General features: G+C 72.1%; 56 protein-coding genes (2 of these 56 running past the window's edge). 39 read left to right on the top strand and 17 right to left on the bottom strand.

The annotated features are described in order from the left end of the window. The 14 genes from ACLJQM_RS16515 to ACLJQM_RS16450 form a co-directional block, all read left to right on the top strand. Window positions 1–1374, top strand: the 3' portion of a protein-coding gene (locus ACLJQM_RS16515; protein ID WP_410631927.1) for a DUF6801 domain-containing protein. It extends 207 nt beyond the left edge of the window; the window shows 1374 of its 1581 coding nt (coding positions 208–1581); its start codon lies beyond the left edge, outside the window; the stop codon is at window positions 1372–1374. 111 nt (window positions 1375–1485) lie between these two features. Further along, a complete protein-coding gene (locus ACLJQM_RS16510) occupies window positions 1486–2223 on the top strand; it encodes a hypothetical protein (protein WP_360765805.1) in 738 nt (245 codons plus the stop codon). Further along, window positions 2220–3014, top strand: coding sequence for an MlaE family ABC transporter permease (locus ACLJQM_RS16505; RefSeq protein WP_247019412.1), 795 nt, complete (start codon window positions 2220–2222; stop codon window positions 3012–3014). Before ACLJQM_RS16510 ends, ACLJQM_RS16505 begins: the two co-directional genes overlap by 4 nt. A 54-nt stretch (window positions 3015–3068) precedes the next feature. Further along, on the top strand, window positions 3069–3830 hold the full coding sequence (locus tag ACLJQM_RS16500) for an MlaE family ABC transporter permease (RefSeq protein ID WP_225958070.1): 762 nt from the start codon (window positions 3069–3071) through the stop codon (window positions 3828–3830). After that, a complete protein-coding gene (locus tag ACLJQM_RS16495; protein ID WP_410631926.1) occupies window positions 3827–5032 on the top strand; it encodes an MCE family protein in 1206 nt (401 codons plus the stop codon). Before ACLJQM_RS16500 ends, ACLJQM_RS16495 begins: the two co-directional genes overlap by 4 nt. Beyond that, the gene (locus ACLJQM_RS16490; protein WP_360765810.1) at window positions 5029–6045 is read left to right on the top strand and encodes an MlaD family protein; all 1017 of its coding nucleotides are present in this window, start codon (window positions 5029–5031) and stop codon (window positions 6043–6045) included. The genes ACLJQM_RS16495 and ACLJQM_RS16490 overlap by 4 nt, the downstream gene beginning before the upstream one ends. Next, window positions 6042–7052, top strand: a complete 1011-nt coding sequence (locus ACLJQM_RS16485) for an MCE family protein (protein ID WP_360765812.1) — start codon at window positions 6042–6044, stop codon at window positions 7050–7052. The genes ACLJQM_RS16490 and ACLJQM_RS16485 overlap by 4 nt, the downstream gene beginning before the upstream one ends. Then, a complete protein-coding gene (locus ACLJQM_RS16480) occupies window positions 7052–8050 on the top strand; it encodes an MCE family protein (RefSeq protein WP_410631925.1) in 999 nt (332 codons plus the stop codon). Before ACLJQM_RS16485 ends, ACLJQM_RS16480 begins: the two co-directional genes overlap by 1 nt. Further along, window positions 8047–9018, top strand: coding sequence for an MCE family protein (locus ACLJQM_RS16475; RefSeq protein ID WP_410631924.1), 972 nt, complete (start codon window positions 8047–8049; stop codon window positions 9016–9018). The genes ACLJQM_RS16480 and ACLJQM_RS16475 overlap by 4 nt, the downstream gene beginning before the upstream one ends. Next, window positions 9018–10124 carry an MlaD family protein gene (locus ACLJQM_RS16470; protein WP_410631923.1) on the top strand — a complete coding sequence of 369 codons (1107 nt, stop codon included), beginning with the start codon at window positions 9018–9020 and terminating at the stop codon, window positions 10122–10124. Before ACLJQM_RS16475 ends, ACLJQM_RS16470 begins: the two co-directional genes overlap by 1 nt. Continuing rightward, complete coding sequence (locus tag ACLJQM_RS16465) at window positions 10121–10627, top strand: hypothetical protein (protein WP_410631922.1); 507 nt, start codon at window positions 10121–10123, stop codon at window positions 10625–10627. Before ACLJQM_RS16470 ends, ACLJQM_RS16465 begins: the two co-directional genes overlap by 4 nt. After that, window positions 10624–11217, top strand: coding sequence for a hypothetical protein (locus ACLJQM_RS16460; RefSeq protein WP_360765823.1), 594 nt, complete (start codon window positions 10624–10626; stop codon window positions 11215–11217). The genes ACLJQM_RS16465 and ACLJQM_RS16460 overlap by 4 nt, the downstream gene beginning before the upstream one ends. Window positions 11218–11234: 17 nt before the next feature. Next, the gene (locus ACLJQM_RS16455; protein ID WP_410631921.1) at window positions 11235–12578 is read left to right on the top strand and encodes an AMP-binding protein; all 1344 of its coding nucleotides are present in this window, start codon (window positions 11235–11237) and stop codon (window positions 12576–12578) included. Then, on the top strand, window positions 12575–13786 hold the full coding sequence (locus ACLJQM_RS16450; protein WP_360765829.1) for a KR domain-containing protein: 1212 nt from the start codon (window positions 12575–12577) through the stop codon (window positions 13784–13786). Before ACLJQM_RS16455 ends, ACLJQM_RS16450 begins: the two co-directional genes overlap by 4 nt. Here the strand turns inward: ACLJQM_RS16450 and ACLJQM_RS16445 are convergent. Continuing rightward, window positions 13775–14188: a MerR family transcriptional regulator gene (locus tag ACLJQM_RS16445; RefSeq protein WP_410631920.1), complete on the bottom strand. Its 414-nt coding sequence runs from the start codon at window positions 14186–14188 to the stop codon at window positions 13775–13777. The two genes, ACLJQM_RS16450 and ACLJQM_RS16445, sit on opposite strands and share 12 nt — an antisense overlap. On the opposite strand from ACLJQM_RS16445, the gene ACLJQM_RS16440 reads away from it, so the two are divergent. Continuing rightward, window positions 14187–14870: a methyltransferase domain-containing protein gene (locus ACLJQM_RS16440; RefSeq protein WP_410631919.1), complete on the top strand. Its 684-nt coding sequence runs from the start codon at window positions 14187–14189 to the stop codon at window positions 14868–14870. The genes ACLJQM_RS16445 and ACLJQM_RS16440 overlap by 2 nt on opposite strands. Window positions 14871–14898: 28 nt before the next feature. On the opposite strand, the gene ACLJQM_RS16435 is transcribed toward ACLJQM_RS16440, so the two are convergent. Next, a complete protein-coding gene (locus tag ACLJQM_RS16435) occupies window positions 14899–15474 on the bottom strand; it encodes a TetR/AcrR family transcriptional regulator (RefSeq protein WP_360765836.1) in 576 nt (191 codons plus the stop codon). Between the two features lie 118 nt (window positions 15475–15592). Here ACLJQM_RS16435 and ACLJQM_RS16430 point away from each other — a divergent pair, with 118 nt between their 5' ends. Continuing rightward, window positions 15593–16615, top strand: coding sequence for an aldo/keto reductase (locus tag ACLJQM_RS16430; RefSeq protein ID WP_410631918.1), 1023 nt, complete (start codon window positions 15593–15595; stop codon window positions 16613–16615). 94 nt (window positions 16616–16709) lie between these two features. On the opposite strand, the gene ACLJQM_RS16425 is transcribed toward ACLJQM_RS16430, so the two are convergent. The 4 genes from ACLJQM_RS16425 to ACLJQM_RS16410 form a co-directional block, all read right to left on the bottom strand. After that, window positions 16710–17906, bottom strand: a complete 1197-nt coding sequence (locus tag ACLJQM_RS16425; RefSeq protein WP_410631917.1) for a helix-turn-helix domain-containing protein — start codon at window positions 17904–17906, stop codon at window positions 16710–16712. A gap of 17 nt (window positions 17907–17923) precedes the next feature. After that, window positions 17924–19279, bottom strand: a complete 1356-nt coding sequence (locus ACLJQM_RS16420) for a helix-turn-helix domain-containing protein (RefSeq protein WP_360765844.1) — start codon at window positions 19277–19279, stop codon at window positions 17924–17926. 237 nt (window positions 19280–19516) lie between these two features. Beyond that, a complete protein-coding gene (locus ACLJQM_RS16415; protein WP_410631916.1) occupies window positions 19517–20428 on the bottom strand; it encodes an alpha/beta fold hydrolase in 912 nt (303 codons plus the stop codon). A gap of 407 nt (window positions 20429–20835) precedes the next feature. Further along, window positions 20836–22038 (bottom strand): PucR family transcriptional regulator, encoded by a 1203-nt coding sequence (locus ACLJQM_RS16410; RefSeq protein ID WP_410631915.1) that lies wholly within the window; start codon window positions 22036–22038, stop codon window positions 20836–20838. 188 nt (window positions 22039–22226) lie between these two features. On the opposite strand from ACLJQM_RS16410, the gene ACLJQM_RS16405 reads away from it, so the two are divergent. Both ACLJQM_RS16405 and ACLJQM_RS16400 read left to right on the top strand, forming a co-directional pair. Continuing rightward, a complete protein-coding gene (locus tag ACLJQM_RS16405; RefSeq protein ID WP_410631914.1) occupies window positions 22227–23423 on the top strand; it encodes a helix-turn-helix domain-containing protein in 1197 nt (398 codons plus the stop codon). A gap of 556 nt (window positions 23424–23979) precedes the next feature. Continuing rightward, on the top strand, window positions 23980–24684 hold the full coding sequence (locus tag ACLJQM_RS16400; protein ID WP_410631913.1) for a GNAT family N-acetyltransferase: 705 nt from the start codon (window positions 23980–23982) through the stop codon (window positions 24682–24684). On the opposite strand, the gene ACLJQM_RS16395 is transcribed toward ACLJQM_RS16400, so the two are convergent. Beyond that, on the bottom strand, window positions 24574–25107 hold the full coding sequence (locus ACLJQM_RS16395) for a GtrA family protein (RefSeq protein WP_247019437.1): 534 nt from the start codon (window positions 25105–25107) through the stop codon (window positions 24574–24576). The two genes, ACLJQM_RS16400 and ACLJQM_RS16395, sit on opposite strands and share 111 nt — an antisense overlap. A gap of 39 nt (window positions 25108–25146) precedes the next feature. On the opposite strand from ACLJQM_RS16395, the gene ACLJQM_RS16390 reads away from it, so the two are divergent. Continuing rightward, a complete protein-coding gene (locus ACLJQM_RS16390; protein ID WP_410631912.1) occupies window positions 25147–25746 on the top strand; it encodes a hypothetical protein in 600 nt (199 codons plus the stop codon). Here the strand turns inward: ACLJQM_RS16390 and ACLJQM_RS16385 are convergent, their stop codons facing one another. Together ACLJQM_RS16385 and ACLJQM_RS16380 are read right to left on the bottom strand one after the other, a co-directional pair. Further along, entirely contained in the window at window positions 25747–26943 is a 1197-nt protein-coding gene (locus ACLJQM_RS16385) for a lipase family protein (RefSeq protein ID WP_410631911.1), read from the bottom strand. Continuing rightward, window positions 26940–27506, bottom strand: coding sequence for a hypothetical protein (locus ACLJQM_RS16380; RefSeq protein ID WP_247019441.1), 567 nt, complete (start codon window positions 27504–27506; stop codon window positions 26940–26942). The genes ACLJQM_RS16385 and ACLJQM_RS16380 overlap by 4 nt, the downstream gene beginning before the upstream one ends. Window positions 27507–27825: 319 nt before the next feature. Between ACLJQM_RS16380 and ACLJQM_RS16375 the strand changes: the two genes are divergently transcribed. The 4 genes from ACLJQM_RS16375 to ACLJQM_RS16360 all read left to right on the top strand — a co-directional run bounded on the left by ACLJQM_RS16375 (window position 27826) and on the right by ACLJQM_RS16360 (window position 31860). After that, window positions 27826–29052, top strand: a complete 1227-nt coding sequence (locus tag ACLJQM_RS16375) for a DUF6801 domain-containing protein (RefSeq protein WP_410631910.1) — start codon at window positions 27826–27828, stop codon at window positions 29050–29052. A 65-nt stretch (window positions 29053–29117) separates the two neighbouring features. Further along, window positions 29118–30182: a DUF6801 domain-containing protein gene (locus ACLJQM_RS16370; RefSeq protein ID WP_410631909.1), complete on the top strand. Its 1065-nt coding sequence runs from the start codon at window positions 29118–29120 to the stop codon at window positions 30180–30182. Between the two features lie 116 nt (window positions 30183–30298). Further along, window positions 30299–30637, top strand: coding sequence for a YciI family protein (locus ACLJQM_RS16365; RefSeq protein ID WP_360765868.1), 339 nt, complete (start codon window positions 30299–30301; stop codon window positions 30635–30637). Window positions 30638–30687: 50 nt separating this feature from the next. Continuing rightward, a complete protein-coding gene (locus tag ACLJQM_RS16360; protein WP_410631908.1) occupies window positions 30688–31860 on the top strand; it encodes an RNA polymerase sigma factor in 1173 nt (390 codons plus the stop codon). A gap of 4 nt (window positions 31861–31864) precedes the next feature. On the opposite strand, the gene ACLJQM_RS16355 is transcribed toward ACLJQM_RS16360, so the two are convergent. Continuing rightward, entirely contained in the window at window positions 31865–32215 is a 351-nt protein-coding gene (locus ACLJQM_RS16355) for a hypothetical protein (protein ID WP_360765873.1), read from the bottom strand. Between the two features lie 197 nt (window positions 32216–32412). Between ACLJQM_RS16355 and ACLJQM_RS16350 the strand changes: the two genes are divergently transcribed. The 5 genes from ACLJQM_RS16350 to ACLJQM_RS16330 are packed head-to-tail and all read left to right on the top strand — an operon-like array spanning window position 32413 to window position 36415. After that, the gene (locus ACLJQM_RS16350; RefSeq protein WP_360765876.1) at window positions 32413–33609 is read left to right on the top strand and encodes a PP2C family protein-serine/threonine phosphatase; all 1197 of its coding nucleotides are present in this window, start codon (window positions 32413–32415) and stop codon (window positions 33607–33609) included. After that, complete coding sequence (locus ACLJQM_RS16345) at window positions 33606–35126, top strand: sensor histidine kinase (RefSeq protein WP_360765878.1); 1521 nt, start codon at window positions 33606–33608, stop codon at window positions 35124–35126. Before ACLJQM_RS16350 ends, ACLJQM_RS16345 begins: the two co-directional genes overlap by 4 nt. Then, a complete protein-coding gene (locus ACLJQM_RS16340) occupies window positions 35123–35563 on the top strand; it encodes a response regulator (protein WP_360765881.1) in 441 nt (146 codons plus the stop codon). Before ACLJQM_RS16345 ends, ACLJQM_RS16340 begins: the two co-directional genes overlap by 4 nt. 34 nt (window positions 35564–35597) lie before the next feature. Then, window positions 35598–35954, top strand: coding sequence for an STAS domain-containing protein (locus ACLJQM_RS16335; RefSeq protein WP_410631907.1), 357 nt, complete (start codon window positions 35598–35600; stop codon window positions 35952–35954). Between the two features lie 32 nt (window positions 35955–35986). Next, window positions 35987–36415: an ATP-binding protein gene (locus tag ACLJQM_RS16330; RefSeq protein ID WP_410631906.1), complete on the top strand. Its 429-nt coding sequence runs from the start codon at window positions 35987–35989 to the stop codon at window positions 36413–36415. Between the two features lie 29 nt (window positions 36416–36444). Here ACLJQM_RS16330 and ACLJQM_RS16325 read toward each other — a convergent pair whose 3' ends face one another. From ACLJQM_RS16325 to ACLJQM_RS16305, 5 genes are all read right to left on the bottom strand, one after another. After that, window positions 36445–38067 (bottom strand): phospholipase C, encoded by a 1623-nt coding sequence (locus ACLJQM_RS16325; protein ID WP_410631905.1) that lies wholly within the window; start codon window positions 38065–38067, stop codon window positions 36445–36447. 30 nt (window positions 38068–38097) lie between these two features. Then, window positions 38098–39297: a Dyp-type peroxidase gene (locus ACLJQM_RS16320; protein ID WP_410631904.1), complete on the bottom strand. Its 1200-nt coding sequence runs from the start codon at window positions 39295–39297 to the stop codon at window positions 38098–38100. After that, the gene (locus ACLJQM_RS16315) at window positions 39294–40493 is read right to left on the bottom strand and encodes an EfeM/EfeO family lipoprotein (protein ID WP_410631903.1); all 1200 of its coding nucleotides are present in this window, start codon (window positions 40491–40493) and stop codon (window positions 39294–39296) included. The genes ACLJQM_RS16320 and ACLJQM_RS16315 overlap by 4 nt, the downstream gene beginning before the upstream one ends. A 168-nt stretch (window positions 40494–40661) precedes the next feature. Next, on the bottom strand, window positions 40662–41438 hold the full coding sequence (locus ACLJQM_RS16310) for an ArsR/SmtB family transcription factor (protein WP_410631902.1): 777 nt from the start codon (window positions 41436–41438) through the stop codon (window positions 40662–40664). A 92-nt stretch (window positions 41439–41530) separates the two neighbouring features. Further along, window positions 41531–42220: a hypothetical protein gene (locus ACLJQM_RS16305; protein ID WP_360765901.1), complete on the bottom strand. Its 690-nt coding sequence runs from the start codon at window positions 42218–42220 to the stop codon at window positions 41531–41533. 274 nt (window positions 42221–42494) lie between these two features. Between ACLJQM_RS16305 and ACLJQM_RS16300 the strand changes: the two genes are divergently transcribed. Both ACLJQM_RS16300 and ACLJQM_RS16295 read left to right on the top strand, forming a co-directional pair. Continuing rightward, the gene (locus ACLJQM_RS16300) at window positions 42495–43289 is read left to right on the top strand and encodes a hypothetical protein (RefSeq protein WP_360765904.1); all 795 of its coding nucleotides are present in this window, start codon (window positions 42495–42497) and stop codon (window positions 43287–43289) included. After that, complete coding sequence (locus ACLJQM_RS16295; RefSeq protein WP_410631901.1) at window positions 43286–45118, top strand: serine/threonine-protein kinase; 1833 nt, start codon at window positions 43286–43288, stop codon at window positions 45116–45118. Before ACLJQM_RS16300 ends, ACLJQM_RS16295 begins: the two co-directional genes overlap by 4 nt. On the opposite strand, the gene ACLJQM_RS16290 is transcribed toward ACLJQM_RS16295, so the two are convergent. Beyond that, window positions 45096–45518, bottom strand: coding sequence for a hypothetical protein (locus ACLJQM_RS16290; RefSeq protein ID WP_247019464.1), 423 nt, complete (start codon window positions 45516–45518; stop codon window positions 45096–45098). The genes ACLJQM_RS16295 and ACLJQM_RS16290 overlap by 23 nt on opposite strands. A gap of 153 nt (window positions 45519–45671) precedes the next feature. Here ACLJQM_RS16290 and ACLJQM_RS16285 point away from each other — a divergent pair, with 153 nt between their 5' ends. From ACLJQM_RS16285 to ACLJQM_RS16255, 7 genes are all read left to right on the top strand, one after another. Further along, the gene (locus tag ACLJQM_RS16285; protein WP_410631900.1) at window positions 45672–46232 is read left to right on the top strand and encodes an AAA family ATPase; all 561 of its coding nucleotides are present in this window, start codon (window positions 45672–45674) and stop codon (window positions 46230–46232) included. A 124-nt stretch (window positions 46233–46356) separates the two neighbouring features. Next, entirely contained in the window at window positions 46357–48123 is a 1767-nt protein-coding gene (locus ACLJQM_RS16280; RefSeq protein ID WP_410631899.1) for a chitinase, read from the top strand. Between the two features lie 45 nt (window positions 48124–48168). Further along, the gene (locus tag ACLJQM_RS16275; protein WP_410631898.1) at window positions 48169–48906 is read left to right on the top strand and encodes an IclR family transcriptional regulator; all 738 of its coding nucleotides are present in this window, start codon (window positions 48169–48171) and stop codon (window positions 48904–48906) included. A gap of 71 nt (window positions 48907–48977) precedes the next feature. Then, window positions 48978–50132, top strand: coding sequence for a 4-hydroxybenzoate 3-monooxygenase (locus ACLJQM_RS16270; RefSeq protein ID WP_360765915.1), 1155 nt, complete (start codon window positions 48978–48980; stop codon window positions 50130–50132). 73 nt (window positions 50133–50205) lie between these two features. Next, the gene (locus ACLJQM_RS16265; protein WP_410631897.1) at window positions 50206–51603 is read left to right on the top strand and encodes a DHA2 family efflux MFS transporter permease subunit; all 1398 of its coding nucleotides are present in this window, start codon (window positions 50206–50208) and stop codon (window positions 51601–51603) included. 3 nt (window positions 51604–51606) lie between these two features. Further along, the gene (locus tag ACLJQM_RS16260; RefSeq protein ID WP_410631896.1) at window positions 51607–52374 is read left to right on the top strand and encodes an isocitrate lyase/phosphoenolpyruvate mutase family protein; all 768 of its coding nucleotides are present in this window, start codon (window positions 51607–51609) and stop codon (window positions 52372–52374) included. Further along, a complete protein-coding gene (locus ACLJQM_RS16255) occupies window positions 52364–53362 on the top strand; it encodes an RNA polymerase subunit sigma-70 (RefSeq protein ID WP_410631894.1) in 999 nt (332 codons plus the stop codon). Before ACLJQM_RS16260 ends, ACLJQM_RS16255 begins: the two co-directional genes overlap by 11 nt. On the opposite strand, the gene ACLJQM_RS16250 is transcribed toward ACLJQM_RS16255, so the two are convergent. Further along, window positions 53283–54419 carry an MFS transporter gene (locus ACLJQM_RS16250; protein WP_410631893.1) on the bottom strand — a complete coding sequence of 379 codons (1137 nt, stop codon included), beginning with the start codon at window positions 54417–54419 and terminating at the stop codon, window positions 53283–53285. The two genes, ACLJQM_RS16255 and ACLJQM_RS16250, sit on opposite strands and share 80 nt — an antisense overlap. Window positions 54420–54508: 89 nt before the next feature. Here ACLJQM_RS16250 and ACLJQM_RS16245 point away from each other — a divergent pair, with 89 nt between their 5' ends. Together ACLJQM_RS16245 and ACLJQM_RS16240 are read left to right on the top strand one after the other, a co-directional pair. Further along, complete coding sequence (locus ACLJQM_RS16245) at window positions 54509–55075, top strand: TetR/AcrR family transcriptional regulator (protein ID WP_410631892.1); 567 nt, start codon at window positions 54509–54511, stop codon at window positions 55073–55075. A 212-nt stretch (window positions 55076–55287) separates the two neighbouring features. Next, window positions 55288–55463, top strand: the start of a protein-coding gene (locus ACLJQM_RS16240; RefSeq protein WP_360765932.1) for an FAD-dependent oxidoreductase. 1444 nt of this gene lie beyond the right edge of the window; the window shows 176 of its 1620 coding nt (coding positions 1–176); its start codon is at window positions 55288–55290; its stop codon lies off the right edge, out of view.

Here is a 55463-nt window from a genome sequence, read left to right as displayed (position 1 = left end):
GTCGCGGGTGCCTCGTCGACGCCGATCACCTTCGACGTCGACGTCACCGTGCCGGAGACCGCCACCGAGGGCCTCGCCCTGGTCGGCGCCACCTCGCTCGACGGCTCGGCGAAGGCCGCGGCGCAGCTCAAGTACCCGGTCGACAAAACGCTGAACCTGAACCTGCCGCTGACCATCGCGTCGACGCCGGTGCCGCCCTCGGGCGCGTTCCACGTCAAGAGCAGCGGCAAGGCGCCGGCGGTGACGTTCCCCAGCCCCGGCACCGCGTCGGTGACGGTCGGGAACTTCAGCACCACGATGACCCCGCGCACGGCGGACGGCCAGCCGACCGACCTGGGCACGTTCACCTCGGACTGCGTCGCCGTCCCGGGCCAGAACCAGCAGCTGGGCACGTTCGAGATCAAGCCGGCGGGCGGCACCACGACGCCGACGACCCCGACCACGCCCACGACTCCCACCACGCCGACGACTCCCACGACGGAGCCGACGACCCCGACGACGGAGCCGACCAGTCCGACCACTCCGACCACTCCGACCACGGAGCCGACGACTCCCACGACGGAGCCCACAACTCCGACGACCGAGCCGACCACGCCGACCACGGAGCCGACCACTCCCACGACGGAGCCGACGACCCCGACGACGGAGCCGACGACTCCCACCACGGAGCCGACGACCCCGACGACGGAGCCCACGACTCCCACCACGGAGCCGACCACGCCGACGACCGAGCCGACGACCCCGACGACGGAGCCGACGACTCCCACCACGGAGCCCACCACGCCGACGACGGAACCGACCACGCCGACCACGGAACCGTCGACGCCCACCAGCGAGCCGACGACCCAGCCGACCACGCCGCCGGGCGGCGTCGAGGTCAAGTACTCGGTCAAGGGCAAGTCGGTCCTCAAGCAGCTGCACGCCACGCTGCCGCTCGGCCCGGGCAGCCTGGACGCGAAGCTCGACGCCGCGTCCGGCAAGTTCGGCGCCCAGCTCGCGCTGCCGAAGTCGGACGTGGACTTCCGCGTCCTCGGCTTCATCCCGGCGTCCGCGACGGTGAAGCTCGACCAGGTCGGTGCGATCAACGGCACGCTCACCGGCGGTGCGGTCAAGGCGAACGCGCGGATCGACGTCCAGCTGACCAAGGTGCGGGTCTTCGGGTTCCCGATCCTGCAGTCGAAGTCGTGCCACACGGTGAAGCCGGCCGACGTGCCGCTCGTCTCGGCGCCCGGGTTCGACCCGCTCAAGGGCGGCAAGCTGACCGCGACGTACGGCATCCCGCAGTTCACCGGGTGCGGGTTCCTGACCGGACTGATCAGCGGGCTCACCTCCGGCCCCGGCAACAAGCTGGAAGTGACCCTCACCAAGAAGTGAAGTAGTGGCGCGAAAACGCAGACCCGCGTGACAAGAACGTGAACAACCCTTGTCCCGCAACGAGAATCGTCAGTAGCTTCGGAAAGGATCGCCTTCGATGAGGAAGTCCGAATGTCTTCGCTGACCCGGTTCTCGCTGCCGCTCGTGCTGGCGCTGGCCGCGTTCTCGTTGGGTGCCGCGGAAGCCGCACCCAACGAGGACGCGACTCCGGCGCCGGCGCAAGCGGCCGCCGCGCCGATCCCCTTCGGGTTCACCCTCGGGGACGCGCAGCAGCCGACCACGAGCCACGTCGCCAAGCTCGGGTCGGACATCGCGTTCCCGCCCGGCACCTTCGACGGCGCGCTGGGCGGCCTCACCAGCACCGTGCCGATCACCGGCAAGTTGAACATCCCGCCCACCGACGGCTACTTCGTCGCGTTCCGGTTCATGGGCACCACCGGCCGGGTCGAGATCGTCCCGGACGGCGACGCCACCGGCACGGCCACCGTGCACACGGGCAAGGACAAGGACTGCAAGGCCACGCAGACGAACATCTGCGCCGACACCGACGTGACCGCGAAGGTGTTCATCAAGCTCTCGAACGTGAAGGTGGACGGCAAGGCGCTCGACGTCGGCCCGGACTGCCGGACGGCGCAGCCCGCGTCCGTGACCATCAAGGCCCTGGTGCCGATTTCGCTGCCGGCCCCGCCGGTGAAGGTGACTTCGACGTTCAGCACGCCCGCGTTCGCCGGGTGCACCGGGCACGAGGACCTGAGCCGGCTGCTCACCGGCTTGGTTTCGGGGCCGGGCAACACCTTCGTTTCGAACCTCACGTTGCGCTGCTTCAGCGCCGGGTGCAAGCAAGCATGACCACCCTGCTCAGCGAAGCTCCCCGGAAAGCGGCCAACGGCCTGCGCGAATTCGGGCGCATGTGCGCCATGGGCCTCGACATCGTCCTCGCGATGTTCCGCCGCCCGTACCAGGTCCGCGAATTCGTCGAGCAGTTCTGGTTCATCGCCAGCGTGTCCATCATGCCGGCGATCCTGGTGTCCATCCCGTTCGGCGCGGTCATCTCGCTGCAGCTCGGGTCGCTCACCAGCCAGATCGGCGCCCAGCAGTTCAACGGTGCCGCCAGCGTCCTGGCCGTCGTGCAGCAGGCGAGCCCGATCGTGACGACGCTGATCATCGCCGGCGCGGGCGGCAGCGCCATCTGCGCCGACCTCGGCGCACGCAGCATCCGCGAAGAGATCGCCGCGATGGAGGTGCTCGGCGTCTCGCCGATCCACCGGCTGGTCGTGCCGCGGGTGCAGGCCGCCGTCGGCGTTTCCGTGCTGCTCAACGGCTTGGTCAGCGTCGTCGGCGTGCTGGGCGGCTACTTCTTCAACGTGATCATCCAAGGCGGCACGCCCGGCGCGTACCTGGCCAGCTTCAACGCCCTCGCGCAGCTGCCGGACCTCGTCGTCAGCTCCGTCAAGGCGGTGATCTTCGGCTACCTCGCCGGGGTGGTCGCGTCCTACCGCGGCCTGAACCCGAAGGGCGGCCCCAAGGGCGTCGGCGACGTCGTCAACCAGTCCGTCGTCATCACCTTCCTGCTGCTGTTCTTCGTCAACACCGTGCTGACCGCGCTGTACCTGCAGCTCGTCCCGGCGAAGGGAACCTGAGTGGCCATCCTCGGCAAACCCGGCGACCGGCTGTTCGAACTCGGCGACCAGCTGATGTTCTACGTCCGGGCGATCGCGGCCGTCCCGCTCGCGGTGACCCGCTACTTCCGCGAGGTGGTGCGGCTGCTGGCGGAAGTGACGTTCGGCAGCGGCGCGCTCGCGGTGATCGGCGGCACGATCGGCGTGATGGTCGGGCTGTGCGTGTTCACCGGCGTCACCGTGGGCCTGCAGGGGTTCAGCGCGCTGAACCAGATCAACATCTCGGCGATGACCGGGTTCCTGACGGCGTACTTCAACACGCGCGAGATCGCGCCGCTCGTCGCCGGGCTCGCGCTTTCGTCCACAGTGGGCAGTGGCTTCACCGCGCAGCTGGGCGCCATGCGGATCTCGGAGGAGATCGACGCGCTCGAGGTGATGGCCGTGCGGAGCATGCCGTACCTGGTCACCACCCGGATCGTCGCGGGGTTCATCGCGATCATCCCGCTGTACGTCATCGGGCTGCTGATCTCCTACCTCGGCTCGCGGCTGACGACCGTCGTCTTCTTCGGCCAGTCCGGTGGCACCTACGACCACTACTTCACGCTGTTCCTGCCGCCCGGTGACGTGCTGTGGTCGTTCGGCAAGGTGCTCGTCTTCAGCGTCGGCGTGATCCTGACCCACTGCTTCTACGGCTACCGCGCTTCCGGCGGGCCGGCCGGGGTGGGCGTCGCGGTCGGCCGGGCCGTGCGGACGTCGATCGTGCTGATCAGCGTGCTCGACCTGTTCCTGTCCCTGGCCATCTGGGGCGCGACGACGACGGTGAAGGTGTCCGGATGAGCCGTTTCGCCACGCAGCTCGCCGGGGTCGCGTTCCTCGGCGTGCTCGTGCTGCTCGGCTACCTCGCGGTCGCCATCTACGACAAGGACTTCGACGACGCCGAGCTGGTGACGCTGAAAGCGGATCGGGTCGGCAACCAGCTCGCGCCGACCGCCGAGGTCAAGGTCAAGGGCGTACCGTTCGGCGAGGTCCGGGCGGTGCGCAGCACGCGCACCGGCGCCGAGATCGACCTGGCGCTCGACCCGGCGAAGATCGGCCAGCTGCCCGGCAACGTCTCCGCGCGGCTGCTGCCGAAGACCGTTTTCGGCGAGCGGTACGTCAACCTCGTGCTGCCCGATCGTCCACAGGGGAAGCTCGCCGCGGGGGACGTCATCGCGCAGGACCGCTCGTCGAGCGCGATCGAGCTCGAACGCGTTCTCGGCGACCTGCTGCCGCTGCTGCGCGCAGTCCAGCCGCAGAAGCTGAACAGCTCCCTCGGCGCGATCTCACAGGCCCTCGACAACCGGGGTCAGCCGATCGGCGACAGCATCGTGAAGCTGCAGGACCTGCTGGCCCAGCTGAACCCGCTGATGCCGCAGTTCAAGGCGGACATCACCGGCCTGGCGAACGCGGCGGACGTCTACACCACCGCCGCGCCGGACATCCTGCAGGCGCTCACCGACCTGTCGACCACCGCGAAGACCATTGTGGACACCCGAGCCGACCTCGACAACCTCTACACGAGCGTCACCAGCGCCACCGGGCACCTGAACGACTTCCTGCGGAAGAACAAGGACAACATCATCGGTGTCTCCGCCGCGAGCCGCCCGTCGCTGGAGCTGCTTTCCCAGTACTCGCCCGAGTTCCCGTGCCTGTTCGACGCGGTGAACCGGCTCAAGCCGCTGATGGAGAAGGCATTGGGCAAGGGCACGAACGAGCCGGGGCTGCACGTCACGCTCACCGTGCAGGACCCGCGCGACAAGTACGTACCCGGCCGGGACACCCCGCGCTTCGACGCCACCGGCGGCCCGAAGTGCTACGGCGGCGGGGCGGCGGCCTCGGGTGCCGCCTTCGCGACCGACGGCGATCTCGGGCCGGCCAACTCCCCGGGGGAGCGGCAGCTCGTCGCCGAGCTCCTGAAGCCGGCGCTGGGCGCCGTGCCGGACTGGAGCAGCGTCCTGATCGGACCGGCGCTGCGCGGAACGGAGGTGACCGTCCGATGAGGAGCATCGCGGGGCCCGCGATCAAGGGCCTGATCTTCTTCTTCGTCACCGCGGTCGCGACCGGCGTGCTGGCCATCACGATCGCCAACGCCGGCGTCGGCTCGACGATCGGGTACACCGCCCGGTTCACCGACGCGACGTCGGTCAACCCCGGCGACGAGGTCCGCATGGCCGGCGTCCGGATCGGCCAGGTCGACGCGGTGCGGGTCGTCGAGCACCGCCTCGCCGACGTCGACTTCTCCGTCGACCTCACGCACCGCCTGACCGCGTCGGCCGCGGTCACCATCCGCTACCGCAACCTGGTCGGGCAGCGGTACCTCTCGGTCGACCCCGGTGCCACCGACACCTCGCCGACGCTGGCCGAGGGCGCCGAGATCCCGCTGGACCGGACCACGCCGGCGCTCGACCTCACCGCGTTGTTCAACGGCTTCAAGCCGCTCTTCCAGGCGCTCTCGCCCAACGACGTCAACCAGCTGTCGTTCGAGATCATCCAGGTGCTGCAGGGCGAGGGGAGCACGATCGAAAGCCTGTTGCGGCACACGGCGTCGCTGACGTCCACATTGGCCGGGAAAGACGCCGTCATCGGGCAGGTGATCGGCAACCTCAACACCGTCCTCGACACCGTGAACGCCCAGGGCGACCAGTTCGACGCGCTGGTCGACACCACCGCGCAGCTGGTCACCGGCCTCGCCGCGGACGCGAAGCCGATCGGGCAGGCGATCGGCGGGCTCGGCGAGCTGACCACCGCCACCGCCGGGCTGCTGGAGCAGGGGCGGCAGCCGCTCAAGGACAGCATCACCGCGCTCGGGGACCTGTCGAAGAACCTGGCCGACAACACCCCGGTGTTCCAGCAGTTCGTCGACAACCTGCCGAAGAAGCTCGACCGGATCGGCACGCTGTTCTCCTACGGCTCGTGGGCGAACTTCTACCTCTGCTCGGTGGAGACCGACGCGAAACCGGCGCCCGGCGGCCCGCCGCCCGGCATCCCCGTCACGGCCGGGAGGTGCCGGTGAAACCGCCCCGCGTCAAGCCGTTCCGCTCGCGGAACCCGATCGCCGTCGGTGCGGTGACCGCGCTGGTGATGGCCCTGTTCGGCAGCGCCACCTTCTTCTCCGACGACCTGCCGCTCGTCGGCGGCGGCACCACGTACCGGGCGGATTTCCACGAGGCCGCCGGGCTGAAGCCGAACGACGAGGTCCGGGTGGCCGGGGTGAAGGTCGGCGAGGTCACCGACGTGCGGCTGGCCGGCGACCACGTCGAGGTGCTGTTCCGGGTCAAGGACACCTGGGTCGGGAACCGGACGACGGCGGCGATCAAGATCAAGACGCTGCTGGGCCAGAAGAACCTCGTGCTCGACCCGGTCGGCAACGGCGAGCTGGACCCGGCACAGCCCATCCCGCCCGAGCGCACGAGCTCGCCCTACGACGTCACCACGGTCTTCAACGACCTGGCCGGCACGGTCGGCGCGATCGACACCGACCAGCTCGCGCAGGCGTTCCGCACGCTGTCCGACACGCTCGGCGCGTCGGCCCCGCAGGACGTGCGGACCGCGTTCGACGGCATCGCCGCCTTGTCGCAAACGCTTGCCTCGCGCGACGATGAGCTGGTCAAGCTGTTCCAGAACACCAACCAGGTGTCTAAGACGCTCGGCGAGCGCACCGGCCAGATCCAGGCGCTGATCCGCGACGGCAACACGCTGCTGACCGAGCTGAACGCGCGCAAGGACGCGATCGCGCAGCTGTTCAGCGGCATCAAGAACCTCTCGATCCAGCTGCGCGGGCTGGTCGCGGACAACCAGAAGACGCTCGGCCCGGCGCTCGACCAGCTCGACCGCGTCGCAGGAGTGCTGCAGCAGAACCAAGGGAAGCTCGAGGACAGCCTGCGCCTGGCCGGGCCGTTCTACCGGCTGCTCGGCAACGCCGTCGGCAACGGCCGGTGGATCGACACCTACATCTGCGGCCTGATCCCCACCGGCAGCACGCCGGGAAGCTGCCTGCCGCCGAAGAACGGGGGACGCTGATGGCGCACCAGCTGATCGACCTGGGAGCGCAGGCACGACGGCGGACGCGACTGCGCGCGCTCACCGTCGGTGTCCTCCTCGCCCTCGTCGTCTCGGCGGCGTGGCCGATCGCGACCGCACCCCGGGAGCGGACGCTGACCGCGTACTTCACCGCCGCCGTGGGCATCTACCCCAACTCCGACGTGCGCGTCCTCGGTGTCGCCATCGGGTCGGTGTCCAAAGTGGAGCCGAACGGCACCGACGTCAAGGTGACCATGACGCTCAAGCCGGATGCCCAGCTGCCCGCGGACTCGGGAGCTGTCGTGATCACGCCGAGCCTGGTCGCCGACCGGTACGTGCAGATCACGCCCGTCTACCGCGGCGGGCCGCAGCTGCCCGACGGCGCTTCGATCCCGCGGGAGCGCACCGCGACCCCGGTCGAGGTCGACGACCTGCTGCACAGCCTCAACCAGCTGATGTCCGCGCTGGGCCCGCAGGGGGCCAACAAGGACGGCGCCGTCAGCGAGGTGCTGACCAAGTCGGCCGAGTACCTCAGCGGCAACGGGCAGACCATCGGCACGGCGATCAAGAACCTCGGCGAATTCGCCCGCGCCGCGAGCGATTCGAAGGACGACCTGTTCGGCTCGGTGGACAACATCAGCAAGTTCACCGCGATGCTCGCCGCCAACGACGGTCAGGTGAAGCAGGCGATCTCGCAGATCGCTTCGCTGAGCAAGGTGCTGGCCGACCAGCGCGACCAGTTCTCCGGCGCGCTGACCGAGCTGACCCAGGCGCTGAGCGTCGTGCAGGGGTTCATCAAGGACAACCGCGGCAAGGTCCAGACCGATGTGGACAAACTCGCCGACGTCACGAAGATCCTCGTCAACCAGAAGGATTCCCTCGCCGAAGCGCTGCAGGCGGCGCCGAACGCGCTGACGAACCTCCTGGGCGCCTACGACAAGGCGAACGGGACCCTCGACGGCCGCGGCAACCTCCTCGAGTTCCCGGAGGGGAAATGAAGTCCCTGGTCAAGCTCGCCGCCGTGGTGACGCTCGCGCTGGTCACCACCGGCTGCGGGCGCGGCGTCAGCGTCTACGACATCCCGCTGCCCGGCGGCGCCGCGCTCGGCGACCACCCGATCCACGTCACCGCGAGCTTCACCAACGTGCTCGACCTGGTGCCGCAGTCCGGCGTCAAGGTCAACGACGTCCCGGTCGGGCAGGTCGTGAAGGTGGAGCTGGCGCCGGACGGGCGCAGCGCGATCGTGGACCTGCTCCTCAACGGCGACGTCGACCTGCCGGGCAACGCCGTCGCGCGGCTGCGGCAGGCCAGCATCCTCGGCGAGAAGTTCGTCGAGCTGGCCGCGCCGCCCGACGCGACGCCGTCGGGCCGGCTCCTCGACGGGGCGACCATCCCGCTGGAGGGGTCCACGCTGACGCCGGAGATCGAGGAGGTCTTCGGGGCGTTGTCGCTGCTGCTCAACGGCGGTGGTGTGGCTCAGGTCCAGAACATCAGCCACCAGCTCAACGAAGCCCTCGGCGGCCGCGAGACCGCGGCCCGCAGCCTGCTGTCCTCTTTGGACGAATTCGTGCGCGGCCTCGACGAGCACCGCACCGAGATCACGCGGGCGATCGAGAGCGTCAACAAGCTCGCGCAGACGTTGAACGCGCACACCGACCAGATCACCACCACGCTGAACGGCCTCACCCCCGGCATCGGCGTGCTCAACCAGCAGCGCGAGGCGCTGGTCGGGATGCTCAAGTCCCTCGACGGCCTGACCTCGGTCGCCGTCGACACGGTCAACCGCAGCAAGGACGACCTGGTCGCCGACCTCAAGGCCCTCGAACCGCTGCTGCGGCGGCTGGCCGACTCCGGCGACAAGCTGCCGAAGGCGATGGAGATGATCTTCACCTTCCCGTTCCCGGACGCGGCGCTCGACACCATCCGCGGCGACTACCTCAACGGCTTCCTCAAGGTGGGTCACTGATGCTGACCCGGTTCGTGCGCCTGCAGGTGACGATCTTCGTGGTCATCGCCGTGCTCGGCGTGGCCTACGTCGGAGCCACCTACGCCGGTCTGGACAAGGTGTTCTTCGACCGCGGCTACACCGTGAAAGCGCAGTTCCCGACCGGCGGCGGCATCTTCGCAGGCGCCGAGGTCACCTACCGCGGGGTCCCGATCGGCCGGGTCGGCGAGCTGCGCCTGACCCCGGCCGGGATGGAAGCCGACCTGGAGATCGACTCGGGCACCGCGCCGGTCCCGGCCGACACCGAGGCCGTCGTCGCGGACCGCTCGGCGGTCGGCGAGCAGTACGTCGACCTGCGGCCACGCAGTGCCGGCGGGCCGAAGCTGGGGGACGGGTCGGTGATCACACAGGCCGACACGAAGATCCCGCTGCCGGTCGACGTCGTCTTGTCGACGGTGGACACGTTCGCCAATTCGGTGCCCAAGCCCGCGCTGCGCACGGTCGTCGACGAGCTGTACAACGCGACCACCGACGCCGGTCCGGCGCTGGACCAGCTGGTCGGGCGCGGCATCGAGTTCGTGCAGGCGGCGAGCGCGCACGTGGCGCCGCTGACCCGGTTCGTCACCGACGCGCACGTCGTGCTCGACACCCAGGTGCAGCAGGCCGGCGCGATCCGCGAGTTCGGTGCCAACGCGAAGCTGCTGGCCTCGACGTTGAAGCGGGCCGACGGCGACCTGCGCACGCTCATCCCGGCGGTGCCGGCCGCGGCGAACGAGGTCGGCGCCCTGATCCGCGACTCCGGGCCGCAGCTGGGCGTGCTGCTGGCGAACCTGCTGACCACCGCGGACGTCCTGGAGAACCGGCGGGACGGGCTGCGGCAGCTGCTGATCACCGCACCGCAGGCGGTCGCGGCGGGCAGCGCGGTGATCCGGCCGGACGGCGCCCACTTCGGGCTGTCGCTGACCTTCTTCGACCCGCCGCCGTGCACGACCGGGTACACGACGCCGTACCGCGACGGCCTGGACACCTCGACCCGCCCGTTGAACACGGCCGCGCGCTGCGCGCTGCCGAGGGGCAATCCGACGAACGTGCGGGGTTCGCAGAACGCACCGGGAGGACGGCCGTGAAGATCCTGACGTGGCTGGCCCCGGCGGCCGCGGTCGTGGCGACCGCGGCGGCCGGGTGGTCCGGGTTCACCTGGTGGCAGGCGGCGCACGACGACGGCGTCGCGCGCGCGGTCGTCCGGGAAGACGCCTTGCAGGCGGGCCGGACGGCCGTCGCCGGACTGACCACTTTGGACTACCACCGGGCGGCGCCGGGTTACCAGCGCTGGCTGGACCTCTCCGGCGGCGCCCTGCACGACGAGCTGGCGGCCGACCGGCAGGGCAGCCTCGACCGGATCGCCCAGGCGAAGACGGTCACCACCGGCAAGGTCACCGACGCCGCGGTGACCGAAGTGGACACCGGTGCGGGGACGGCGAAGCTGATCGCGTCGGTCGAACTGGTCGTCGCACCGGACGGCGGTGACGCCGTGACCAAGCGCAACCGGTTCCAGGCCGACCTGACGCGCGGGCCGGACGGCTGGCACGTCACCGGGCTCGGCCAGGTCCCGGCCGGGGAGGCACCGTGACCGTTCCGACGAAGAAGCGAGCCGTCAAGGTGGCCGGGCGCCACCACGACCCGGAACCGGAACCGGGCACCGAACCGGACCCGCCCGCCGCCCCGCACCGCCGTTCGTGGCTGGTGTTCGCGGTGGTCGCCGTGCTGATGGCCGGGGTCGCCGGCTGGTGCGCGATCGAGGCGCGGCAGACGAACGCTGTCGTCGCGCACAACAGCGCGCTCGCCGACGTTTCGGGCACCGCGGACGCGGCGAAGCAGATCAGCGCCGCGCTCGGCACGGTCTTCTCCTACCGCTTCGACGACCCGGCCAAGAGCGAGCAGGCGGCGAAGGACGTCCTCACCGGTCCCGCGCTGGCCCAGTACGACCAGCTCTTCGGCCAGGTGCGCAAGCTCGCCGCGGACCAGAAGCTGGTGGTCACCTCGACCGCCGTCGCGGCCGGCGTGAAGCTGCTGGACGGCGACCGCGCGGCGCTGCTGGTGTTCCTCGACCAGACCGGGACGCGGGGCGACGGGCAGCGCAGCACCGGGGCCGCGCAGCTGAGCGTCACGGCCGAGCGCGCCGGCGGGAAGTGGCGCGTCACCGGGATGTCCGCCGCCTGAGAATGCACGAGGGACCGATGCTCACGAGTTCTGAACGGGCCGCCGGGGCCACGACGCTTTCGACGCTCCTGACCGCCCGCGCGGCGGCCTCGGGCACTGAGAGAGCGCTTACCTTCCTCGGGCCCGAGGGGACGACGGTGACCTGGGCCGAGCTGGACGGCCGGGTCACCGCCGTCGCCGCGGCCCTGCGCCAGGTCACCGAACCCGGGCAGCGCGTGGCGATCCTCGTCGCGCACCCGGTCGAGCAGGTCGTCGCGTTCCTCGGCGTGCTCCGCGCCGGGCTGGTCGCGATCCCCGCCGGCCCGGACCGCGCCCGCGTCTTCGCGGACGCGGAACCGGCGATCGTGCTGGCGACTTCGGCGACGGTCGCGGCGACCCGGCGCTTTCTATCCACTTTGGACACGTGTGGCCACCGCGTGCTCGCTGTGGACGCCGTGCCCGCGGCACCGGGCTTCACCGAGGACCCGGTGCCCGCCGAAGACGTGGCCTACCTGCAGTACCCGGGCGGGGTGATGGTCACGCACGCGAACGTCGTCGCCAACGCCCGGCAGGCGGCGCCGGTGCTGGGGCCGGGGACGCTGGTGAGCCGGTCGCCGCTCAGCGATCCCCTGGGCCTGCTGCTCGGCGTGGCCGTGCCGCTCACCACCGGCCGGCCCGCGGTGCTCGTCGAGCGGCTGGAACCGCTCGAGGCGCTCGGGCCCGTGACGACGTTGGCGAGCACCACCGACCCCGAGCTGGACCGGCTGCGCGAGGCGGTCGGGCAGCTGCGGGTCTGCTACCGCGTGCCCGAAGCGACCGCGCTGGTCGCGTGCGGGCACCCGGCGGGCCAGCGCGTCGCGATCGTCGATCCCGGCGGACGGCGGCTGCCCGCGGGCGAGGCCGGCGAGATCTGGGTGAGCGGGCCGAACGTCGCCCGCGGCTACTGGAACCGGCCCGAAGAATCGTCCCGCGTCTTCTGCGCCATCCTCGCCGGGGACGACGAACCCCGGTGGTGGCTGCGGACCGGTGACCTCGGCGTGCTCGACGAGGCGGGCGAGCTGTCCATCCTGGACGAAGACTTTGCCGCCGGGCACCACCCGCGCGACCTCGAAGCGACCGCCGGGGAAGCCCATCCGGCGATCCGGGACGCGGCCGCGTTCGCCGTCCCCGGTGCGCAAGTCGTGCTGGTCGTCGAGCTGGCCTCGGGAATCGTCCCGCCGCGCGGCGTGGTCGAGCGGGCCGTGCGCGGTGCGTTGGCGGAGCGGCACGGGCTCACGCCGCGCCGGGTCGTCGTGCTGAGCGCGGGCGCGCTGCCGGGGAACCGGGCCGAGTGCCGGGAAAGCTACCTGGCCGGTCTGTCCACACCGGACGGCCTCCGGTGACCGGGCCGGTGGAGGACGAACGCGCGTTGTCGCCGGGCGTCCCGTTCGCCACCCGGGCGTTCGAGGTGACCTGGCCCGAAGCCCCGTTGCCGCCGGCGCCGCCGCTGCCGCCGGGGTCGTGGCTGCTGCTCACCGACGAGCACCCGGCCGCGCTGGCCCGGGCCGTCGCGCTCGCGCTGTCGCTGGCCGAGACCGGGGACGAGGCCCTTTCCCTGCCCCAGGACGACTTCGGCGAGCTGCCCGGGTTCCTGGCCGGCCGCCGGGTGCGCGGCGTCGTGTTCCTCACCGGGGCCCCGCACGCCTACCACGACCCCGAGGACGCGCGCGAACTCCTGCAGGCGGTCTCGTCGGTGGTCGCGCGGCTCGACCGCGGCGTCCGCTTCCACCTGGTGACGCAGGCGCGGGGCGAGCCGGGGCTGGTGTTCCTGCGTGGGCTGATCCGGGTGCTCGCCTGCGAACGCCCGGACCTGCGGGCCAGCATCGCCGACTTCGACGTCCGGTCCACTGTGGACGCGATCGCACGGGAACTGCGCGCGGACGCGCCGGAAGACGAAGTGCGCTGGCGCCACGACGTCCGGTACGCGGCACGGCTGACGCGGGTCCCGGTCGCGCCCGAAGTGCCGGCCGGGCCGGGGGCGTACGTGGTGACCGGCGGGTTCGGCGCGCTCGGACTGGCCACCGCGCGGTGGCTGGCGGACCACGGAGCCACCCGGATCGTCCTTTCCGGACGGCGCGGCGGGGTGGCCGACCTCCCTGGCGTCGACGTCGTGGTCGTCGCCGGTGACCTCGCCGACTCCGGCGTCGCGGACCGCTTGATCGCCGAAGCGACGGCGGGTGGCGTGGCGTTGCGGGGGATCGTGCACGCGGCCGGGGTGTTCGCCGAGGACGCCGAGACCGTGTGGCGGGCCAGGGTGCTCGGTGCGCGCCGGCTGCACGAGGCGATCGCGGAAATCCCGCCGGTCTGGTGGCTGCTGTGCTCGCCGGCGACGGCGCTGTTCGGTTCGCCGGGCCGGGTCGGGGACGCGACGGCGGACGCGTGGCTGGACGCGTTCGCGGCCTGGCGGCGCTCCCGCGGGCTGCCCGCGGCGATCACCCGGGTCGGCACCGGGCAGCTCTCGCCGGCGGTCTGGCGGCCGTACTTTTCTTCCGTGCTCGAGGAATTCGTGCACCGGACCGACCTGTTCGGGGAGGACGCGTCAGGCGTCTGACGGCAGCCGTCCGGCCAGCAGGCCGCGGAAGTGCGGGCAGGTCATGATGTCGTCGTGCGGGCAGGGGCCACCGCCGAGCAGGTCGAGCGCGGCCTGCGTCCGGGCGAGCCGGGCTTCCAGCCGCCGCCGGTGCCCGGCCAGCAGTTCCTCGCGCGCCGACGCGGTCGGGGCGGCCAGCACCGCCCGGATGTCGGCGAGCCCGAGGCCCGCCTCCTTCGAGACCAGGATCGCCGCGACCCGGTGCTGGTCGGCATCGCTGTAGCGACGGCGGTTCCCGGCGCGTGCGGGGGCCAGCAGCCCTTCGGCCTCCCAGTGACGCAGCACGTGGGACGGCACCCCGAACCGGGCCGCCACCTCGCCTATTGACTTCATGCCGACATTAAGTCCCAAGATGGCGGCCATGTCCACGTTGCTCGCTCTCCTGGATTCCTTCGACGACCGGCCCGCCGCCCGCGACCTGCGCGAACTCACCTACCGCGGCCTGACGGGCACGGTGGTCGACGTCGGCTGCGGCGGCGGGCGCGCGGTCGGCGAGCTGGCCGCCCGCGGCGTCCGCGCCATCGGCGTCGACCTGAACGCCGCCATGGTCGAGGCCGCCGCCGAGCGCTGGCCGGCGGGCGAATTCCACGTCGCCGACGCGACCGCGTTGCCCCTCGGCGACGGCGCGGTCACCGGCTACCGCGCCGACAAGGTGCTGCACGCGCTCCCCGATCCCGGGGCGGCGGTCACCGAGGCCTGCCGGGTGCTCGCGCCGGGCGGGCGCGCGGTGCTCACCGGGCAGGACTGGGACGCCATCCTGATCGACTCCGACGACCCCGGCCGCACCCGCGCGCTCGTCCACGCCCGGGCGGACCGGCTGCCGCACCCGAGGGTGGCGCGGCGCTACCGAAACTTGTTGCTGGACAACGGGTTCACCGGCGTGACGGTGGAGGTGCGCACGGCGGTCTGGACCGACGCCGCGTGCCTGCCGATGCTCGCCGACCTCGCGGGCGAAGGCGACTGGCTCGAAGAGCAGACGGCGAGAGCCCGCGACGACCGCCTGTTCGTGGCGCTCCCGTTCGTGGTGGCGGCCGGCGTCCGCTGAGCCGGCCGGGCGATGCGCGGTGGAGGGCTCACGCTTCGGCGGCGCCGTAGCGGAGGCCGTCGACGAGGACGGCGACCATGCGCCTGCCGTGCCCCGGCTCGCGCCCGGGTGCGGGCTGGCACAACAACGCGATCGCGTGCAGGAGGTCCTCGGCGCCGAGGTCGCCGCGGATCGCACCGTCGGCGGCCGCCGCGTCGAGCAGAGCCGTGAGCGTGGGCCCCAGCCGCTCCATGAAGTAGCCGGGCAGCCCCTCGAACGCCGGATCGCCCGAGTGCAGAGCCGAGGCGAGCCCGCGCTTGGTCCCGAGGAGCTCGACGAACCGGTCGATCCAGAGCGAAAGCGCCCGCTCCGGCGGGTGGGCGGCGCTCAGCTGGGGGCCGGCGTCGGCGACGGCGTCGATCCCGGTCCGCACGACGGCCTTGACCAGGTCCGAGCGCTGCGGGAAGTGCCGGTACAGCGTGCCGACGCCGACTCCGGCGAGGTCGGTGATCTCCTTGGCCGGCGCGTCCACGCCGGAGGTGGCGAAGACCGTCCGCGCCGCCTCGATCAAGGCCTCGACGTTGCGCTGGGCGTCGGCACGCCGGCGTCGGGTCTCCTGGGTCACTTCGCCCCTCTCGGTTGCATAACCGGAAAGCTTTTCCGTATAGTTCCGGAATAGCTTTCCACTTACGGCCAGCGTACGGCATCCGCGCCGGCCGGCACCCCGACGGGAAGAGACCCCCATGCACTACCGCACCCTCGGCCGGACCGGGATCAAGGTCAGCCCGTACGCGCTCGGCGCGATGATGTTCGCGACGTCCTTCGGCAACCCCGACCCGGACGACTCCGCCCGCATGATCCACAAGGCACTGGACGCGGGCCTCAACTTCATCGACACCGCCGACGCCTACGGCGACTCCGAAGAGGTCGTCGGCAAAGCGTTGCGGGGCCGCCGCGACGACGTCGTGCTCGCCACCAAGTTCGGCCGCCAGGTCGGCGACGACCCGCACCACCAAGGCGCCTCCCGGCGCTGGATCGTCACCGCCGTCGAGAACTCGTTGCGGCGCCTGCAGGTCGACCACATCGACCTCTACCAGCTGCACCGCACCGATCCCGCGACGGACGTCGAGGAAACGCTTTCCGCGCTGACCGACCTGCTCCGCGCCGGCAAGGTCCGCGCGATCGGCACGTCCCAGAGCCTCGCGTGCGACATCGTCGAGGCCCAGTGGGTCGCCGAACGGCGCGGCCTGGCGCGGTTCCGCGCCGAGCAGGCGGCCTACTCCCTCCTCAACCGCGGCGTCGAACGCGAAGTGCTGCCGCTGGCCCAGCGCTTCGGCATGGGCACGCTGATCTGGGGCCCGCTCGGCCAGGGACTGCTCACCGGGCGCGTCCGCAAGGGCGAGCGGAACGACCTGCGCCGGGCCCACCTGCTCAAGCACCTCAGCGACGAGCGCCGGCTCGACGTCGTCGAGCAGCTCGTTCCGCTGGCCGCCGAAGCGGGCCTGCCGATGACCCACCTCGCGATGGCCTTCGTCATCGCCCACCCCGGCGTCACCAGCGCGCTGCTCGGCCCGCGGACCATGCCCCAGCTCGACGACCTGCTGGCCGGCGTCGACGTCCGGCTCACCGACGACGTCCTCGACCGCATCGACGAGATCGTGCCGCCCGGCACGAACGTGGGCGCGCTCGACCAGAACTACCAGCCGCCGGCCGTGCACGACCCGGGCCTGCGCCGCCGTCCGCTCGCCGAACGCGCCGCGGCCTGAGCCGGGGACGGGCCAGGATGCGTGAGGCGGTACGGATGCGACGCCCTCGACGGCGTGTCCGCGCAGGCGGCGGTCGGCCGGGCCGGTTACCCGGCTACGTCAAGGTCGCGCGCAGGGCGAGGATCATCTCGAAGCGGTCGTCCGGGTTGCGGAGGTGGTCCGCGAACAGGGTTTCCAGCTCCTGCGCCCGGGCCCGGACCGTCTGCGGGTGGATCGCCAGCCGGTCGGCCACCTCCCGGACGTTGCCGCACGTCTCCAGCCACGCGAGCAGCGTGCCCGCCAAGCGGTTGTACTGCTTCGGCGTCAACGCCGTCAGCGGGGCGAGCCGGCGGCGGCAGACCTCCGTGGCGAGGAACGGTTCCTTGCGCAGCCACAGCGTCGCGAGGTGGTCTTCGCACCAGGTCAGCGGCTCGTCCGGGAGAGCGTCCGCGGCCACCAGGCGCAAGGCCTCCTGCGCCGTCGCCAGTGACCGGCCCGCCTGGCGGGGCGGCACCGGCGGCCCGACCGCCGCGCGGTGCCCGGCCAGCGCGGCCGTCAGCGCGTCGCGGTCTTCGGGGGCGGCCAGCAGCAGCCGCGGTGTCCCGTCTTCGAAGTCCTCCAGCGCGTCCAGGCCGCTGACGTCGGCGGCCTCGTCGAGCGCCACCGCGACCAGCCGGTGCGGCAGCGGCCACTCCGCCGCCGTCGAGGCTTCCTGGACCGTCCGGGACGGCGACGGCGGGTCCGCCAGCAGCAAATCCAGCAGCCGGCGACGGCGCCGTTCCAGTGCTCCCGCGGCACGGGCCTGCGCCGCCGCGTGGCCTTCGATCGACAACGCCGACAGCTCGTCGATGTAGGCGAAGATCGCCTCGGCCAGCAGGCACAGCGTCGCCGACGGCACGCCGGCGCGCGTGCCGACCTCCGCCATCCGGCGCCAGGTCACCCGCGCGCCGACCCGGTAGGCCGCCTGCAGGACGTCGAGGTTGCGGCCCTGCGCGAGCTCGTGCACGCCGAGCCCGACGAACAGCTTCCGCCGGTCGTCGGGCGCCGGGCCGGACGCGGCGATCCGGTCGATGAACTGCAGGATCGCCGCCTGCACGCCGGCCCGCAGCGCCTTGCCGAACGCGCCGTCGAGCGGCCGCGCGTAATCCGGGATGGTCCGCTGGATCTCGCGCAGCACCTCGTCGGCGACGTCCAGCAGCCGCGGCCGGAACACCGCGGCCAGCTCCCGGGGGAGCAGGGCCCACAGCTGGCCCGGCCGCCCGTCGCCGCCGAGCATCGGCCCGTACGTCGTTTCGACGGGGGGTCCCGTCATCGCCCACCTCATCGTGGTCAGGAACCGAGGAGAGCCTCCGCGCGCAGGGCGATCTCCATGTCGAGCCGGTCGTCGGCGTTGTTCAGCCGGTCGCCGAACAGGTCGATCAGCTGGTGCATGCGGTACCGCACGGTCTGCGGGTGCACCTTGAGCCGTTTCGCGATCTCGGGCGCGCTGCCGCGGGACTGCAGCCAGATCAGCAGCGTTTCGCCGAGGCGCGCCCGCTGCTTCGGGGTGAGGTCCTTGAACGGCTCCAGGCTGCGCGAACACAGCTCGCGGACCAGGAACTCGTCGGCGAGCAGCCACAGCGTGGACAGGTGGTCGGTGCAGCGCGTCACCGGTGCGTCCGGCAGCACGCCGCGCTGGACGAGCTTCAACGTCCGGCGCGCCCAGAGCAGCGACCGCGGTGCGTCGGTGAGCCGCACGGTCGGGCCGACCACCGCGCGCCAGCCGCGCAGCCGCTCGGACAGGTTGGTCAGGTGCTTGGCCGGGTCGCCGGTGACCAGGCACGGTTCGCTGCCCTCGAGGTCGACGAGGACGTCGGAGTGCAGGTCCGGCGCGGTGAGGCTGTGCTGGTCGGCGCGGGGTTCCAGGGCGACGACCGTGACCTCGGCCGGCAGCGGCCACTGCGCGGTGGCGGCCTGCGCGGAGATGGTCTGCGGTGCGGACGGCGGATCGGCGAGCAGCAGGTCGAGCAGCCGTCTCCGGCGGCGCGCCCGGGTGCCGGCGGCCCGCGTCTGGGCCGCCGTGTAGCCCTCGATCGACAGCGCGGAGATCTCGTCGACGTAGGCGAAGATGGCCTCGGCGCTGGTGCACAGCGTGTCCGCGGCGAGGCCGGCGGCCTGCCCGAACTCCGAGATGTGCCGCCACGCGACCCGCCCGCCGACCCGGTACGCGGTCTGCAGGCAGTCGAGGCTGCGGCCTTCGTTGAACTCGATCTTGCCGAGGTTGCGGAACACGGTCGTCCACGTCTCGAGCGGGACGGCACCGGGGGTGCCGACACTGTCGAGGCACTGGATGATCGACTGCCGCACACCCTGGGTGATGATGTGCCCGAACGCGCCTTCGAGGGGCTGGCGGTACTCGGGCACCGCCCGCTGGACCTCCTGCAGGATGGCGCGGGCGAGCGGGTCGACCCGCGGCTTGAACCGCACGGCCAGTTCGCGGGGCAGCGAAGCCCACAGCCCGATGGCGCCGGAAACGCGCCCGTGCTGGGGGTCCGCCGGGGTTCGAGGGGCGGGTGGGTAGGCGTGCCGGGGCCGGTCGGCCGACACGGACTGCTGCCGGTGAGCCGGTCCGGAAGAGCGCTCGCCGGGATGAGGCCGGTTGACCCGCAGTGCGGGGCCGGCGAACCCGGTGTCCACGTCGGTCATGTTTTTATCCTTGCTGGCAACAAAATCAGCCTCTTCGTCGTCGAAGCCGATCCAGATTTTGTGGCTCAGGCAACATAATTTCGCGCGAACGGCACTGTCAACGGGTTCTCCGCTGACTTCGGGGTAACCCGTCCGGACTACACCCGAACGGGTGGAACGGCGCGAGGGGAGGTGACACTTCCGCCGCGGGCCGATGGTGCGCGGGTGACAACTTTTTCGGCGGCCTTTTCGGACGGCTCAGCCGGCCAAGAGGCGGGCGACGACGTCGTCGAGCGTCAGCCGCGCGGGCGTGGTCCCCGAGACGAACTCGTTCAGCAGCAGGCAGAACCCGTCCGGGTCGGCCACGTGCGGAAAGTGTTTCACGTTTTCCAGCACCGTCAAGCGGCTGTCCGGCAGCAATGTCGCCGTCCGGCGCCCGTGCGCGGCCGGGATCAGCGGGTCGCGCGCGCCCCAGACCAGCAGCATCGGCACCGACTCGGCCAGGTAGAGCTTCTCCACGGCGCTCGCGCGCTGGCCGCGCAGGTCGATCAGGCTGCGCGCGATGGCGAGGAACGCGCGCCGCCGCCCGGGGTCGGCCAGCGAGCCGAAGTGCCTGGCCAGTTCCCGTGTTTCAGATTTCAACGATCCCCCGAGCCGGCGGCCGACCCCGGCCACGGCCCGCGCGAGGGCGAGCGTCCACCGGTTGACCGTCAGCGCCAGGAAGACCGGCGCCCCCGGCAGCGCGGTCGCCCGCAGCACGGGGCTGACTTCCGGGCCGAGGCCGGCGCTGCCGACCAGCACGAGCCGGTCGCACATTTCCGGGAACTGGTAGGCGAACTGCATCGCGATGCCCCCGCCGAGCGAGTGGCCGACGACGGTCGCGTGCCGCACGCCGGACACCGCGAGCACGTCCCGCACGATGCTCGCCATCGCGCCGAGGCCGTAGTCCGTGCGCGGTGCGTCGGAATCCCCGTGCCCGGGCAGGTCCGGGGCGAGGACGCGGCGGCCGAGCCCGGCGCACCGCTGCAGCACCGGCGCCCAGGTTCCGGCGCTGCCCGCGATCCCGTGCAGCAGCACGATCGCTTCGTCGCCGTCGTCCGTCGCGGGCAGGTGCTCGTGCACCCGGACGCGCCGGCCGTGCAAGGTGAGGTCGTGGGTTCGGAGTGTCATCGGCGCCCTTTCTCGCGGAGCCGAAAATAGGGCATCCGACCACTTCCGCCGATGTGGTGAAGACCACCCCGGCGAAATCCGCACCGAGCATGACAAGAAGTTTTGCGGAAAGACGCGCACGCGTGCGGGTTTCCGGGAAGCACGGGGAAAGTGTATCGACATTCCGGTGGTATCCGGGTAATTCTCGAAGGCATGGTCGCAATGACGCACCGGAAGCGCTGATGTCCTGCCGCGCGAGTATTCATTTCGCCCCGCCCCTGCCGCGCCGCCGCCCGGGGCACCGTCCCTGGCGCCGGGTGCTGCCGATGCCGGTGCGCACGCTGGACCGCGTGCTGAGCGGGCCGTCACACGCACGGGGAGCTGCGCAAGGGAGCCGCTGAGCACCTGCGCGGGCGAGGCTCGAGGCGTCAGCTCTCCGGGGGCCGGTGGGCGCGCATCAGCCGTTGCGCGCGCAAGGCCAGCTGCATGCCCAGGCGGTCGTCCGCGTCCTTCAACCGGTCGCCGAACAGCTCCTCCAGCTGGCGCAAGCGGTTGCGGACCGTCTGCGGGTGCACCCCCAGGCGCTGGGCGATCTCCGGCGCGCCACCGCGGGTCTCCAGCCAGGCCAGCAGGGTCTCGCCCAGCCGGTCACGCTGCTTCTCGGTCAGCGAAGCGAACGGGTCGAGGCTTTGGCGGGCCAGCTCCGCGGCCAGGAAGTCCTCGGCCAGCAGCCAGAGCGTGGCCAGGTGGTCGCGGCACCAGATGATCGGGCCCGGGGTGTCCGGGCCGGACAGCGACAGCGCCCGGCGGGCCGTGCGCAGGGCGGCCGGGGCGTCGGCCAGGGGCACCGTCGGGGAGACCGCCGCGCGCCAGCCGTCGAGCTTGGCCTCCAGCGGGGTCAGTTCCGCGTCGGGGTCGCGGGTCAGCAGGTGCGGCTCGGGGCCGTCGAGATCGGCCAGGACACCGTCGCCGAGCAGGTCGGCGGGGAAGTCGGCCGCGTCCGGGCCGCGCTCGAGGGCGACCATCGCCGCCGTCTCCGGCAGGGGCCAGCCCGCGCCGCCGGCCAGCTCCGCGATGCTGCTCGCGGCGCCTTCCGGGGCCTGGACGATCAGCTCCAGCAGGCGCCGCCGCCGGACCGGGACGGCGCCCTCGGCCTTCGCCTGCGCCTCCTGGTAGCCCTCGATCGCGGTGGCGCACAGCTCGTCGACGTAGGCGAAGATGGCCTCCGCCGCGACCGAGATCACGGCCGGGTCGACGCCCGCCGCGACGACGCCGGGGTGCATCGCCCGCCAGGCCACCCTGGCCCCGAGCGTGGCGCTGTCCTGCAGCGCGTCGAGGTTGCGGCCTTCGGTGAACTCGATCCGGCCGCGGCCGCGGTAGAACTCGATCCAGTGGTCGTGGGACAGGGCCGGCTCGCCCATCGAGTCGACGCAGTGCTGCACCGCGTACTCGACGCTCTTGACCAGTACCTTCCCGAAGACGCCCTTGAGCGGCTGGCCGTAGGCCGGGACCGTGCGCTGGACCTCCTGGATCATCGCGGCCGCGGCGTGCCCGACGTGCGGGCGCAGGCCCGCGCCGAGCGCGCGTGGCAGCGAAGCCAGCAGGCGGAAGCTGCGGTACTCGACCACCAATCCCCCTTCGAGTCCGGTGTCGGCTGAGCGTATCCGACCGGTGCGTGACTGAATAATCAACGACTGGTTCCCTGAAAGGGTGACGCGCACCCGTCCTTTTGACACGGACGGGTGGGCGTTCTACGCTCCGTGTCAGGTGGCGGGGTTATTTCTGAGGCGCCAATTCCCAGTGGAGGACTGAATTCCCCATGCGCGTTCCCGCTGCCTCGGACGGCTCAGTGTGGGCTCGCCTGCCGCACGAACTCGGCGACGTCGTGCGCCCGCGGATCCCGGAGATCGCCCGGGCCTGCGTGGATGCCATCGCCGCCGAGGTTCCGGAATATTCCGGGAGTTTCGCCCCCGGCCCGGCGCGCGTCGCCGCGATCGAGCAGACGCGGCGCGGGATCGAGCGCGACATCGACCGCGTCGGCACGCCCGCGATGTGGCAGGCCGACCGGCTCGCCGAGTTCCGCGGGCACGGGCGCGCGGCGTTCCACAATGGCCTGAGCCGCGAGGCCGTGCAGGCGGCCGTGCGCGTGTCGAGCCGCGTGACGTGGCGGTGGATCGCCGACACCGCACGGGAAGCGGGCTTGTCCGGCGATGTCCTGTACGGCGCGGCCGAGGGCATGTTCGCCGACGTCGAGACGTCGATGGCGGCGGTCGCGGAGGGCTACAGCGCGGCCGAAGCGGCGGTGTCCGGCACCGGCGAACGCCACCGCCGCGTGCTGCGCGCCCTCCTGGGCGGCCGCACACCGGCCGAAGTGGACGGTCTGGTCGCCGCGTCCGGGCTGCCGGTGCCGTCGCGCGTGGCGGCGGTGGCGTTCCGGGCGCTGCCGGGCGCCCCGGAGTTCCCGCCGGGCCTGCTGCCCGAGCACGTCCCGGCCGACCCGTCGGGCGACCCGCCGGCCGCGCTGACCTCGGCCCCGGACACGGACCTGGCCGGGCTGTCGGCCCTCCCGGCGGGCTGGACGGCGGCGGTGGGCCCGCTGGTGCCGGTGGCCTCGGCCCCGGAGTCGTTCCGGGTGGCCCGCCGCGCGGTCGACCTGGCGGCGCGCGGCCTGCTGGACGCGCCGGGCCCGGTGGTCTGGTGCCGCGACCACGTGACGACGCTGCTCCTGCTGGCGGACGAGTTCCTGGTGACGCAGCTCGCGGAGACGACGCTGGAGCCGCTGTCGAGCCTGTCCGGACGACGCCGCGAGCAGCTGGCGGAGACGTTGCTGGCCCTGGTCCAGACCCGGGGGAGCGCCCCGGAGCTGGGCCGCCTGCTCGACCTGCACCCGCAGACGATCCGGGCCCGGCTGAAGAAGCTGTCGGAGCTGTTCGGAGCGCGCTTGGACGACCCGGGCGAGCGCCTGCGGCTGGAGCTGGCCCTGCTGGCGGAGCGGGCGTTGCCGGGTCGCGATTGACGCGGTGCTTGCCGCGCCGGATGGCTTGGTCTGGGGCGCGGGATTGGTGCTGGGTCGGATCCGGGGGAGCGTCTGCGGCTGGAGCTGGCCCTGCTGGCGGAGCGGGCGTTGCCGGGTCGCGATTGACGCGGTGCTTGCCGCGCCGGGTGGCTTGGTCTGGGGCGCGGGATTGGTGCTGGGTCGGATCCGGGGGAGCGCCTGCGGCTGGAGCTGGCCCTGCTGGCGGAGCGGGCGTTGCCGGACCGCGACTGGCGAGACGTCATGAACGACTCTTTCCTGTCGTCAGGCGTGGTGAACGACTCGTTCATGACGTCCCCGCCCCGAGTGGCCTGGCGCGGGGCTGGGCTGGGCCCGGGGGGAGCGGCTGCGGCTGGAGCTGGCGCTGGTGGCGGAGCGGGCGTTGCCGGGCCGCGACTGGCGAGACGTCATGAACGACTCTTTCCTGTCGTCAGGCGTGGTGAACGACTCGTTCATGACGTCGCCGCGCCGAGTGGCCTGGTCCGGGGCGCGGGGATTGGCCCTGGGGAAGGGACCACGCCGGTCCTAAGCTCCCGGCATGACCGGATCGCGCACCGAGCGGCTGCGGCAGGCCGGCGACAACGCCGTCGCGATGTGGGCCGCGCTGGCCCGGGCTCGCGGGGACGGTGTCCTCGAACGCCCCGGCTTCGCCGCGATCGACGGCCGCCGGTTCCGGATCATGCTGCGCACCGGTGAGCCGGACGGGGAGACCACCCGGGAGCTCGCCGAACTCGCCCGGGGCAAGCGGGCCGAGGGCCGGGCCGTCGTGGTCGAGGATCCCTTCCGCGTGCTCGAGCTCCACGACCTCGGGATGACCGCGGGGCAGCTGCCGGTCATGGTCCGCGAACCCGCGCCCGTGCCGGACGAAGGGAGCGTCACCCGCGTCCGGACCGCCGCGGAGCTGGCCGTGGCCGAAGCCGTCGTCGTCGACGGCTTCCCGCTGGAGGAGTACCAGCCACTCGAACCCGGCACGGTCTTCCCCCGCGCGCTCCTGGACCAGGCCGTCTTCCTCAAGGGCGGCGAAGGCGCCTGCGTCACCATGGACCACGGCGGCGTCGGCGGCGTCTACTGGGTCACCACGCTGCCGGAACACCGCTCGAAGGGCGTCGGGCGGGCGCTCGTGCACGCCGTCCTACGGCACTTCGAGGACCGTCCCGTCACGCTGACCGCGGCCCGGGCCGGGAAGTCGCTCTACGACAAGCTCGGGTTCACCGAACTGGGGGACGCCAACTGGTGGCGCTGACCGCGGGAAGACCCACCGCCGGTAGCCGTACCAGCGGAACGCCGTCCCGCACAGCGTGCCCAGCACCATCCCCGCGACGAAGTCCGCGATCTCCTGCGCCAGGAAGCCCACGTGCGGCTCCTCCAGCCGCAGCACGTACCGCGACACCAGCGGCGGCACCAGGTTCACGGCCACCGCACCCGCGTTGACCACGAAGAACAGCGTTGCCTCGCGCAGCCGCTGGTGGCCGCCGCGGCCGGCGAACGACCAGCGGCGCGACAGCAGGTACGCGAACGCCGTCGAGGCGATCGTGGCGAGCGCGAGCGCCGTCACCGGCTTCTCCCGGAACACGGTGAGCTTCAGGCTGTAGTCGCCCAGTAGGGTGACCCCGTACGCGGCCAAGCCGACGACGGCGAAGCGGAGCAGCTCTCGCGGCTCGGGCATGGTTCCTCCAGGTGACGCCGACAGGGTGGAGGTCTTTCGATGGCACGCAAGGGCGAGGGGAGCGAGCTGCCCTCGGTCGCCGAACTGGTGGACCTCTCGCAGACGAGGCCGCTGATGATCCGCGGTGACCTCGACGCGAAGCTCGCCGAGGAGCCCGCGCCGGAACCGGAGACCAAGCCCGACCCGATCGCCATCCTCGACGCCGAACTGGCGGCGCCGGAGCCCGCGGACGGGCGCCCGCAGGACGCTCCGCCCGCCGGCACCTCGCGCCGGACCAAGCCGTTCATCCTCGCCGCCGGCGGGGTCGTCGCGCTCGGGCTGGCCGCCGTCGTGCTGTTCCAGCCGCACCAGGTCGGCGGGACGGCCGTGCCGCCGCCCGGGGCCGGCGCCCCAGTTCCGCCGCCGACCTCCAGCGAGGCGGTGGAGACGATGAGCGCGTCCGCCGAAGCGCCGCCGCTCACCGCGGAGGTGCACGATTCCCCGGCCAGGAAGCCGAGCGCGCCCGCCGTCGCGGGCCGCAAACCCGCGGGACCCGCGACGACGGCGCCGCCACCGGACCAGCAGGACCAGTGGCGCGAGTACGTCAGCTCGGTGATCAGCTCCTGGCAGCAGCGCCCGCACGGCGGGCGCACCCGCTGATCAGCAGTTCGAGCTCGCCGGCAGCTCGGCGATCCGGTCCTTGACGAAGGCCAGGACGTCGGCGTTGCCGGTGTAGACCAGCGTGATGTGGTCGGTGTCGTAGGTCTTCCACGTCTCGGCGACCCCGGCCGCGCAGTACGCCTTGTGCAGCGCGTCGGCCTGCGCGAACTGCACCAGCTGGTCGCCGGTGCCGTGGTACTGGAACACCGGCACCTTCGGCGGGGTGCCGCCGAGCTTGTTCTCGTTCAGCCGGGCCACCCACGCGGGCTTGATGTAGCCCGGGCCGGTCGTGTAGTCCGCGATCTTCTGGTTCGCGTACGTCGTGAGCAGCTCGAACGTGCATGCGCTCTGCTTCATTTCGGCGAGCTTCGCGCGGCCGTTGCCGCTGAGGAACGAGTCGAGCTGCAGCTCGGGGTAGGCCTGGTCGAGGCCCACCAGTGCGTAGGCGAACACGCCGAACCCGAACTTCCCGTCGAGCTGCAGCGTCACCTGGACCAGGTCCGCGGGCACCCCGCCGGCCGCGATCCCGACGAGGTTCAGCTCGGGTGCGTACACCGGCTGCAGCTCGCCGGCCCACGCCGCGGCGCCGCCGCCCTGGGAGTAGCCGCGGAAGACGACCTTCGCCGTCGGGGACAGCCCGGCCGCGGTGAGCCGCTGGGCCGCGCGGACGCCGTCGATCACCGCCGGGCCTTCGGCGCGGCCCACGACGTAGGTCGTCTTCGGCGTGCTCTGGTAGCCCTCGTAGTCCGGGACGGTGACGGCGTAGCCCGCGTCGAGCAGGTCGTCGAGGCCGGGCTGCTCGTAGAACGCGCCGATGTCGATCATCTTCGACGGCGTGCACGCGAACGCGGGGCCGTGCGTGCCCGGGTCGAACGAGACGATCGGGGCGGTGGCGCGGTTCGCGGTCTTCGGCACCAGCACGGTGCCGGTGACCGCGTCGGGCTGCCCGAGCGCGTTCGTCGACAGGTACATCACCTGCCACGCGTCGACCGACGCCTTGCGCGGGCCCGCGTTCGACGGGCGCCAGCGGAGCACGTCGCCCGGCTTCCCCGCGGGCAGCGGGGACGGCGGCGTGTAGAAGGAGTCGTCGGCCGGCCCGGTCCCGGCCGCGGGCGTGGGGGCCGCCGAAGCGGCGGGGGCGAGCGCCGTCGCGAGGACCAGCGCCACCAGCGCGGCGAGCACGCGGCGGGCGCTCACGCGCCGCTCCCGTAGACGCGCTTGCAGGTCGCGGACTCGCTGAAGGCCAGGTCGAGCTCGGGGTTGGCCTTGAGGTCCTTGATCGGGCCCTCCGGGTCGGCGAGCTGCCCCATGGTGGCGTCGGCTTCGGAGATGACCTTCCGCAGGCTGGCGTCGTCGGTGACCTTCGCCTGCTCCATCTTGGCCTTCGTCTCGCCGACCTTGGTCTTGGTCGCGGTGAGGTTGCCGGTGGCCTTGTCCACTGCGGACTGTCCATCCGGGACGGGCGGGACGCCGGCGCCGCGGATGCCGCCCGCCATGTCGTCGAGGGCGGAGCCGAGCCTGCTCAGGAAGTCGACCATCGCGTCGCGGGTCTTCACCGGGTCGGCGCTGTCGACCGCCGGTGGCTGCGAAAGCTTCGCCGAGCCCGCCGCCACCCCGGTGCACACCTTGTCGACCCAGGCGAGCGCCGCGGGGTCGGCGTGGCGGCCGGGGTCGGCCGCCGGGGCGTCCGAGCCACAGGCGGCGCACGACAGAAGTGCGGCCGCCGCCATTGCGAGCACCGCGCTGTGCATTCTTTTCATGGGTTTCGAAGCTACGCGGCGCGGTTGTCCGCGAGCAAGGAGAGAATGACCGGTTGGCACCTCCGTCAACATTCGGCGGCGGGGACTTGTCACGTGCGTCAGCGGTTCGGTGACAGCGCTGTGCTGGGGAAACCTTCCTCCGTCTGCTAGGAACCCGGCCCGGCCGACGTGCCCGTGTGACAATTTGCGGGTGTGGCGTGGCGTTTTCACCAAAAGCTCTTGATTGCCGCCATCCGCGCTCGTTAGCTTACGGTCGGTCGCGATTCTCGCAGAATGTGCGCGCCGTTTCGTATCACTGTTGATACACGGAAGGACCATCGTGAGTCACCCAAGAGGCAAGAAGAAGACGGTCGCGGCCGCCGCGGCCACGGCGGCGGTGGGGCTGGTCGCCACCGCACTCGTGCTCGGGGCGCAGACCAGTGCCGCCGACCCGATCTCGCTGACGCTGAACTACCACTGCACGCTCCCGCTGGTGGGTTCGCAGTCGCTGAAGGTGGTGATCAACACCGATCTGCCGACCACCGTCAACACCGGCCAGCCGACCGGCGCGTTCGACATCAAGGCCGTGTCCACGATCAACGCGGACACCGTCGCCGGCCTCAGCCTGATCGGTGCCACGACGATCGAGGGCACCGCGACGGCGGCCGCGACCGTCGCCGCGCCGAGCCTCAACCTGCCGGTGAACGTCCCGATCACGCTGGACAAGACGAACATCCCGGCTTCGGGTGAGCTGAACATCAACGCGTCGGGCAAGACGCCGTCGCTGACGTTCACCCAGCCCGGGCAGGCGAAGATCACCGTCGGCGACCTGAACCTCAAGGTCACCCCGCGCAAGGCCGACGGCTCGGTCACCGGCATCACGCCGGACGGCACCATCGACGCGCCCTGCACGCAGGACGCCGGCCAGAACAACACCCTGGCCACGATCACCATCGCGGGCGGTGGCGGCACGACCACGCCGACCACGACCCCGCCGGTGACCACGCCCCCGACCACCACCCCGCCGGTGACCACGCCGCCCACCACGACCCCGCCGGGCGGCGGCATCAAGTACTCCTTCGGCATCACCGGCCAGACCGCGCTGAAGTCGCTCGGCAGCACCGCGCCGATCACCGGCTCGTTCGACGCCGACGTCAACCTCTCGGCCAAGACGTTCACCGGCGACCTGAAGCTGAACCCGACGCACACCGACTTCAAGCTGTTCGGCTTCATCCAGGGCAGCTCGGACGTCAAGGTCGTGCAGAACGGCCAGCAGTCCGGTGAGCTCGTCGGCACCGGGTTCAAGGCGCACATCAAGTTCGACACGTTCCTCACCACGGTCAACCTGTTCGGCATCCCGATCAGCACCGACCCGAAGTGCGGCACGACCACGTCGTCGACCAGCGAAATGACCACCGGCCCCGACTTCGACCTGCTCAAGGGCGGGAAGCTCTCGGGCACCTACTCGCTGTCCGCGCTGCAGAACTGCGGTTCGTTCAACGACATCATCAGCGCGTTCGCCAAGAGCGACGGCAACACGCTGGACCTGGTGCTCACCAAGAAGTGACCCGAACTACCGGCCCCCGTCGCGCCGCGGCGGGGGCCGGTGCCATGCCCTCGAAGGGAGAGCCCGTGCGGAAAGCCCGGTCGTTGCTCGCGGCGGCCCTCGCCTGCCTGGTGCTGCCGCTCGCGGCCGTGCCCGCGCACGCGTCGACGCCGATCACCAAGAAGCTGAGCTACACCTGCCCGTTCCCGTTGATCGGGCTGCAGAAGCTGGACGTCGAGATCAAGGCGGCGTTCGACGTGCCGTCCGCGCCGGGGGGCACGTTCACCACGGCGGACCTCGCGGTCTCGGTGACCGTGCCCGACAAGTCCACCCGCGGCCTGGCACTGGTCGGCGCGGCGAGCATCGAAGGGACGGCGTCCGCAGGGGTGACGCTGACCAACGGCCCGCTGACGCTGCCACTGGCCCTGCCGCTCACGGTGGCGAAGACGGCGGTGCCGTCGTCGGGGCCGTTCACCACGCCGGCGACCGGCTCGGTCCCGCCGGTGCAGCTGCCGAACGCGGGCAAGACGGCGCTGACGATCGGCGACTTCAGCACGCGCCTCACGCCGAAGAAGGCCGACGGGTCGTTCACCGGGCTCGGCTCGTTCACCTCGGACTGCACGCTCGACGCCGGCCAGGACCCGGTGCTGCTGAGCTTCGACCTCGGCAGCACGCAGACCCGGCACGACTACGGCGTGACCGGCTCGACGACGCTCAAGGCCCTGGGGGCGACGGCACCGCTCACCGGGTCGTTCGCCGTTCCGGGCTTCGCGGCGGCGTTCGACCCGGCGAAGGCGGAGTTCAAGGTCTTCGGGTTCGTCCCCGGGACGGCGGACCTGCGGTTCACCCCCGACGGCCCGCAGACCGGCGAACTCACCGGGGACGGGTTCGTCGCGCACGCGAAGCTCGCGCTGGCGGTGCCGCAGGTGACGCTGTTCGGCCTGCCGGTCGCCGACGCGGGCTGCCGGGCGAGCGCACCGATCCCGGTGGACCTGCGCACGGGCACCGGCTTCGCGCTCGCCACCGGCGGCCCGGTGACCGGCGGGTTCGCGATCCCGGCGCTGACCGGCTGCGGCACGTTCACCGCGTACCTGAGTTCGCTGTTCCAAGGTGACGGCAACACGTTCGCCGTCACCTTGGCCGCGCGCTGACCGGCCGGCACGCGTACGTCGCCGAGAAGATCTCCGGATGTCCGTTGTTCCGAGCTGTCGATTTCGCCGCCTCTCGCGTGACGGGGTAGGAAAGGACCACGACGAGAGGAACGGCCATGGCGCAGTACGCGGTGCTGATCTACGAGCGGATCCCGCCCGAGGACCTGCCGAAGGAGATCATGGACCGGCACATCGGGCTGCCGGACCGGATCGGCGAGCTGGGCGGGAAGGTGACCGCGGGCCTGGCGCTGCAGCCCAACGAGACGGCCACCGCCCTCCGCGGCGACCTCGTCACCGACGGGCCGTTCGTGGAGACCAAGGAGGTGCTGGCCGGGGTGTACCTGCTCGAGGCCCGCGACCTCGACCACGCGCTCGCCTGCGCGAAGCTGACGCCGGTCGTCGAGGGCGGCGTCGAGGTCCGGCCGCTGATCGACTTCCAGGTGGTGCCGGACTGAGTCCCGCCGCCGACGCCGTCGCCGAGGCGCACCGTCGCGAGTGGGCCTCCGTGCTCGCCGCGACGGTGCGGGTCACCCGCGACCTCGACGAGGCCGAGGAGGCCGTGCAGGACGCCTACCTGCAGGCGCTGCAGCGCTGGGCGCGCGACGGCGTCCCGGACCGGCCCGGCGCGTGGCTGACCACGGTCGCGCGCCGGACCGCGCTCAACGGCGTCCGGCACCGGGAAGTGCTGCGGCGCAAGCTGCCGCTGCTGGTCGAGCCCGAGGCGACCGAGCCGCCGGAGCCGGCCGGGCCGATCCCGGACGACCGCCTGCGGCTCGTCTTCACCTGCTGCCACCCGGCGCTCGCGCAGGAGGCCCAGATCGCGCTGACGCTGCGGCTGGTGTGCGGGGTGGCGACCGCCGACATCGCGCACGCGTTCCTGGTGCCGGAGCCGACGATGGCCGCGCGGATCACGCGGGCGAAGAAGAAGATCGCGGCCGCGAGCATCCCGTACGCGGTGCCGTCGGCCGCGGACCTGCCCGCGCGGGTGTCGGTCGTGCTGACCGTCGTCCACCTGCTGTTCTCGGCCGGGCACACCGCGTCCACCGGCGCCGACCTGGTTCGCGACGAGCTGACCGGCCGCGCCCTCGACCTGGCGCGGATGCTGCGGGCCCTGCTGCCGGCCGACACCGAGGTCGCCGGGCTGCTGGCGCTCCTGCTCGTCCACCAGGCCCGCCGCACGACCCGGACCGACGGCACGGGCCGGTTGCTGCGGTTGGCGGAGCAGGACCGCACCCGCTGGGACACCGCGTCGATCGCCGAGGCCGACCGGCTCGTCGTCGAAGCGCTCAAGAGCGGGCCGCCGGGGCGGTTCAGCGTCCAGGCGGCGATCGCGGCACTGCACGCGCAGGCGCCGAGCTACGCCGACACGGACTGGCCGCAGATCCTCGCGCTGTACGACGTGCTGCTGGGCCTGTGGCCGTCCCCGGTGGTGGCGCTCAACCGCGCGGTCGCACTGTCCATGGTGGACGGTCCGGCGGCGGCCCTCGGCGAGCTCGCCCGCCTGGAGTCCGACGGCAGGCTGGCCGGCTACCGCTACTTGCCCGCCACGAAGGCGGACCTGCTGCACCGCCTCGGCCGCGACGCGGAGGCGGCTGAGGCGTACCGGGCGGCGCTGGCGTTGAGCGACAACGCCGTGGAGCAGGAGTTCCTCGCCGCCCGTCTGCCGCGGCCCTCCTGAACACTCACGAGGGCCTGAACAGCAGGACGAAGCCCGCGCCCGAAAGGACCAGCGCGGCCAGGAAGAACGCGCCGTGCCCGTAGGAGCGCGTCACGACGTCGCCGACCAGCTGCACGACCAGGTCCACGATGCCGAGCGCGCCCACGACCGCCAGCGCCGTCCGCATCCCCTTGACCCCGCGGTGCACGCCGTACACCAGAAGCGCGAAAAGCCCCGCGCAAAGCACGTACGCCAGCACCGCGACCGGCATCGGCAGAGCCGCCTCCACCGGGGTGCGCCGGCCGCCCAGCAGGGAACCGAGGAGCCAGCACGCGGTGGCTCCCCACCAGGCGAAAGCGGCTCGGGACGCGGGCACGCCCGGAGCGTAGGCCGGGCGAGCCCGGATCCGGCACGGCCACGAACCGAACTGTTACCCACCCGGTGTCGCATCGGGGTGCTATAAAGCGCTACCCCGGTGAGACCGGTTCCGCGGCCGTAGTGGGCCGGCGCCGGTGCCGCTAGGGTTGATCGTCTGGATGTGCTGGCTCGAGGGCAGCCGAACGGGAGAAGCCGGTGACCGCCGCGCACGACTCATCGTGGAATCCCGGCACCCGCCTGCGGGTGCTGTTGATCGAGGACGACGACGGCGACGCGCTGCTGGTCGAGGAGATGCTGGCGGACACGTCCGTGCCGTTCTCGCTCGAACGCGTCGAAACGCTCGCCGCCGCGCTGGTCGCCCCGCTCACGGCCGACTGCGTCGTGCTCGACCTCCAGCTGCCCGACGCGATGGGCCTCAGCGGGCTGACGAAGCTCGTCCAGCACGCGCCCGGGGTCGCCGTGGTCGTCCTGACCGGGCAGCACGACCAGGCCACCGGCGTCGCCGCGGTCGCCGCCGGCGCGCAGGACTACCTCGTCAAGGACCAGGTGGACGGGCCGCTGCTGGTGAAGGCGCTGCGCTTCGCCCGTGAACGCAAGCGCGCCGAGCAGGTCGAGCAGCAGTTCCTCCAGCAGCAGCTGCTCGCCCGGGAGAACGCGCGGCTCGAACGCGGCCTGCTGCCCGTCCCGCTGCTGCGCGACCCGCACCTCGACCTCGCCTCCCGCTACCGCCCCGGCCGCAACGGCTCCCTGCTGGGCGGCGACTTCTACGACGCCGTCGAGCTCGCCGACGGCAGTGTGCACATGATGATCGGCGACGTCTGCGGCCACGGCCCGGACGAAGCCGCGCTCGGCGTCGCGCTGCGGATCGCGTGGCGCTCGCTCGTGATGGCCGGCCTGCCGATGGCCGACGTGCTGAGCATGGTCGAGCGGGTACTGGTGAACGAGCGGATCGAGCCGCTGTTCGCCACCGTCTGCATGGTCGTCGTCGCGCCGGACCGAAGATCCCTGCGCCTGTCGCTGGCCGGGCACCTGCCGCCGCTGCTGCTCACCCCCGGCGACGGGCACCTGCTCGACGGCGGGCGCGTCGGCGTCCCGCTCGGCATCGTCGAGGGCGCGAAGTGGGACTCCCTCGACGTCCAGCTGGAGCCGGGCTGGTCGCTGCTGCTCTACACCGACGGCGTCTTCGAGGGCCGCGTCGGCGCCGGGTCCGAACGGCTGGGCCACGAGCGGATGGCCGAGCTCGTGCTCGACATCCTGCACCGCGGCGGGCTCGACGGCACCGACCTGCTCGACGAACTGATCGCCCGCGCCGAGCGGTTCAACTCCGGCCCGCTCGACGACGACGTCGCCCTCGCCCTGCTCTGCCACGACCCCGGGGAGTCCGCCCGATGACCGCTGACGCACGGGGCTGGTCGATCGGCCGCTGGCTGACCCTGCTCGCCGTCGCCGAAACCGTCCTGCTCCTCGCCGCGCTGATCGGCGGCGGGATCGCGCTCAACAACCTCACCGACGCCCGCAACCGCCTGCTCGACGTGATCGGGCCGCAGCGGCTGGCCGCCCTCCAGCTGTCGACGGCGCTGCTGAACCAGGAAACCGGCGTCCGCGGCTACCAGCTCGGCCGGCAGCCGGACTTCCTCACGCCCTACACCGACGGCGTCCGGGCCCAGGCCGACGCCGTCGGCCAGCTGCGGCAGTCCGGCGTGGTCCCGGGCACCGAGCTCGGCGACGACCTCGACGCCGTGCTGCGGGCGGCCCAGACTTGGCAGGCCACGGCCGCGCCCACCCTCGTGCCGGGCGCGCCGGTGGTGACGCCGGCCGAGGTCGAGCGCGGCCGGGAGCAGTTCGACGCGGTGCGCGCCGCGATGACCGCCCAGCTCGACCACCTCTCCGCCGTCCGCGACGCCGGGCGCGCCCAGCTCGACGCGGCGGCGGACCTGCTGACCGCGATGCTCGTCGCCATCGCCGTGCTGCTCGTGGTGCTGTTCACGGTGCTGTCCATCGGGCTGCGGCGGGTCATCACCCGGCCGATCCTCGACCTGGCCGGCGAGGTCCGGCAGGTCGCCGACCAGGACGTCCACCACCCGGTGCACGGCAGCGGGCCGCGGGAGATCGCGCAGCTCGGCGCCGACGTCGAAGCCATGCGGCAGCGCATCCTCGACGAGGTCGCCGAGCTGGAGCGCGCGCACGCGCTGCTCGACAAGCGCACGCGCGAGCTGGAGCGGTCCAACGCCGACCTGGAGCAGTTCGCCTACGTCGCTTCGCACGACTTGCAGGAACCGCTGCGGAAGGTGGCCAGCTTCTGCCAGCTGCTCCAGCGGCGCTACCAGGGCCTGCTCGACGAGCGCGGCGACCAGTACATCGAGTTCGCCGTCGACGGCGCGAAGCGGATGCAGGTCCTCATCAACGACCTGCTCGCGTTCTCGCGGGTCGGCCGGAAACCGGGCGAGCACGTCCTGGTCGGCGCGGACCGGCTGGTCGACGACGCGCTGGCGAACCTGGAGGTCGCGCTCTCGCTGAGCGGCGGCAAGGTCGCCCACGTCGACCTGCCCGAGGTGCGCGTCGAACCGGCGCTGATGACGGCGGTGTTCCAGAACCTGATCGGCAACGCGCTGAAGTTCAAGGGCGAGACGCCGCCGGAGGTGCGGGTCACCGCCGAGCGCGACGGCGACGACTGGGTGTTCTCGGTGTCGGACAACGGAATCGGCATCGACGCGGAGTACGCCGAACGGGTGTTCGCGCTGTTCCAGCGCCTGCACACGCGGACCGCCTACCCGGGCACCGGCATCGGTCTCGCCCTGTGCCGCCGGATCGTCGAGTACCACGGCGGCCGGATCTGGCTCGACACCGAAGCCACCGAAACGACCTTCCGGTTCACCTTGCCGGCCCGAACGGACAATGGGGAAGCATGACCCAGGCGCCCGCCCCGATCGACATCCTGCTCGTCGAGGACGACCCCGGCGACGTGCTGATGACGCGGGAAGCGTTCGAGCACCACAAGATCCGCAACGCGCTGCACGTCGCGGCCGACGGCGTCGAGGCGCTCGAGTTCCTCAACCGCGAGGGCCGGTTCCGGGAAGCGCCGCGGCCCGGGCTGATCCTGCTCGACCTCAACCTGCCCCGCAAGGACGGCCGGGAGCTGCTCGGGGAGATCAAGCAGAACCCGGACCTGCGCACGATCCCGGTCGTCGTGCTGACGACTTCCGAGGCGGAAGAGGACATCGTGCGCAGCTACGAGCTGCACGCCAACGCCTACGTCACCAAACCGGTCGACTTCGAGAAGTTCATCGAAGTGGTCCGGAAGATCGACGACTTCTGGGTCACCGTCGTGCAGCTCCCGCACCGGTAGCCGTTTGCCCGGGAGTGGGGCACCATAAGGGGCCGTGACGCCTTCCTCCCGGGATCTCCCCGCCACCGACCTGGCGGTCACGCTCGACTGGCGGGGCCGGGCCGCCGTGCTGGGCGTGGCGGGGGAGATCGATCTGCTCAGCGCGCCGGAGTTCGAGGACGTCGTCGACGCGGTGCTGGCCGAGGGCCCGGAGACGCTGGTGGTCGACCTGCGGTCGGTGACGTTCTTCTGCTCGGCGGGCCTGCAGGTGCTCGCCTCGGCGCACCGCAGGCTGGCCGAGCGCGCGCTGCGGGTGGTGAGCGATTCCCCGGTGACGTCCGGCCCGCTCAAGACGACCGGCCTCGACACGTGGATCAGCGTCCACCCGACGGTCGGCGAAGCGCTCGGATGACGGCCCCCGGCACGGAAGAAGGGCGAGCCCCGATGCACGAACCCGCCGGGTCGTTCCGCCGCCACGGCGTCGAAGCGGCCCCCGAGGCGCTCCGGCGACTCCGCCACGACCTGATGGCGTGGGTGCTGGCGGCGGGCGTCGACGAGGCCCGGGCGCGCGACATCGTGCTGGCCGCCTACGAAGCACTGGCGAACGTGGCCGACCACGCCTACGACGGCGCGGGCCCCGGAGTGGTCGACCTGGACGCGCGGGCGCACGAGGACCGGATCGAAGTGGTGATCAGCGACCACGGCCAGTGGCGCACCCCGGTGGTCGACCCGCGCCCGGTTTCCCCGCGGGGCCGCGGGTTGCTGCTGCTGCGCGCGAGCGCGGACCGCGCGGACATCGCCTCCGGCGAGGGCGGCACGGTGGTCACCCTGACCTGGGACCTCGACCCGGTCGTGAGTGAGAAACAGGGTTAGAACACCGTTTCCCACTCACGACCGCCGGGTCAGCTGTGGACGACCGCGCCCGTCTTCGGGTCGAGGGTGACCCTCTTGGCGCGGGGCCACCAGAAGTCGAACATCCCGTTCAGCGAGCCCGCGCGGGAGTCGAACGACGAGTCGCCGATCCGGCCGGCGAACCAGTTGTCCTCGATGAACTTCAGCACCGAGGTCTGGTCCGTCAGCGTGTGGTCGACGTGGTTCACCTTGCTGTACGGCGAAACCACCAGCAGCGGCAGCCGCGGGCCGTAGCCGCAGCGGTCCGCGTAACCGCCCAGCGTCGACGGCTTGCCCGTGCAGACCGCCTGGTCCTGCGCGGCGTCGTGCGAGCCGTTGATCACCTTCGACGCCTGGTGGTCGTACCAGCCGTCGGAGTCGTCGTACGCCAGCACGATCGCCGTCGACTTCCAGTCCGGGGACTGCTGGATCTTGTTGATCTCGCCGGCCACGAACTGCTGCTCGTCGAGCGGGTCCGAGTAGCCCGCGTGGCCGTCCTGGTACTCCGGAGCCTTCAGGAAGCTCACCGCGGGCATCGAGCCGGCCTTGAGCGAGTCGTCGAAGTCCGAAATGTCGTACTGGTGGTTCGCGCGGTCGGTCTGGCCGATCGCCTGCACCGACGACGGCGCGAGGTGCTTCGGGTTCGCCGTCGACGGGTAGTACTGGAACGGCTCGTGGTGCGGGCTGTAGTCCACGACCGCGTTGCCGCCGACGTTCGTGTGGGTCTGACCGCACACCGCGTAGCCGTTGGCCGAACCCGTCGGGCGGAAGCCGCCCTGGAACCAGCCCCACGTGACACGGCGCTGGTTGAGCAGGTCACCGATGTTCCGGCCGTGCATCGTGGCCAGGTTGTCCTTGCTCGTGTGGTTCTTGCCCGAGCAGTCGTCCCACGCCGGGTCCGGGTCGTTGATCATCGTGCCGACGCCGTTCGCGTCCGGCGACTGCACGGCGTAGGCGTCGCTGACCGGCTCGTGCGTCACCGGGTCGACCGCCTGCACGCCGTGGGTGTTGCCCGAGATCAGGTTCAGCGCGCCCGGCGTCGACGGCCCGAAGTTCGTGTCGAACGAGTTGTCGTTCAGCGCGTAGTTCTGGGCGTAGTTCCACATGCCGGTGACGGTGTTGCCGTCGTAGTAGTCCATCACGAGGCCGGGCTCGCCGAACAGGACCGGCTGGCCGGTGCACTTGTCCGTTTCGGTCTTCTCGACGAACTTGTCCATCTTGCCGCCGTTGAACGCGGCCTGCTCGGCGCCGTAGTTGTGGTTCTGGTCGCAGGTCAGCGCCTGCTCGTGGGTGAGCCGCTTCGGGTTGTACGCGTTCGGGTTGTCGGTCAGCAGCTTCTTGTCGAGGCCGTTGACCTTCGGGGTGCCGTGCGCGGCGGTGAACGGGGTGCCGTCGGTGTTGGCCGCGTTCGGGTAGGTGCCGAAGTAGTGGTCGAACGAAATGTTCTCGCCGAAGATAACCACGACGTGCTTGATCGGCGTCGACGTCGGGATCCAGTGCGCGGGGAAGAGGTTCAGCGGTTGGGCTTCCGCCGCGGTCGACGCGGAGCCGGTGACGATGGCCAGCGTGGCCACCGAGGCGAGGGCCCCGGCGCCGAGCAGGCCACGCCGTCGCCGGCGGGTTCTGGTGTCCACAGTGGAGATTCCTTTCGTGGTGGGAGCGGGTCAGGCGAGCAGGGTGCGGCCGAAGTGGTCGTCCGGGCCGGTGACGCCCGGCAGCGCGAAGAAGTAGCCGCCGCCGAACGGGGAGATGTAGTCGGTCAGGGGTTCGTCGGCCAGCCGCGTCTGGACCGCCTCGAACTGGCGCTCCAGGTCCTGCTGGTAGCAGACGAAGATCAGGCCCATGTCGAGGTTGCCGTTGCTGTCGACGCCGCGGTCGTAGTTCACCGCGCGGCGCAGGATCCGGCTGGCGTCGGTCTCCGGCGTGCGCGGGTTGGCCTTGCGGATGTGGCTGGTCAGCGGGATCACCGTGCCGATCGGGTCGTCGGCGTAGCGCGGGACGTCGGTCTCCTCGGTGCCGTCGAGCGGGGCGCCGGTGTCGCGGCGGCGGCCGAACATGTTCTCCTGCTCGGCCAGCGAAACCCGGTCCCAGAACTCCACGAGCATCCGGATCAGCCGGACCACCTGGTAGCTGCCGCCCGCGGTCCACGCGGGTTCGCCGGCTCCGGTCGTCCACACCAGACCGTCCACTTCGGACCCGGCCGGGTTGGCGGTGCCGTCCTTGAAGCCCATCAGGTTGCGCGGGGTGCCCGCCGGGCGCGGCGGGGAGCTGAACCCGGAGAGCTTCCAGCGCGGCTGCATGCCGCCGCGGGTCGCGCGGGCGATGTCACGCAGCGCGTGCAGCACGGTGTCGGTCGAGTTCGCCGACAGCGTCAGGCTGAGGTCGCCGTGGCACTGCGCGGGGTCGAGGGCGTCGCCGGGGAACGTCGTCATCGGCTTGAGCTTGGCCGGTTTGAGCTTCGCCAGGCCGAAGCGGTCGTCGAACAGCGACGAGCCCGCGCCGAGGACCACGCCCAGGTCGCCGCCGGGTACGACGGGCCCGAGCACCCCGGAGTCGGCGGGCGGCGCGCTGATGCCGAGCGCCGCGGGAGCTCCGCCGGTGGTGAGGAACCGGGCCCGGTCGGTGATCGCGCGGAAGAGGTCGGTCAGCTCCGCTTTGGACTCCGCGACGACGTCGAAGGAGGCGACGATCGTCTGTGCCGGCGGGTTCCGCAGGATGGCGGCCTGGTTCCGGCCGTGGAAGGCAACGGGCGCCGCGCTGTCGATGACGGCGGAGGACGCGCCGAGCCCGGCCCCGGCGGCGACGGTCAGGCCCGCGCCCACGGCGGCGCGGCGCAGGAAGGAACGGCGCGGCAGGCCGGTCACGAGACCCTCCTCGGCTCGGCGATCGCGGCGATCGGGGCCAGCAGTTCGGTCAGCTCGCTGACGTCGGCGTTGAGCTTTTGGCGCTGCGGCTGGGAAAGCCGCGCCAACGGGGTCCAGCTGCCGTCCGGGTGGTGCGCGGCGTCCAAAGCGGACTGCGTGCGCGTCAGCCAGCTGTCCACGTTGGACAGCTCCGGGTAGCGCGGGGCCAGCAGCGGGCGGAGGACGTCGAGCACCGCGCGCGTGCCGTCGAGGTTCGCGCGCGCCGTGGCCAGGGTGGTGCCGCTGCCGTAGTCGGTGCGGCCGGTGAGTTCGAACTGCAGCGTGTTCTCCATGATCTCGTGCGCGCGCAGCCCGAGGTCGTTGCCGTCGACCTGGCTGTCGCCGAAGGACGTCCGCAGCGCGCGGGCGTCGGTGTCGAGCCGGTCGGCGACGGCGGCGAGCGCGCCGAGGTCTTCGCCGTGCCAAAGGCCCTGCTCCAGGCGGTGGAAGCCGGTGAACCCGGGGTCGGCCGGGCCGGCGGGCAGGCCGTCGGCGGTGCCGTTGAGGACGCCGTCGGAGTCGCCGAACGCGTCGTAGGCGGCGCCGAGGCGTTCGTAGGTCAGGTGCGCGGTCAGCCAGGCGGCCTCGCTCGCCGCGCGGTCGCCGCCGTGGACGGCGTCCTTCAGCGCGCCGGTGTTCGCGACCAGCTCGCCGAGCCCGGTCGTGACGTGCTGCTGGTAGGCCTTGAGCGGGCCGAGCAGGTCGTTGTGCGTCACCGGCGCGACGCCCGGCCCGGTCCGGTCGGCCCCGCCGCTGACCCGCACGGCCGGCCCGACGATCGCGCTCGAGTCCTCGGGCAGGCAGCGGAACGCGTAGCTGCCGTTGCCGAGGTTGACCTGCAGCGGCCGGGTGGTGTCCGGGCCGAGGCCCTCGACCTCGCCGTAGATCACGCCGGTCGCCGGGTCGACCAGGTCGACTTCGGCGGTCACCGAGCCGGTGTTGTGCAGCCGGAACGTCTGCGGACCGGGCTTCGGCTCCGACCAGCCGGTGCCGCACGCCGAGCGCGAAACGGCGATCTCCGGATCCCCGGCGGCGGTGCTGCCGGGCCACCACACCACGGCAGCACCCGCCACGACGGCGAGCACGACCGCCGCCACGATCCAGCGAGCACGTACTGACCCCGGCACGCGCACTCTCCCGTCACTCGATCGGACCATCACCGGTCACGGATTATGCGAGCCTAACGCCCGCGAAACCGCATCGGATGGCGTCGATCGGAGGGAATTCACCCGGACTTCAGCCGGCCGCCCACGAAAGGGGGAGGATTCAGACTTTTCCGTGTGCCAGTTCTGTCGCGTTCAGGAGGTTCGACCGGTTGGCCGGGATCACGGAAGGGGGACGCCGGTTTCCAGCAGCGTCTTCAGGCTGGACAGCAGCGCGGGCCAGCCCTGGCTGCACATCGCCAGCGTCGTGCTGTCGTCGTCGAAGCCGTCGTGCAGCACGGTCAGCTTCACCAGTTCGCCCTGCGGTTCGAGGGTGAACGTGACCTTGGTGCGGCTTTCACCCTGCAGTTTCGCGAGCGTTTCCGCGTCGATGCCGTTCCCGTTCGCCCATTCTGCCGTGAAGGTGTGCCACGTGTAGGAAAGCCGGCGGAACGGATCCGATTCGAGGACGACCTGGTCCGGGTGTTCCGTTTTCGCGCCGCTTTCGCGCCAGATCATCGGCGAACCCTTTTTCCAGTCGGTTTCGAAGGAAACGCCCCAGTACTGGCGGGTGAAGGCCGGGTCGGTAAGCGCTTGCCAGAGCTTCTCCGGCGTCGTGTTGATGTAGGTCGTGTACGCGAATTCGTTCATCGGTCCGGACTCCAGTGCTCGTTTCAGGTCGGCCAGCGCGCCGGCCCGCCTGCGGTCGTAGCGGGTCATCCAGCGGTCGGCGATCGCGTTGATCGGGGCGGCGTCGAGGTGGTGCAGCTTTTCCCGGCCGCGCCAGGTCGTCGTGACCAGCCCGGCCGCCTCGAGCACGGCCAGGTGCTTGCTCACCGACTGGCGGGCCATCGCCAGCACCGCGCAGAGTTCGCGCAGGGTCTGGCCGTTGCGCTCGTTGAGCGCGTCCAGCAGTCGGCGGCGGCTGGGGTCGGCCAGTGCCTTGAAGACCTCGTCCATCGCGCTCGCTTCCGCGGTGTCCCGGCAAACGTGCAGCCGGTTGGCTGCCTTTCCGACGATAGGCAGCCGACCGGCTGCCTGTCAACCGGGGACTACCGGAAGCGGATCGCCGTGATGCCGGCGAGGACGAAGAACACGAGGACGACCAGCGTGCCGGTCTGGCCGCCGGACGAGCGGGTGACGACCTGGTCGACGGCCCCGGTCAGCCGCACCCCGCACTCGGCGACGACGGTGTGCCGCCCGGCTTCGATGCGGGTGAACTCGACGGGCGCGGTGAACGCGCCGGAGCTGTCGGTGCGGGCCTCGCCGACCTCGGCGCCGTCGGAGGTGAGCGTGACCGTGCGGTCGGGCTGGCAGCCCCGGCCCGACGCCGCGAGGGTCTCCCCGGGCTGGATGCTCGGCCGGTCGAGCACGAGTTCACCGGGCTTGGGCACGGTGCTGGTCGTGGTGGGGGTGCCGGGCGTGCCGGGCGGCGTGGTGGTGGTCGTCGCCGGCGGGGTCGTCGTGGTGGACGGCGGCGGGGTGGTGGTGCCGGGCGGGGTCGTGGTGGTGCCGGGCCGGGTCGGGCGCGTGGTCACGACCGGCGGGGTGGTGGTCGGGGGCGGCGGGGTCGTGGTCGGCGTGGCGGTGACCGTGAACCGGCTGCTCGCGGTGAGCGGCTGCTTGGTCCGGGCGTTGGTGCACGTGCCGGTGACCGGGTAGGTGCCCGGCTGGGCGCCGGCGGGCACCGTGGCCGCGACCGTGCCGCTGGTCTGCTGGAGCGTCGCGTTCCCCGTCCACATCGGCGTGCCGTTCCACGAAAAAGTGATCGCCGTGCCGCACGGGTAGAAATTCCAGGAAATGGTGAAAGAGCTCCCGGCCTTACCGCTTGACGGTTTCAAACCAACCGAAGATGTGTATTGTGCGTTGGCGTTGCCCGCGAACGTGAGCAGCAGCAACGTTCCGGCAACGGCGCCCAAAAACAGCCGAACCACGAATCTCATCGGACGTCCCTCCCCGGTGTGTGCTCGCTGTAGCATTCCGGACGAGTTGGATTACGCAAGTAGGGGATGCCCAATGGGACGTGTCATCGCGGCGGGGGTTGCGTTGGGTTTGTGCGCGGTGGTGCTCGGCGCGCCGGCCGCGTCGGCCGATTCCGGCTCGCTCGACGTGCAGGTGTCGATCGACCAGCGGCCGATCGAGGACGCCACCGTCCCGATCGACCCGGCGAGCCAGGTCGAGCTGAAGGTCGTGGCCACCAACTCCGGCACCGCGCCGGTGAAGGTCCGCAGCGTGCGGCTGTCGGGGGTCGCCCTCGCGCTGACGTTCTTCGCCTACGACACGACGGCGCCGTTCGAGGTGCCGGCCCGGGGCTCGGCGACCCGGACGTTCGTGCTCGACCTCGGTGACCTCAGCGGCCAGGCGACCGGGCTGCTTCCCTCGTCCGTGGAGCTGCTCGACGGCCAGCGCGTCACGCTCGGTGAAGCGACGACGGTCGCCGACGTCCGCGGCTCCGTCTGGTCGGTGTACGGCGTGTTCGGCCTGGCGATGCTCGTGCTGACGGTGCTCGCCTGGGCGGCCGCGCTGCTCGCGCTGGCCCGCCACCGGCTGGCGCCCAACCGCTGGCGCCGCGGCCTGCGGTTCCTGCCCGCCGGGTTCGGCACCGGCCTGGTCGCGGTGATCAGCCTGTCGGTGCTGCGGCTCGTCCCGCCGGAGCCGGCGGTCGAGATCCCGGTCGTGCTGGGCGCGGCGGCGATCGCGTTCCTGCTCGGCTACCTGACCCCGCACCCGGCACCCCCGGCGGTCACACCCCCCGAAGACGGCGCCACGGTCCGGCTGCCGCTGCCGTCCACGCAGGAATTCACCCGATGAGCGCACCGGCCGAGCTGATCGCCGCCCTGCCGCAGTACGACATCGGGGCGGAGATCGGCGAAGGCGGCATGGGCGTGGTGTTCGCGGGGGTGCACCGGACGCTCGGCCGCAGCGTCGCGATCAAGCAGCTGCCCTGGGACATCCTCGACCACGCGTCGAGCAGCGCGCTCTTCGACCGCGAGGCGCGGGTGCTCGCCAGCCTCGACCACCCGCACATCGTCCCGGTGTACGACTACGTCCGCACGGGCCGCGAGCACCTGCTGGTGATGGAGCGCCTCGACGGCGGGACGGTCCACAGCCGCTTCCACGGCGGCGGCGTCAGCGGCGAGCAGGCGTGCGCGATCGGCCTGGCGATGCTGGCCGGCCTGCACGCGGCGCACCGGGCCGGCGTCCTGCACCTCGACGTCAAGCCGCGCAACCTGCTGTTCAGCACGCAGGGCGTGGTGAAGGTGGCCGACTTCGGCATCGCGCGCGTGATCAGCGAGGGCGCGACCCTGGTGACCCACGGCGGCGAGATCCTCGGCACGCCGGCGTACATCGCACCGGAGCAGGCGATGGGCAACGCGCTCAGCCCGGCGGCGGACGTCTACGCGGCGGGCACGGTGCTGTACGAGCTGCTGTCGGGCCGGTTGCCGTTCGACAACACCCGCGGCGCGATCAGCATGATGCGCCAGCACATGTTCACCGACCCGGCGCCGATCGCGGGCGTGCCGATGCCGATCGCGGGCGTGGTGATGCGGAGCCTGGCCCGCGAGCTGGACTCCCGGTACCGGGAAGCGGAGTCGTTGGCGGCGGATCTGGCGTCCGCGGCGACGGCCGTTTACGGGCCCGGGTGGCTGGAGCGGTCCGGGGTGCCGGTGCTGCACCTGACGCCGAGGGTGATCGCGGGGCTGAACTCCCCGACGGGCCCGACCCCGCAGGCCGCGGCCCTCGGCGCGGCGGCCGGCGGTGCCGGCTTGGCGGGTGGCCCCGGCGCGCCTGGTTCCGCGGGCGGCGGCCCGGCGGTACCCGATCCCGCCCGGACCCGTCCCGTGCAGCGGCCCGGCGGGCCCAACCCCACCTTGGCCGCGCCGTACGACCACCTCGACCCGAACCCGACCGGCGGCTCGTCCGGCCGGCCACCCGAAAGCTCGTCAGCCGCCATCGCCTGGCTGCGGGCCGGCGCCGCCGTCGCCGCTCTCGTGCTGGTCGTCCTCGCGCTGCTCAACCCCGAACGGCTGCCGCACTCGGCGTCGCCGAGCCTGAACCTCGGGGGGACCGCCGTGTCGGCTCCGGTCGAGGTGGACCTCAGCAAGCCGCTCATCTTCAGCGGGCCCGGGAACCCGGGGCCGGTCGCGGTCGAGCTGTCCGCGGCCGGAATTCCGCTCGGTTCGGCCGAAACCGCCGCGAAGGCCGAGGGCAACGGCTTCACCGCGGAGCTCACCCTGCCCGGGATCGCGCGGTGGATCGTCGGCGGCGCGGTCACGGCGACCGTCCGGACCGGGCCGATCACCCAGACCTTCACGCTCCTCACCAGCCAGCACCCGCTGGCCAGCGCGATGGGCGCGGGCAGCCTCATCCTGGCGCTGTTCGCGCTGGCCTACCTCGAATCCGGGCTGCGCACGATCCGCAACGGCCACCGCTGGCGCGGCGCGCCGGTCGGCGGCCCGGTGCTGGGCGTCCTGTTCGGCGCCGCGGTGTGGCTCTGCGTTTCGGTGCTGCGCCTGCACGAACCGTCGCCGGGGTTCGGCGCCGGGTGCGCGGTGGCGGGGGCGCTCGCGGCCGGGCTGGTCGTCGCCGCGGCGCGGCGCCGGGCGTCCACAGTGGTCAGTCGACCATCCGGACGGTGACGTGCGGGCTGTAGCTCTTCCGCCTGCTCCACCCGGATTCGGCGCAGAGGCCCAGCTGGATGGCGCGGTCGGCGGGCGCCCAGTAGCCCGTGCGGACGAAGTAGCCCTCCATCGTGGTGAGCGCGCCCAGGCGTTTGCGGGCCGAGCACATTTCCCAGCCCCACTGCCGCCCGGTCTTTTCGACGCCGTTGCGCCGGACGGACAGGCACGGGTTGCCGACCGCGCGGATGTCGGCGTCACCCTCCGTGACGTAGACAACGCCGTCGATCTTGTAGAAGCGGTTGTTGTCGAGCAGGGAAACCTGCCCGGACAACGTGACCGCGACCTGGCGGCCTTCCTCGCCCGCGAGTGTCCAATCGAGACAGAATTCCTGGACCGGGAGTTCCAGCGACTGGGTCATGACGAGTTCCCCTGTTCTAGCCGTGTCCCTTCCCGAAGATAGGGATTTTCCGGGCGCCGGGAAGGGGTGGGCGCGATCTTCACCCGAAGCGGGCGTCACGGACCGTGAAAAATGGTAAAGGAACCATTACCTTCGGCCGGGCGTTGAGCGGGCATGAGCGAGTCCTCTGTCATCGAACTCGGGCCACGCGACATGCTGGTCGTGGCGGGTCTCCCGGGCGCGGGCAAGACGACGATGCTCCGCCACGCGGCGACGGACCTGCCGGTGCTGGACTCCGACCAGGTCCGCGAGCGCCTCGGGGCGGCGGTCCCGTCGGTGCCGTACCGCTGCTACCGGCCGGTGGTGCACGCGTGGCACCGCGCGCGGATCGTCGGCCGCGCGCTCGGGGCGACGGGCCCGATCGTGGTCCACGAGCCTTCGACGCGGGCGTCGACTCGTGCGCTGCTGGCGTTGGTCGGCGCGGTGAGCGGGCGGCCGGTGCGGTTGCTGTTCCTCGACGTGCCGGCGGAGCAGGCCCTGGAGGGCCAGCGGCGGCGGGGCCGGGTGGTGCGGCCGCGGTCGTTCGCGCGGCACGTGCGGCGGGTGGGGAAGTGGCGCGAGGACCTGCTCGCCGAGCGGGTTCCGGCGGGGTGGAGCAGCGTGCAGGTGATCGACCGGTCCCGCGCGGGACGCACCCGGCTGGTGGCGAAGCTGCTGGTGGAACTGGGTTCTTGAGCGACCCGGTGCGGATTTGCCGTACCCGGTGGGGCGCGTCGCGGCCCCGCTCACCCTCCGTTGGTCTGGACATTTTACATATTGGTCTAGACAATATCGGGTAACTCCCCGACTGGAGGACCCGATGAGGCGTTCCAGACTGTCCGCAACCCTCGCCGCCTTCGTGCTCGCGCTCTCCGGTCTCGTGACCGGGCAAGCCGAAGCCGCCAACCTCCTCACGAACCCCGGTTTCGAAGCCGGCTCGCTCTCCGGCTGGTCCTGCGCCAACGCCACCGCCGTCAGCACCCCCGTGCACGGCGGTGGGTACGCCCTCGCCGGCACGCCCGTCGGTGCCGACTACGCCCAGTGCGCGCAAACCGTGTCCGTTCAGCCGAACACCACCTACACCGTTTCCGCCTGGGTGCGCGGGAATCCCGTCTACCTCGGCATCACCGGCGGTGCCTCCACCTGGTCCGGCAACTCGGGCGCCTACAACCAGCTGCAACTCACCTTCACCACCGGCAACCAGACCTCCGCCCAGCTCTACCTCCACGGCTGGTACGGCGCCGGCACCTACTACGCCGACGACGTCGTCCTCGACGGCCCTGGCGGGAACACCCCCGGCACGCCCGGTGCGCCCGGCGTACCGGCCACCGGCAGCGTCACGAACAACTCCATCGCCCTCGGCTGGGCCGCTGCCGCCGGCACCGTCACCGGGTACCGCGTCTACGAAGGCAGCACCGTCGTCGCCACCACGACCGGGACCAGCGCCACCATCGGCGGTCTGAAGGCCTGCGAAACCCACAGCTACGCCGTCGCCGCGTACAACTCCGCCGGGGAATCGCCCAAGAGTGCGACGACCAGTGCCACCACCACCGGCTGCGTCGACACCGGTCTGCCGAAGCACGCGCTCATCGGCTACCAGCACGCCAGCTTCGCGAACGGCTCCGGCTACGTCCGGATGGCCGACGTGCCCGCCGCCTGGGACATCATCGACCTCGCCTTCGGGGAGCCGACCTCGGTCACCTCCGGGGACATCCGCTTCAACCGGTGCCCCGTCGCCGAGTGCCCGAACGTCGAGAGCGACGCCGACTTCACCGCCGCCATCAAGGCCAAGCAGGCGCAGGGCAAGAAGGTCCTGATCTCCATCGGCGGGCAGAACGGCCAGGTCCAGCTGACCACGACCGCAGCGCGGGACAAGTTCGTCAGCTCCGTCTCGGCGATCATCGACAAGTACGGGCTCAACGGCCTCGACGTCGACTTCGAGGGCCACTCGCTCTCGCTCAACGCCGGTGACACCGACTTCCGCAACCCGACCACGCCGGTGATCGTCAACCTGATCTCCGCGCTGAAGTCGCTCAAGGCCAAGTACGGCTCGGGGTTCGTCCTCACGATGGCGCCGGAGACGTTCTTCGTGCAGGTCGGCTACCAGTTCTACGGCGGCTCGGGCGCCGGTGACGCGCGGACCGGCGCGTACCTGCCGGTCATCCACGCGCTGCGCGATTCGCTCACCGTGCTGCACGTCCAGGACTACAACTCCGGCCCGGTCATGGGCCTGGACAACCAGTACCACAACATGGGCGGCGCCGAGTTCCACATCGCGATGACCGACATGCTCAAGGCCGGCTTCAGCGTCGCGAACACCGGGCAGTTCTTCCCCGGGCTGCGGCCGGACCAGATCGCGATCGGCCTGCCCGCCGCGGTCAGCGCGGGCAACGGCTACACCTCGCCCGCGGACGTCCAGACCGCCGTCAACTGCCTGGTCAAGGGCAGCGGCTGCGGCTCGTACACCTTGCGCGGCGGCACCTCGCCCAGTCTCCGCGGGCTGATGACCTGGTCGATCAACTGGGACAAGTACTACAACTGGGAGTTCCAGAACAGCCACGAGCCGTTCCTGAACTCGCTGCCCTGACGCGTCGCGGTGTGCCCCGGCCATGGCTGGGGCACACTGCCTGACGTGGTGAAACGCGACTCCGTGCTGACGCGCGTCGTCCGGATCTTCGAGACGTTCGAACCGGACGCGCCCGCGCTGCGCGTCACCGACATCGCGCGGCGGACCGGGCTGCACGTCGCGACGGCGTCGCGGCTGATCGAGGAGCTGGTCGGGCACGGCTGGCTGCGGCGCGACACCGATCGGAGGGTCCGGGTGGGCGTCCGCTTGTGGGAACTCGCTTCGCGCGCCTCGCCGACGCTGGGGCTGCGGGAGGCGGCGCTGCCCTTCATGGAAGACCTGCACGCCGTCGTCGGGCACCACACGCAGCTCGCCGTGCTGGAGGACCGCGAGGTGCTGTTCGTCGAACGCCTTTCCGCGCCCGGTGCGGTCGTCAACGTGACACGGGTGGCCGGGCGGCTGCCGCTGCACGCGTCGTCGTCCGGGCTCGTGCTGCTCGCCCACGCGCCCGCCGAACTGCAGGAACAGGTGCTGGCCGGCCCGCTCGGCGCGTTCCGCCGGACGACGCTGACCGAGCCGGCGCGGTTGCGGCGCTTCCTCGCCGACGTCCGGCGGGACGGCTACGCGTTCTGCGCGGGCTTCATCGACGAGGAGACCACGGGGATCGCCGTCCCGCTGCGGGGACGCGGCGGCGACGTCGTCGCGGCGCTGTCGGTGATCGTGCCCAACGACGACTCCGCGCGGATGCAGATCCCGGCGTTGCGCGCGGCGGCCCGCGGAATCTCTCGGACACTCTCTCACTGAATGAGAGTGCGGTGGTGGGGGCCGGGCCCGCCGGGAGATGCTCGGGGCTCTCCGCGTGAAAGGACGTTCCCGTGCGCACCCAGGTCGCCATCGTCGGCGCCGGCCCGGCCGGGCTGCTGCTGTCCCACCTGCTCGGTCTCGAAGGCATCGACTCGGTGCTGCTCGAACGGCAGACCCCCGGCTACGTCCAGGCGCGCATCCGCGCCGGCATGCTCGAGGCGGGCACGGTCGGGCTCCTGCGCGAAACCGGTCTCGGCGGCCGGCTCGACGTCGAGGGCATGGAGCACCGGGGCATCCACCTGCAGTGGCCGGGCGAGCGGCACCACCTGGACTTCGTCGACCTCGTCGGCCGGTCGGTGACGATCTACGGGCAGACCGAGATCACCAAGGACCTGATGGCGGCGCGGGAAAAGGCCGGCCGCCCGGCGTACTACTCGGCGTCCGACGTCACCCTCCACGACGTCACCGGGAAGCCGCACGTGACCTTCGTGGACGACGGCGGGCGGGCGCGGCGGGTCGACGCGGACGTCGTCGTCGGCTGCGACGGCTTCCACGGGCCGAGCCGCGCCGCCATCCCCGACGCCGCGATCTGGGAGCGCGCGTACCCGTTCGCGTGGCTGGGCGTGCTGGCCGACGTCGCGCCGTCGGCCGACGAGCTGATCTACGCCTGGCACCCGGACGGCTTCGCGATGCACAGCATGCGCTCGCCGCGCGTGAGCCGGTTCTACCTGCAGGTGGCGCCGGACGAGGACATCGCCGAGTGGAGCGACGAGCGGATCTGGGACGCGCTCGCCCAGCGGCTGGGCCACCCCGGCTGGGCGCTGGAAACCGGGCCGATCACCGAGAAGAGCGTGCTGCCGATGCGCAGCTTCGTCGCGACGCCGATGCGGCACGGGAACCTCTACCTCGCCGGGGACGCCGCGCACATCGTGCCGCCGACCGGGGCGAAGGGGCTGAACCTGGCCGTCGCCGACGTCGCCCTGCTGGCGAAGGCGCTCACCGCGTCCCTCAAGGACGGCACGGACGAGCTCGTCGACGCGTACTCGGACACGGCGCTGCGGCGGGTCTGGCGCAGCACGCACTTCTCCTGGTGGATGACGTCGATGCTGCACCGCCACGGCGACGACTTCGACGCCCAGCTCCAGCTGGCCCAGCTCCGCCGCACGGTGACGTCGGCGGCCGCGGCGACCGAGCTCGCGGACAACTATTCGGGGTTGCCGCTGTAAGCACCGATTCCTTTTCGGCTCGCGCGTTGTCCAACCCTCGGCAGAACGCGAAGCGAGCCGCGAGGAGTCCCGAGTGCGCGTCGAAACCCCGCCCACACCGGCGGTACCGGAAACAGGAACAGCGAAGCGAAGGTGGGTCCTGGCGATCACCTCGATCGCCTCGATGATGGTCGTGCTCGACGCGCTGGTCGTGGCGACCGCCTTGACCGCGATCAAGGCCGGCACCGGCGCGTCGGTCGCCGAGCTCGAATGGACGGTCAACGCCTACGGCCTGAGCTTCGCCGTCCTGCTCATGACGGCCGCGGCCGCCGGGGACCGCTGGGGGCGGCGGCGGGTGTTCACGGCCGGGGTCGGCGTGTTCGCGCTGGCCTCGCTGGTCTGCGCCCTCGCGCCGGACGCCGGCACGCTGATCGCCGGGCGGGTGCTGCAGGGCGCGGGCGCCGCGTTCGTCGTGCCGCTCGCGCTGGCGCTGCTGGGCGCCGCCTTCCCGCCGGAGCTGCGGCCGAAGGCGCTCGGCGTCTTCGCGAGCGTGAGCGGGGTGGCGGTCCCGTTCGGGCCGCTGCTGGGTGGCGCTGTCGTGGCGGGCATCTCCTGGCCGTGGATCTTCTGGATCAACGTCCCCGTCGGCGCGGTCCTGGTCGTCCTCGCCCTGACCCGGGTCGAGGAGAGTCACGGGCCCGATCGCGCCCTCGACGTGCCGGGGCTGCTGCTGGCCGGCGCCGGGTCGTTCGGGGTGGTGTGGGGGCTGGCGCAGGTCGGCACCGCGGGCTGGACCGGCGTCGCGGCACCGCTCGCGGCCGGGCTGATCGCGCTCGGCGCGTTCGTCGCCTGGCAGCGGCGGGCGGCGCACCCGATGCTCCCGCCGCGGCTGTTCCGCTCGCGCCGGTTCTCGGCGGGCAACGCGGTGATCTTCTTCCACTGGGCCTCGGCGCTGGGCGCGACCTTCTTCATGGCCCAGTTCCTGCAGGAGGGGCTCGGGTACGGGCCGCTGGCCGCCGGGGCCGGGCTGGCGCCGTGGGGGCTGACCACCGTGGTCGTCCCGCAGCTGGCCGGGCGGCTGGTCGGCCGGTTCGGCGAGCGGCCGTTCATCGTCGCGGGGCTGGGGCTGCACGGCCTGGCCATGCTGTGGATCGCCGCGGCCGCCGGGCCGTCGACGACTTACTGGGTGCTCGCCGCGCCGCTGGTGCTGTCGGGCACGGGCATCGCGATGTGCCTGCCCGCCGTGCAGAGCGCGGTGCTGACCTCGGCCGGGCCGCGGTTCCTCGGCAAGGCGTCCGGCGCGTTCAGCGCGATGCGGCAGCTCGGCGGCGCCTTCGGCGTGGCCGTCCTGGTCGCCGGGTTCTCGCTGGCCGGCGGCTACGAAGCGTTCACCGAGGGGTTCACGGCCGCCGTCGTGCTCAGCGCCGCCCTCGCCGCCGCCGGTGCGCTGGCCGGCTGTTTCGTCCCCCGCCTCGAAGCGAAGGAGAGCTGAACCATGACCGGCTTGAAAGCCCACGCCGACCTGCTGCGCGAACTGCACCACGGCGACCTGCTCGTGCTGCCGAACGCCTGGGACGAAGCCAGCGCCGAACTCGTCGTCGAGACCGGGTTCCCGGTGGTGGCGACGTCCAGCGCCGCCGTGGCCGACGTGCTGGGGTTCCAGGACGGCGAAGCGGCGCCGTGGCGGGAGATGTTCGCGGCGGCCGCCCGGATCGCCCGCGCCGTGGGAGTTCCGGTGACGGTGGACGCCGAAGCCGGCTACGGGCTGGCACCGGGTGAGCTGGTGGACCGGCTCCTCGAAGCCGGGGCGGCCGGGTGCAACCTCGAGGACACCGACCACCGCGCCGGCGGGCTCGCGGACGCCGAGGCGCACGCGGACTGGCTCGCGGAAGTGCGCGCGGCCGCCGACGCGAGCGGCGTCCCGCTGGTCGTCAACGCGCGGATCGACGTGTTCCTGCCGCCCGCCGGGGTGCCCGAGGCGGACCGGGTGGCGGCGGCCGTCCGGCGTGCCCGCGGCTACCGGGAGGCGGGCGCGGACTGCGTGTACCCGATCGGCGCGCCCGGCGACGCGCTCGCGCGGGTCGTCGCCGAAGTCCCCGGCCCGGTCAACGGCAACACGAACCCGGCGCTGGACCTGGCCGGGCTGGCGGCGCTCGGGGTGGCCCGGGTTTCGTACGGGCCGCGGTTCCACCGCTCGGGGTTCGCCGGGATGCGGGAAGCTTTGGTGGCCATCCACGAGCGGGGAGTGCGCGATGTCAGCTGAGGTGCTGGTCGGGAGCGCGCGGCTGCGGGACGAGTTCGACTCGCACCGCCCCGCGCTGCTCGCCCACTGCTACCGGATGACCGGGTCCTACCAGGACGCGGAAGACGTCGTCCAGGAGACGTACCTGCGTGCCGCGCGCGGGGTCGGCGCGTTCGAAGGGCGTTCGTCGCTGAAGACGTGGCTGTACCGGATCGCGACCAACACGTGCCTGACCGAGCTGAAGCACCGGCGCGTGCTGCCCGCCGGGCTGGGGGCGCCGTCGAGCGATCCGGACGCCCGGGTCTTCGAGGGCGGGTCGCACGCGTGGCTCGGGCCGCTGCCCGACGCGGTGCTCGGCGACCCGGGCGAGGTCGTCGTCCGGCGCGAGTCGGTGCGGCTGGCGCTGATCGCGGCCCTCCAGCACCTGCCGGCGCGGCAGCGGGCGGCGTTCCTGCTGCGGGAGGTCCTGTCGTGGTCCGCGGCCGAGATCGCGGAGACGCTCGACATCAGCGTTCCCGCGGTGAAGAGCCTGCTGCAGCGGGCCCGGCAGCGGCTCGACGAACTCGACCTCGACGCACCGCCGCCGGACGTGGCGGTCGAACGGGCGCTGCTCGACCGCTACCTGGCGGCGTTCGAGGCCCAGGACACCGCGGCCATCCGGACCGTCATCCACGACGACTTCAGCCTCGAAGCCGTGCCGCACCCGGTGTGGTTCAAGGGGGTCAGCGTGTGCCTGCCGTTCCTGGAGCGCTACGCGTTCCAGGCGGACCGGGCGATCCGGCTGCGGCCCACGCGCGCCAACGGGCAGCCCGCGGCGGGCAGCTACCGCCCGGACGCCGGGGGAGTCCTGCGCGCGGAAGGGCTGTGGGTGTTCACGGTGACGGGCGAGCGCCTGTCGCGGGCGGTCAAGTTCCCGGGCCCGGAGCTCGTCACGGCCGCGGGGCTGCCGGCCCGGCTGGCTTGGCCCAGGGAGTCCACGCGAGCAGTGCGACCAGACCGGTCAGTATGAACACCGGTCCCAGTCCGAGAGTGCCGGCCGCCGCACCGGCCAGCGGGGCGGCGGCGGTCTGCCCGGCGCCCAGCCCGACGAAGGACCAGGTGACGCCGCGGGCGGGCCGCGCGGGGGACACGCGGGCCGCCCAGACGATGCACAGGCCGGTCAGCGCCATGTACGTGCTGCCGAAGAGCGCGCTCGAGATCAGTGCGCTCTTCGGCCCGAGGCCCGGGACGCCCAGGAGGGCGAGACCGGCCGCGGCGAGCGTCCAGGTGGCGAGGTTGGCGGCCCGGAGCCCGACGCGGTCGACGACCCGGCCGGCGAGCCCGCCGAGCAGCCCGGCCACCCCGATCGCGAACCAGCACCAGGTGGCGGCGACCGGGCTCAGTCCGGCTTCGGCGAGGCGGGAGCCGGAGAAGGTCCAGTAGGGCGCGCTCGTCACGCCGATGAGGACGGAGTTGAGCACGAGCGGCGTGGTGTTCGTGCTGCCGGCGGTCGCCGGCTGGGGGGTGGTGTGCGGCAGCGTCCGCCAGGCGAGCAGCGTCATGGCCGCGCCGAGGCCGGCGAAGGCGGCCCAGACGACGGGCCAGCCGAGGGCCAGGAGCGGGGTGAACGCCGACGCGGCGAGCCCGAGGCCGGTGCCGGTGTTGGCCCAGGTCTGGGCCCGGGCCGGGTTTTCGCTCTCGCTCTCGCTGATGAGTTGGGCGACGCCGGGTGAGACGAGTCCCGCGCTGGCGCCGGCGACCACGATGCCGGCGGCGAAGACGGTGACGTGCGGGGCCGCCGCCATGAGCGCCAGCCCGGTGGTGGCGGCCGCTCCGGCGAGCAGGACGGTGCCGCGGGCCGAGCGTGCCGAGGTTTTCGGGGCGATGAGCAGTCCCGCCGCGTAGCCGGCGGTCGACAGTCCGCCGAGGACGCCGATGCCGACGGTGGTGAGGCCGAACGTCTCGGTGAAGCGGGGGACGAACAGTCCGTAGGCGTAGCGCGCGAACCCGTAGCAGAGGGCGATGACCCCCGCGCCGGCTGCGGCGAGGGGCCACCAGGACGTCGTTTCTCGTGTCTTGGTCGCCATGGGTTCATCAGACAGACCGGTCTGTTGGCTGTCAAGGTCTGCTAGGCTTTGGCCAGGTAGACGGATAGACCGAAGGGTATGGAGGCGAGATGGGCCGGACTCGCCCCGGCGACGCGCGGGGGAAGGTGCTCAAGGCGGCGTCGACGCTGTTCTACCGGGACGGCATCCACGTGGTCGGCGTCGACACGGTGGCCGCCGAGGCGGGCGTGACCAAGGCGGCTCTGTACGGGAACTTCGGTTCGAAGGGCCGGCTCGTGGTGGCGTACCTGCGGGAGCGCGATCGTTTGTGGCAGGAGCAGGTCGACGAGATCACGGCGGCCTGTCCGGACCCGCGGGAGCGGGTGCTGGCGGTGTTCGACGCCTACGAAGCTTGGTTGTCCCGCGACGGGTATCGCGGTTGCGCGTTCCTGAACGCGACTTCGGAGTTCCCGGACCCGGCCGACCCGGTGCGTGAGGTAGTCCGCCACCACAAGACTGCGCTGCACGGGTACCTGCGGGCGCAGGTCACGCGCGCGGGGGAGCCGGACGGGCTGGCCGACGAGCTGATGCTCCTGCTGGAGGGAGCCACGGTCCGGTCTGTGGTCACCCAGGACGCGGAGCCGTTCCGCACGGCCAAGCGGTTGGCCGCCAGGCTGATCGGCCACCAGCCCGCCTGAGTTCTCGCGTCACACGTCCGAGGTTCGCCCGGACCGCGAACGAACCCGCGACGCATCGACACTGATGCGGGTCTCGCTCGCGGCGGCCCCCGTATCCGGCCCGCGCCCGTCTTCATCGGCCACGCTGTCCGGTTCTGTCTCTTGACTCGTCGCCCTCCCCGTGCGCACCATACCCGCGTAGTAATTCGAATTATCATCCTCGGGAAGGCTTCATGACGGAACTGGGCACCGAGATTCTCGTCGTCGGCGGCGGCCTCGGCGGGGTCGCCGCCGCGCTGGCCGCGGCGAGCCACGGCCGCCGGGTCGTGCTGACCGAAGAGACCGACTGGCTCGGCGGTCAGCTCACCGCGCAAGCCGTTCCGCCGGACGAAAATCCGTGGATCGAGCG

The sequence above is a fragment of the Amycolatopsis sp. cmx-4-83 genome, assembly GCF_046548815.1.
GTDB lineage: Bacteria > Actinomycetota > Actinomycetes > Mycobacteriales > Pseudonocardiaceae > Amycolatopsis > Amycolatopsis pretoriensis_A.
The sequence above is the reverse complement of the archived record's forward strand: the minus strand, read 5'-3'. Positions and strand labels throughout refer to the sequence as shown.

Bases quoted from the DNA above. Each gene is read 5' to 3' on its own strand.
- ACLJQM_RS16510 (WP_360765805.1), top strand. From the start codon at position 1,486: ATGTCTTCGCTGACCCGGTTCTCGCTGCCGCTCGTGCTGGCGCTGGCC.
- ACLJQM_RS16505 (WP_247019412.1), top strand. From the start codon at position 2,220: ATGACCACCCTGCTCAGCGAAGCTCCCCGGAAAGCGGCCAACGGCCTG.
- ACLJQM_RS16500 (WP_225958070.1), top strand. From the start codon at position 3,069: ATGTTCTACGTCCGGGCGATCGCGGCCGTCCCGCTCGCGGTGACCCGC.
- ACLJQM_RS16495 (WP_410631926.1), top strand. From the start codon at position 3,827: ATGAGCCGTTTCGCCACGCAGCTCGCCGGGGTCGCGTTCCTCGGCGTG.
- ACLJQM_RS16490 (WP_360765810.1), top strand. From the start codon at position 5,029: ATGAGGAGCATCGCGGGGCCCGCGATCAAGGGCCTGATCTTCTTCTTC.
- ACLJQM_RS16480 (WP_410631925.1), top strand. From the start codon at position 7,052: ATGGCGCACCAGCTGATCGACCTGGGAGCGCAGGCACGACGGCGGACG.
- ACLJQM_RS16475 (WP_410631924.1), top strand. From the start codon at position 8,047: ATGAAGTCCCTGGTCAAGCTCGCCGCCGTGGTGACGCTCGCGCTGGTC.
- ACLJQM_RS16470 (WP_410631923.1), top strand. From the start codon at position 9,018: ATGCTGACCCGGTTCGTGCGCCTGCAGGTGACGATCTTCGTGGTCATC.
- ACLJQM_RS16455 (WP_410631921.1), top strand. From the start codon at position 11,235: ATGCTCACGAGTTCTGAACGGGCCGCCGGGGCCACGACGCTTTCGACG.
- ACLJQM_RS16440 (WP_410631919.1), top strand. From the start codon at position 14,187: ATGTCCACGTTGCTCGCTCTCCTGGATTCCTTCGACGACCGGCCCGCC.
- ACLJQM_RS16445 (WP_410631920.1), bottom strand. From the start codon at position 14,188: ATGGCCGCCATCTTGGGACTTAATGTCGGCATGAAGTCAATAGGCGAG.
- ACLJQM_RS16430 (WP_410631918.1), top strand. From the start codon at position 15,593: ATGCACTACCGCACCCTCGGCCGGACCGGGATCAAGGTCAGCCCGTAC.
- ACLJQM_RS16425 (WP_410631917.1), bottom strand. From the start codon at position 17,906: ATGACGGGACCCCCCGTCGAAACGACGTACGGGCCGATGCTCGGCGGC.
- ACLJQM_RS16420 (WP_360765844.1), bottom strand. From the start codon at position 19,279: ATGACCGACGTGGACACCGGGTTCGCCGGCCCCGCACTGCGGGTCAAC.
- ACLJQM_RS16415 (WP_410631916.1), bottom strand. From the start codon at position 20,428: ATGACACTCCGAACCCACGACCTCACCTTGCACGGCCGGCGCGTCCGG.
- ACLJQM_RS16405 (WP_410631914.1), top strand. From the start codon at position 22,227: ATGCGCGTTCCCGCTGCCTCGGACGGCTCAGTGTGGGCTCGCCTGCCG.
- ACLJQM_RS16400 (WP_410631913.1), top strand. From the start codon at position 23,980: ATGACCGGATCGCGCACCGAGCGGCTGCGGCAGGCCGGCGACAACGCC.
- ACLJQM_RS16395 (WP_247019437.1), bottom strand. From the start codon at position 25,107: ATGCCCGAGCCGCGAGAGCTGCTCCGCTTCGCCGTCGTCGGCTTGGCC.
- ACLJQM_RS16390 (WP_410631912.1), top strand. From the start codon at position 25,147: ATGGCACGCAAGGGCGAGGGGAGCGAGCTGCCCTCGGTCGCCGAACTG.
- ACLJQM_RS16380 (WP_247019441.1), bottom strand. From the start codon at position 27,506: ATGAAAAGAATGCACAGCGCGGTGCTCGCAATGGCGGCGGCCGCACTT.
- ACLJQM_RS16365 (WP_360765868.1), top strand. From the start codon at position 30,299: ATGGCGCAGTACGCGGTGCTGATCTACGAGCGGATCCCGCCCGAGGAC.
- ACLJQM_RS16345 (WP_360765878.1), top strand. From the start codon at position 33,606: ATGACCGCTGACGCACGGGGCTGGTCGATCGGCCGCTGGCTGACCCTG.
- ACLJQM_RS16340 (WP_360765881.1), top strand. From the start codon at position 35,123: ATGACCCAGGCGCCCGCCCCGATCGACATCCTGCTCGTCGAGGACGAC.
- ACLJQM_RS16330 (WP_410631906.1), top strand. From the start codon at position 35,987: ATGCACGAACCCGCCGGGTCGTTCCGCCGCCACGGCGTCGAAGCGGCC.
- ACLJQM_RS16315 (WP_410631903.1), bottom strand. From the start codon at position 40,493: ATGGTCCGATCGAGTGACGGGAGAGTGCGCGTGCCGGGGTCAGTACGT.
- ACLJQM_RS16310 (WP_410631902.1), bottom strand. From the start codon at position 41,438: ATGGACGAGGTCTTCAAGGCACTGGCCGACCCCAGCCGCCGCCGACTG.
- ACLJQM_RS16305 (WP_360765901.1), bottom strand. From the start codon at position 42,220: ATGTGGACGGGGAACGCGACGCTCCAGCAGACCAGCGGCACGGTCGCG.
- ACLJQM_RS16300 (WP_360765904.1), top strand. From the start codon at position 42,495: ATGGGACGTGTCATCGCGGCGGGGGTTGCGTTGGGTTTGTGCGCGGTG.
- ACLJQM_RS16295 (WP_410631901.1), top strand. From the start codon at position 43,286: ATGAGCGCACCGGCCGAGCTGATCGCCGCCCTGCCGCAGTACGACATC.
- ACLJQM_RS16290 (WP_247019464.1), bottom strand. From the start codon at position 45,518: ATGACCCAGTCGCTGGAACTCCCGGTCCAGGAATTCTGTCTCGATTGG.
- ACLJQM_RS16285 (WP_410631900.1), top strand. From the start codon at position 45,672: ATGAGCGAGTCCTCTGTCATCGAACTCGGGCCACGCGACATGCTGGTC.
- ACLJQM_RS16280 (WP_410631899.1), top strand. From the start codon at position 46,357: ATGAGGCGTTCCAGACTGTCCGCAACCCTCGCCGCCTTCGTGCTCGCG.
- ACLJQM_RS16260 (WP_410631896.1), top strand. From the start codon at position 51,607: ATGACCGGCTTGAAAGCCCACGCCGACCTGCTGCGCGAACTGCACCAC.
- ACLJQM_RS16255 (WP_410631894.1), top strand. From the start codon at position 52,364: ATGTCAGCTGAGGTGCTGGTCGGGAGCGCGCGGCTGCGGGACGAGTTC.
- ACLJQM_RS16250 (WP_410631893.1), bottom strand. From the start codon at position 54,419: ATGGCGACCAAGACACGAGAAACGACGTCCTGGTGGCCCCTCGCCGCA.
- ACLJQM_RS16245 (WP_410631892.1), top strand. From the start codon at position 54,509: ATGGGCCGGACTCGCCCCGGCGACGCGCGGGGGAAGGTGCTCAAGGCG.